49 protein-coding genes and 2 pseudogenes (1 of these 51 running past the window's edge) are annotated in these 57,671 nt (G+C 39.9%); 29 read left to right on the plus strand and 22 right to left on the minus strand.

Features of this window, described 5'->3' with window-relative positions:
• Nucleotides 1-391 precede the first annotated feature (391 nt).
• The 4 genes from V7K48_RS33935 (at nucleotide 392) to V7K48_RS33950 (ending at nucleotide 2,844) form a co-directional block, all read left to right on the plus strand.
• Complete coding sequence (locus V7K48_RS33935; protein WP_335079607.1) at nucleotides 392-1,462, plus strand: HoxN/HupN/NixA family nickel/cobalt transporter; 1,071 nt, start codon at nucleotides 392-394, stop codon at nucleotides 1,460-1,462.
• 195 nt (nucleotides 1,463-1,657) lie between these two features.
• Complete coding sequence (locus tag V7K48_RS33940) at nucleotides 1,658-1,915, plus strand: 2TM domain-containing protein (protein ID WP_335079609.1); 258 nt, start codon at nucleotides 1,658-1,660, stop codon at nucleotides 1,913-1,915.
• A 119-nt stretch (nucleotides 1,916-2,034) separates the two neighbouring features.
• Nucleotides 2,035-2,343 (plus strand): DUF3181 family protein, encoded by a 309-nt coding sequence (locus V7K48_RS33945; RefSeq protein WP_334724906.1) that lies wholly within the window; start codon nucleotides 2,035-2,037, stop codon nucleotides 2,341-2,343.
• 285 nt (nucleotides 2,344-2,628) lie between these two features.
• Nucleotides 2,629-2,844, plus strand: a complete 216-nt coding sequence (locus tag V7K48_RS33950) for an acetyltransferase (protein WP_335079611.1) — start codon at nucleotides 2,629-2,631, stop codon at nucleotides 2,842-2,844.
• Nucleotides 2,845-2,980: 136 nt separating this feature from the next.
• Here the strand turns inward: V7K48_RS33950 and V7K48_RS33955 are convergent, their stop codons facing one another.
• Nucleotides 2,981-3,451: an ABA4-like family protein gene (locus tag V7K48_RS33955; protein ID WP_335079613.1), complete on the minus strand. Its 471-nt coding sequence runs from the start codon at nucleotides 3,449-3,451 to the stop codon at nucleotides 2,981-2,983.
• A 128-nt stretch (nucleotides 3,452-3,579) separates the two neighbouring features.
• On the minus strand, nucleotides 3,580-4,641 hold the full coding sequence (gene cobW, locus V7K48_RS33960) for a cobalamin biosynthesis protein CobW (RefSeq protein ID WP_335079615.1): 1,062 nt from the start codon (nucleotides 4,639-4,641) through the stop codon (nucleotides 3,580-3,582).
• 107 nt (nucleotides 4,642-4,748) lie between these two features.
• Here cobW and V7K48_RS33965 point away from each other — a divergent pair, with 107 nt between their 5' ends.
• Nucleotides 4,749-4,877, plus strand: coding sequence for a hypothetical protein (locus tag V7K48_RS33965; protein ID WP_335079617.1), 129 nt, complete (start codon nucleotides 4,749-4,751; stop codon nucleotides 4,875-4,877).
• A 314-nt stretch (nucleotides 4,878-5,191) separates the two neighbouring features.
• Here the strand turns inward: V7K48_RS33965 and V7K48_RS33970 are convergent, their stop codons facing one another.
• Complete coding sequence (locus V7K48_RS33970; RefSeq protein ID WP_335079619.1) at nucleotides 5,192-6,376, minus strand: acyl-CoA dehydrogenase family protein; 1,185 nt, start codon at nucleotides 6,374-6,376, stop codon at nucleotides 5,192-5,194.
• Between the two features lie 669 nt (nucleotides 6,377-7,045).
• Between V7K48_RS33970 and V7K48_RS33975 the strand changes: the two genes are divergently transcribed.
• Nucleotides 7,046-8,734: an iron uptake porin gene (locus V7K48_RS33975; RefSeq protein ID WP_335079621.1), complete on the plus strand. Its 1,689-nt coding sequence runs from the start codon at nucleotides 7,046-7,048 to the stop codon at nucleotides 8,732-8,734.
• Between the two features lie 219 nt (nucleotides 8,735-8,953).
• On the opposite strand, the gene V7K48_RS33980 is transcribed toward V7K48_RS33975, so the two are convergent.
• From V7K48_RS33980 to sfnG, 3 genes are all read right to left on the minus strand, one after another.
• The gene (locus V7K48_RS33980) at nucleotides 8,954-10,006 is read right to left on the minus strand and encodes a hypothetical protein (RefSeq protein ID WP_335079623.1); all 1,053 of its coding nucleotides are present in this window, start codon (nucleotides 10,004-10,006) and stop codon (nucleotides 8,954-8,956) included.
• Between the two features lie 189 nt (nucleotides 10,007-10,195).
• Nucleotides 10,196-11,404 carry an SfnB family sulfur acquisition oxidoreductase gene (locus tag V7K48_RS33985; RefSeq protein ID WP_335079625.1) on the minus strand — a complete coding sequence of 403 codons (1,209 nt, stop codon included), beginning with the start codon at nucleotides 11,402-11,404 and terminating at the stop codon, nucleotides 10,196-10,198.
• 260 nt (nucleotides 11,405-11,664) lie between these two features.
• Nucleotides 11,665-12,762: a dimethylsulfone monooxygenase SfnG gene (gene sfnG / locus V7K48_RS33990; RefSeq protein WP_335079627.1), complete on the minus strand. Its 1,098-nt coding sequence runs from the start codon at nucleotides 12,760-12,762 to the stop codon at nucleotides 11,665-11,667.
• Between the two features lie 575 nt (nucleotides 12,763-13,337).
• Here sfnG and V7K48_RS33995 point away from each other — a divergent pair.
• Both V7K48_RS33995 and V7K48_RS34000 read left to right on the plus strand, forming a co-directional pair.
• The gene (locus V7K48_RS33995) at nucleotides 13,338-14,387 is read left to right on the plus strand and encodes an LLM class flavin-dependent oxidoreductase (protein WP_335079629.1); all 1,050 of its coding nucleotides are present in this window, start codon (nucleotides 13,338-13,340) and stop codon (nucleotides 14,385-14,387) included.
• 23 nt (nucleotides 14,388-14,410) lie between these two features.
• Entirely contained in the window at nucleotides 14,411-16,498 is a 2,088-nt protein-coding gene (locus tag V7K48_RS34000; RefSeq protein WP_335079631.1) for a LysR family transcriptional regulator, read from the plus strand.
• 303 nt (nucleotides 16,499-16,801) lie between these two features.
• On the opposite strand, the gene V7K48_RS34005 is transcribed toward V7K48_RS34000, so the two are convergent.
• The gene (locus V7K48_RS34005) at nucleotides 16,802-17,518 is read right to left on the minus strand and encodes a biliverdin-producing heme oxygenase (protein ID WP_335079633.1); all 717 of its coding nucleotides are present in this window, start codon (nucleotides 17,516-17,518) and stop codon (nucleotides 16,802-16,804) included.
• 570 nt (nucleotides 17,519-18,088) lie between these two features.
• On the opposite strand from V7K48_RS34005, the gene glmM reads away from it, so the two are divergent.
• The 7 genes from glmM to hpsP all read left to right on the plus strand — a co-directional run bounded on the left by glmM (nucleotide 18,089) and on the right by hpsP (nucleotide 27,933).
• Entirely contained in the window at nucleotides 18,089-19,561 is a 1,473-nt protein-coding gene (glmM, locus tag V7K48_RS34010; protein ID WP_335079635.1) for a phosphoglucosamine mutase, read from the plus strand.
• Nucleotides 19,562-20,114: 553 nt separating this feature from the next.
• Nucleotides 20,115-21,767, plus strand: coding sequence for a hormogonium polysaccharide biosynthesis protein HpsL (gene hpsL / locus V7K48_RS34015; protein ID WP_335079637.1), 1,653 nt, complete (start codon nucleotides 20,115-20,117; stop codon nucleotides 21,765-21,767).
• Nucleotides 21,768-21,985: 218 nt separating this feature from the next.
• Nucleotides 21,986-23,095, plus strand: a complete 1,110-nt coding sequence (locus tag V7K48_RS34020) for an acyltransferase family protein (RefSeq protein ID WP_335079639.1) — start codon at nucleotides 21,986-21,988, stop codon at nucleotides 23,093-23,095.
• A 56-nt stretch (nucleotides 23,096-23,151) separates the two neighbouring features.
• The gene (locus tag V7K48_RS34025; RefSeq protein ID WP_335079641.1) at nucleotides 23,152-24,303 is read left to right on the plus strand and encodes a glycosyltransferase family 4 protein; all 1,152 of its coding nucleotides are present in this window, start codon (nucleotides 23,152-23,154) and stop codon (nucleotides 24,301-24,303) included.
• A gap of 114 nt (nucleotides 24,304-24,417) precedes the next feature.
• Nucleotides 24,418-25,401, plus strand: a complete 984-nt coding sequence (gene hpsN / locus V7K48_RS34030) for a hormogonium polysaccharide biosynthesis glycosyltransferase HpsN (RefSeq protein ID WP_335079643.1) — start codon at nucleotides 24,418-24,420, stop codon at nucleotides 25,399-25,401.
• A gap of 83 nt (nucleotides 25,402-25,484) precedes the next feature.
• Nucleotides 25,485-26,660 carry a hormogonium polysaccharide biosynthesis glycosyltransferase HpsO gene (gene hpsO, locus V7K48_RS34035; protein WP_335079647.1) on the plus strand — a complete coding sequence of 392 codons (1,176 nt, stop codon included), beginning with the start codon at nucleotides 25,485-25,487 and terminating at the stop codon, nucleotides 26,658-26,660.
• Between the two features lie 91 nt (nucleotides 26,661-26,751).
• Nucleotides 26,752-27,933 carry a hormogonium polysaccharide biosynthesis glycosyltransferase HpsP gene (gene hpsP, locus V7K48_RS34040; protein ID WP_335079649.1) on the plus strand — a complete coding sequence of 394 codons (1,182 nt, stop codon included), beginning with the start codon at nucleotides 26,752-26,754 and terminating at the stop codon, nucleotides 27,931-27,933.
• A 61-nt stretch (nucleotides 27,934-27,994) separates the two neighbouring features.
• On the opposite strand, the gene V7K48_RS34045 is transcribed toward hpsP, so the two are convergent.
• A complete protein-coding gene (locus V7K48_RS34045) occupies nucleotides 27,995-28,459 on the minus strand; it encodes a hypothetical protein (RefSeq protein ID WP_335079651.1) in 465 nt (154 codons plus the stop codon).
• Between the two features lie 512 nt (nucleotides 28,460-28,971).
• Here V7K48_RS34045 and V7K48_RS34050 point away from each other — a divergent pair.
• Entirely contained in the window at nucleotides 28,972-30,123 is a 1,152-nt protein-coding gene (locus V7K48_RS34050) for a patatin-like phospholipase family protein (RefSeq protein ID WP_335079653.1), read from the plus strand.
• A gap of 157 nt (nucleotides 30,124-30,280) precedes the next feature.
• Nucleotides 30,281-31,405, plus strand: a complete 1,125-nt coding sequence (locus tag V7K48_RS34055; protein WP_335079655.1) for a serine/threonine protein kinase — start codon at nucleotides 30,281-30,283, stop codon at nucleotides 31,403-31,405.
• Nucleotides 31,406-31,432: 27 nt separating this feature from the next.
• Here V7K48_RS34055 and V7K48_RS34060 read toward each other — a convergent pair whose 3' ends face one another.
• The 5 genes from V7K48_RS34060 to V7K48_RS34080 form a co-directional block, all read right to left on the minus strand.
• Nucleotides 31,433-31,939, minus strand: a complete 507-nt coding sequence (locus tag V7K48_RS34060; RefSeq protein WP_335079656.1) for a hypothetical protein — start codon at nucleotides 31,937-31,939, stop codon at nucleotides 31,433-31,435.
• Between the two features lie 69 nt (nucleotides 31,940-32,008).
• A complete protein-coding gene (locus tag V7K48_RS34065) occupies nucleotides 32,009-32,257 on the minus strand; it encodes a hypothetical protein (protein ID WP_335079657.1) in 249 nt (82 codons plus the stop codon).
• 3 nt (nucleotides 32,258-32,260) lie between these two features.
• Nucleotides 32,261-34,720: a DUF4350 domain-containing protein gene (locus V7K48_RS34070; RefSeq protein WP_335079660.1), complete on the minus strand. Its 2,460-nt coding sequence runs from the start codon at nucleotides 34,718-34,720 to the stop codon at nucleotides 32,261-32,263.
• 40 nt (nucleotides 34,721-34,760) lie between these two features.
• Entirely contained in the window at nucleotides 34,761-35,051 is a 291-nt protein-coding gene (locus V7K48_RS34075; protein WP_335079663.1) for a hypothetical protein, read from the minus strand.
• Complete coding sequence (locus V7K48_RS34080; RefSeq protein ID WP_335079665.1) at nucleotides 34,997-35,731, minus strand: hypothetical protein; 735 nt, start codon at nucleotides 35,729-35,731, stop codon at nucleotides 34,997-34,999. The genes V7K48_RS34075 and V7K48_RS34080 overlap by 55 nt, the downstream gene beginning before the upstream one ends.
• Nucleotides 35,732-36,014: 283 nt before the next feature.
• Between V7K48_RS34080 and V7K48_RS34085 the strand changes: the two genes are divergently transcribed.
• Nucleotides 36,015-36,653 (plus strand): peroxiredoxin, encoded by a 639-nt coding sequence (locus V7K48_RS34085; protein ID WP_335079667.1) that lies wholly within the window; start codon nucleotides 36,015-36,017, stop codon nucleotides 36,651-36,653.
• Nucleotides 36,654-36,986: 333 nt separating this feature from the next.
• Nucleotides 36,987-37,571 (plus strand): Uma2 family endonuclease, encoded by a 585-nt coding sequence (locus V7K48_RS34090; RefSeq protein ID WP_335079669.1) that lies wholly within the window; start codon nucleotides 36,987-36,989, stop codon nucleotides 37,569-37,571.
• Between the two features lie 728 nt (nucleotides 37,572-38,299).
• Here the strand turns inward: V7K48_RS34090 and V7K48_RS34095 are convergent.
• From V7K48_RS34095 to V7K48_RS34110, 4 genes are all read right to left on the minus strand, one after another.
• A complete protein-coding gene (locus V7K48_RS34095) occupies nucleotides 38,300-38,974 on the minus strand; it encodes a DUF305 domain-containing protein (protein ID WP_335079672.1) in 675 nt (224 codons plus the stop codon).
• A 91-nt stretch (nucleotides 38,975-39,065) separates the two neighbouring features.
• Nucleotides 39,066-41,273 (minus strand): dynamin family protein, encoded by a 2,208-nt coding sequence (locus V7K48_RS34100; RefSeq protein ID WP_335079674.1) that lies wholly within the window; start codon nucleotides 41,271-41,273, stop codon nucleotides 39,066-39,068.
• 260 nt (nucleotides 41,274-41,533) lie between these two features.
• Nucleotides 41,534-43,615: a dynamin family protein gene (locus V7K48_RS34105; protein WP_335079676.1), complete on the minus strand. Its 2,082-nt coding sequence runs from the start codon at nucleotides 43,613-43,615 to the stop codon at nucleotides 41,534-41,536.
• Between the two features lie 36 nt (nucleotides 43,616-43,651).
• On the minus strand, nucleotides 43,652-43,870 hold the full coding sequence (locus V7K48_RS34110; protein WP_335079678.1) for a hypothetical protein: 219 nt from the start codon (nucleotides 43,868-43,870) through the stop codon (nucleotides 43,652-43,654).
• A 535-nt stretch (nucleotides 43,871-44,405) separates the two neighbouring features.
• Here V7K48_RS34110 and V7K48_RS34115 point away from each other — a divergent pair.
• The 5 genes and pseudogenes from V7K48_RS34115 to V7K48_RS34135 form a co-directional block, all read left to right on the plus strand.
• Nucleotides 44,406-44,498: pseudogene (locus tag V7K48_RS34115) on the plus strand (Uma2 family endonuclease); the annotation flags it as partial.
• Nucleotides 44,499-44,575: 77 nt separating this feature from the next.
• Nucleotides 44,576-44,674 (plus strand): annotated as a pseudogene (locus V7K48_RS35365) (IS982 family transposase); the annotation flags it as partial.
• 43 nt (nucleotides 44,675-44,717) lie between these two features.
• Nucleotides 44,718-45,692: a cysteine synthase A gene (locus V7K48_RS34125; protein ID WP_335079682.1), complete on the plus strand. Its 975-nt coding sequence runs from the start codon at nucleotides 44,718-44,720 to the stop codon at nucleotides 45,690-45,692.
• Nucleotides 45,693-45,812: 120 nt separating this feature from the next.
• Entirely contained in the window at nucleotides 45,813-46,145 is a 333-nt protein-coding gene (locus tag V7K48_RS34130; protein ID WP_335079684.1) for a (2Fe-2S) ferredoxin domain-containing protein, read from the plus strand.
• Between the two features lie 54 nt (nucleotides 46,146-46,199).
• Nucleotides 46,200-47,237 (plus strand): DUF5331 domain-containing protein, encoded by a 1,038-nt coding sequence (locus tag V7K48_RS34135; protein ID WP_335079687.1) that lies wholly within the window; start codon nucleotides 46,200-46,202, stop codon nucleotides 47,235-47,237.
• A gap of 89 nt (nucleotides 47,238-47,326) precedes the next feature.
• Here the strand turns inward: V7K48_RS34135 and ygfZ are convergent, their stop codons facing one another.
• Complete coding sequence (gene ygfZ / locus V7K48_RS34140) at nucleotides 47,327-48,322, minus strand: CAF17-like 4Fe-4S cluster assembly/insertion protein YgfZ (protein WP_335079689.1); 996 nt, start codon at nucleotides 48,320-48,322, stop codon at nucleotides 47,327-47,329.
• Between the two features lie 136 nt (nucleotides 48,323-48,458).
• Between ygfZ and V7K48_RS34145 the strand changes: the two genes are divergently transcribed.
• The 3 genes from V7K48_RS34145 (at nucleotide 48,459) to V7K48_RS34155 (ending at nucleotide 49,188) form a co-directional block, all read left to right on the plus strand.
• Nucleotides 48,459-48,665 (plus strand): type II toxin-antitoxin system HicB family antitoxin, encoded by a 207-nt coding sequence (locus V7K48_RS34145; protein ID WP_334691741.1) that lies wholly within the window; start codon nucleotides 48,459-48,461, stop codon nucleotides 48,663-48,665.
• Nucleotides 48,655-48,876: a type II toxin-antitoxin system HicA family toxin gene (locus tag V7K48_RS34150; protein ID WP_335079691.1), complete on the plus strand. Its 222-nt coding sequence runs from the start codon at nucleotides 48,655-48,657 to the stop codon at nucleotides 48,874-48,876. The genes V7K48_RS34145 and V7K48_RS34150 overlap by 11 nt, the downstream gene beginning before the upstream one ends.
• A gap of 87 nt (nucleotides 48,877-48,963) precedes the next feature.
• A complete protein-coding gene (locus V7K48_RS34155) occupies nucleotides 48,964-49,188 on the plus strand; it encodes a hypothetical protein (RefSeq protein WP_335079694.1) in 225 nt (74 codons plus the stop codon).
• A 114-nt stretch (nucleotides 49,189-49,302) separates the two neighbouring features.
• On the opposite strand, the gene V7K48_RS34160 is transcribed toward V7K48_RS34155, so the two are convergent.
• The 3 genes from V7K48_RS34160 to V7K48_RS34170 all read right to left on the minus strand — a co-directional run bounded on the left by V7K48_RS34160 (nucleotide 49,303) and on the right by V7K48_RS34170 (nucleotide 54,344).
• Nucleotides 49,303-52,824, minus strand: coding sequence for a GAF domain-containing protein (locus tag V7K48_RS34160; protein WP_442949518.1), 3,522 nt, complete (start codon nucleotides 52,822-52,824; stop codon nucleotides 49,303-49,305).
• A gap of 517 nt (nucleotides 52,825-53,341) precedes the next feature.
• Nucleotides 53,342-54,112, minus strand: coding sequence for an HNH endonuclease (locus V7K48_RS34165; RefSeq protein WP_335079696.1), 771 nt, complete (start codon nucleotides 54,110-54,112; stop codon nucleotides 53,342-53,344).
• Complete coding sequence (locus V7K48_RS34170; RefSeq protein ID WP_335079698.1) at nucleotides 54,105-54,344, minus strand: helix-turn-helix domain-containing protein; 240 nt, start codon at nucleotides 54,342-54,344, stop codon at nucleotides 54,105-54,107. Before V7K48_RS34170 ends, V7K48_RS34165 begins: the two co-directional genes overlap by 8 nt.
• Before the next feature lie 132 nt (nucleotides 54,345-54,476).
• Between V7K48_RS34170 and V7K48_RS34175 the strand changes: the two genes are divergently transcribed.
• Nucleotides 54,477-55,379 carry a DNA cytosine methyltransferase gene (locus V7K48_RS34175; RefSeq protein WP_335079701.1) on the plus strand — a complete coding sequence of 301 codons (903 nt, stop codon included), beginning with the start codon at nucleotides 54,477-54,479 and terminating at the stop codon, nucleotides 55,377-55,379.
• A gap of 267 nt (nucleotides 55,380-55,646) precedes the next feature.
• Here V7K48_RS34175 and V7K48_RS34180 read toward each other — a convergent pair whose 3' ends face one another.
• A complete protein-coding gene (locus V7K48_RS34180) occupies nucleotides 55,647-56,135 on the minus strand; it encodes a hypothetical protein (RefSeq protein WP_335079703.1) in 489 nt (162 codons plus the stop codon).
• A gap of 163 nt (nucleotides 56,136-56,298) precedes the next feature.
• Between V7K48_RS34180 and V7K48_RS34185 the strand changes: the two genes are divergently transcribed.
• Nucleotides 56,299-57,671 carry the 5' portion of a protein kinase domain-containing protein gene (locus V7K48_RS34185; RefSeq protein WP_335079705.1) on the plus strand. The gene runs 550 nt beyond the window's last position, so only the first 1,373 of its 1,923 coding nucleotides appear in the window; its start codon is at nucleotides 56,299-56,301; its stop codon lies beyond the right edge, outside the window.

Raw genomic sequence — 57,671 nt, forward strand, 5'->3', positions numbered from 1 at the left:
TTGCTGCCATGAATCAATTTAAACCCTGTTATGCTTCTGGATGATTTAGCTTATTTACTACTTGCTTATTCCGGAAAGTGACAGAAGAGGGATAAGTCCTAAAGAAGTAAGAATGGGATTTTCTTACTGGGCTGACAAGTTCTATTTATAAAGATTTCAGCCTGCCAATGCTGCTCACCGTTATAAAGTATCACCAACTAGCCACACTTTTGACATAGCCTTGCAATATCTTTGTCATTTAGATAGGTTTTACTAAACCTTACGTCAATGTCAATATAAGTAATTTTCATGAATGAAAACGAAATAGCTGGCTGAGGATGCTGGTACGGCTCATACTGAGTCTGATTCGTTTTTCACTTTGTACAAAATATCCCTAGATTAGGAGTGATAAATGCTATCCAGATTTTCACGTGTTTTCAACGATAGTTCCAGAAACGTTAGACGTAAAGTTATCAGCATTTATGCGTTCCTGATTAGCGTGAATATTTTGGTCTGGGTAGTTGCCCTGATTGCATTCCATCGCTACCCCCTTCTACTTGGCACTGCCGTATTAGCTTATAGCTTTGGTCTACGTCATGCTGTAGATGCCGATCACATCGCCGCGATTGACAATGTTACCCGTAAATTGATGCAGGAGAACAAACGACCTGTTGCTGTTGGGTTTTTCTTCTCCCTAGGTCATTCCACCGTTGTAATTGCCGCTTCTGTTGCGATCGCCTTAACCACTACAACCATCCATAACGACTTTCCCAGTTTGGAAAAGCTTGGAGGGCTAATTAGCAGTACCGTTTCTGCACTTTTTCTACTAGCAATTGCAGCGATCAATATGGTGGTGCTATGGGATGTTTATAAGACCTTCCAAAGCGTCAAGCGAGGAGGAATCTACGACGAGCAATCTTTAGATGAATTTTTGAACCAACGTGGGCTACTTGGTCGCATCTTCCGGCCTTTGTTTCGGTTAATAGATAGTAGCTGGAAAATGTTTCCTTTAGGTTTCCTTTTTGGTTTAGGCTTCGACACGGCGACAGAGGTAGCACTGCTGGGGATTTCTGCCAATCAAGCAGCTAAAGGTCTGCCTATCTGGTCGATCCTATTGTTTCCAGCTTTGTTCACGGCAGGTATGTCCTTGATTGACACCACTGACGGCATTTTAATGCTTGGTGCTTATGGCTGGGCTTACGTCAAACCAATCCGCAAGCTCTACTACAACATGACCATCACCCTTGTTTCTGTACTAGTTGCTGTGGTCATTGGTGGAATTGAGGCTCTGAACATTATTGGTGATCAGTTACAACTAAAAAGTCCGTTTTGGGATTTCATTAGTCAACTAGGTGATAACTTTGGCACAATTGGTTACTTAATCATTGCCATCTTTGTATTCAGTTGGCTACTTTCGACGATCATCTACAAAGTCAATAAGTATGATGAGTTGGAAGTCACTAGTGCGTCACGGCGTAAATAGAGTAACCATTTAAAAACTCTAAAAATCGCATTCCATAATACTTTTGACTTTTGACTTTTGGCTTTTGACTTCCGCCTTGCGGAGTGCTACACCCACTAAACACAAGAGGAATAGGCATTAAGCTTATATGCGCGACATGAATGCCCCAAAAACCTTAGAATGAGTAGGGTGTATCTAAATCTGTAACAAATATTTATGCCTCCTCGTTGGCCTCGCGAACCCGATCGCAAAGACCCTGATTACCGCAAGATCGATGACCGGATGAATTTTGCCATCCATGTGGCGATCGCTGCTAGTATTAATTCCGGGTTGTGGTTTTTCCACATCTTGAAAAGCACTACCTGGGAGTGGTTGCCGTGGGTGACTTTAAGTTGGACAGGAATATTGTTGGTGCATCTAATTTATATTAGTGCGATCGCCAACTACACCGAAACTCCATCCAAATCCATCTGAAGACGGACTGCTGATGCTGGGGCGATTGTAACCTGTGGTAGTAGGATTAGCCTGTTAATTGAGCAATAATGTAAAAAAGCCTGATATTTTGCACTCTTTCTTAATGTAAGGTTATTTTTATGGCTAAGACTAACACCACAGAACTACTGGAAGCCCTAGCAGCTGAAATTGGTGAAAATGTCTACATAGACATTGCCAAATGGCATCTTTATTTATCTAATGCCAAATTGCATACCCTTGTTGCTGAACAGTTGTATCCCTTAATTACTTCCAACAGTGTAAATGAAGATCAAGTTATAAAAGTCTTGAAATCAATTCCAGTAAAAATTGGTGGAGGTAAAAGCGAACTTCCTTTAATCGATTTACTACCACTGCAATCCCAGGTCACCTTAGTAGATATTTTAGAAAAATATCAACGCGAAATCTAATCACTAAAACTAAGATTATTTGAATTAGACAATTTTATTGGTCAGCATTCCCTTATTCAATTTTAGATTTGATATGCTGAATTAGGGATTTATTTGCTATTTTAGTTTTATAAAAATAAAAACCACAGATACATATAAATAAATCTCGTGGAATTTGTGTCTGCATATCTGGTAAAATTTCCTTTGACAATTAAGGAATCTCGGCGTTCTAAATCGGTTGAGATGTGAACGAGTTTATGTTAAGACTCGCGCTACACCTTATGCAAACTTCTGGAGGCAATTTCTATGCTTTTACAACTCAAAGATACTGGTGAATTAGTAAAAATTCTTGAGATTCAGGAATTGCTAGACCCGAATAATGATGTCGTTCACGGACGACAACAAGAAGGTGAAGAAGAACAGCCACCTAATCCCTTTAAAAAAGAAAATCTCGTTTTTCCTTCTGGTGAAGTTCTACCACGCTGTTGGTTAGATGCCGACTATAGACATGACAACGCTTAATGATTTTAAAATCAGGTAATTGGTAATGGGAGTAAACTGATTCCCTAACCTCATAGATCCCCGACTTCGTAAAAGTTGTCGGGGATTTGGTTTTTCAGAAACAATTTATGATTGCTATATATAACTATATGCCAAATTATGACATAGCTTTTTCCTCTACTGTCACCGCTTCATTCTGCTGAAACTTCGGGAAAAATGTCTTAGCAATCCAGTAAGTCAAAATGTGAGACAGTAATCCTAAAGGGCCAGCAAACAAACACAAAGCTAGGGAGTGAATTGTCCAAATACCTGTTTTTTGCCCTTCCCAATAAATCCAGCGGCCGACGAATAAATCCATCACTAAAAAATGAATCCAACCCGTTGCAGCAGCTGTTTCCTCGGCAAATAATCGTGCAATATCAGCCAATTGGGGATTTGATAAAGCTTGGGCATTTTCTGGCGTAATACTGTTGATAAACAAATACAAATACGCCCCAGCTAACAGCACAAAGGGTAGATATGATTCCATTATCTGCCGTGTGACTTTCCAATTTGGCAATAAAATCATCAACGTCCAAAAAGGTAACACGAAAAGATTGGCGACGTTAAAAAGTTGAGAGATCGTCATATTGTTGTAAGGTGAAGGATTTTTAGTTATTATTGTTTTTTGTTTTGAATTAACTAGTTATTCATAACTCGTACCTCTCAGGATATAGATTTCCGACTTCGTAAAAGTTATCGGGGATCTGGGTATACTTATAAAGCTATAAGTTGTGATTCAATTTCTGAGGATTTCAAATCACGACCGATGAAAACTAAACGCGTTTGCCTAGCCTCTTCTGGTTTCCAAGGGCGATCGTAAAATTTATCAAATCGAGTTCCCACACCCTGCATCACTAAGCGCATGGATTTGTTTGGCACTGCCACAAAGCCTTTAATTCGGTAAATTTCTTGTTGTTGTGCCAATGTTTGCAACTGCTGTTGCAGCTTTTCTGGTTCAAAGGCACGATCCAAAATTAAATTAGCTGAGGTAATCTCTTCCTCGTGCTTGTGGTCTTCTTCGGTATCATGATGACTGGGACGAGAATCTAAGTTGTCTTCGACTGCGGCTTGGAATCCTAATAATATAGATGCATCTAATTGAGAAAGTAGGCGTAGCCCGCCGTAGGCATCGCTCTCGATAATCTTTACCACTCTGGGCAATTCTTGCTTAATCAATTCCTCAACTCTGGCTTTTGTCTCGGCATCTACCAAGTCAATTTTATTTAACACCACCAAGTCTGCACAAGCAAGTTGGTCTTCAAACAGTTCTTGCAAAGGTGTTTCATGTTCTAGATTATCATCTGCTTGCCGCTGGGCTGCGATCGCCTCCGGATCACTAGTAAATGTCCCCGTTGCTACCGCTGCACAATCTACCACAGTAATCACTGCATCCACAGTGGCGGCGTTGCGAATTTCTTGCCAGCGAAAAGCCTTCAGCAGCAGTTTTGGTAAAGCTAAACCAGAGGTTTCAATCAAAATGCAGTCGATGCTATCTCGCCGCTTGATTAACTCTTGCATCGTTGGGTAAAACTCTTCCTGCACAGTGCAACATAAGCAGCCGTTAGTTAATTCAAAAATATTAGTGTCGCTCTCACCATCTTCCGGGCAAACTTGACAGGATTTTAACAATTCGCCATCAATACCGAGTTCGCCAAATTCATTGACTAAAACGGCAATGCGGCGTCCTTGGTTGTTTTGTAGCAGGTGGCGAATTAGGCTGGTTTTTCCACTACCTAAGAAGCCTGTGATCACTGTGACAAGAATTTTTGCAGCCATATTTTTGCCTGATTTACCCAGTATGTTAAGTTTTACAGGTTACAAACTTAAATACTGAGATTAAGCTTGGTTTGAAGATTGACTTAGTTATTTTAAGCTGAAAGTCTATGGTTAGCCTGAAAATATTACCGTTACTATTGAGTTTAGGTTTGGCTTTGATTCCTCAAATCAGTGTGGCACAAACGGTAAAGGAGTTGGAAGAAAAAGCGACATCTGCCGGGGAAGTGAAAAATTGAGACTTCAAGGTATGTAGGACTGGGCGATGTGCTGAGGGCAACATGAGCGCCTTTGGCTTAATGAAAAATTGATAAGTAGGTGGACAAAAATATTTACAGTTATTGCAAGCGAATGAAATGAAGCGTTCACAATGATGTTGTGTAATTAATTCTGTCCGACTACTTATAACTTAATACAGTTCAGTTAAGGATAATTGTAGGTTGGGTTGAATATTCGTGTTACCCAACAAATCCCCGAAAATGTTGGGTTTCGTTCCTCAACCCAACCTACGCAATATATTTTTTGGGCTTAACCCAAGCGTATTGACTTATAACTATGAATAAAAGTTAGGTTTTGGCAGTTGATCATTTAACGCCCAGTTTCCGATCTCTTGGATTTTGTAATCTACTGGATCGTGGAGAGTGAAAGTGCGGAGATTACGCCAATAGCGGTCAAAGCCATATTTTGCCGTGGTAGCGCGTGCGCCCATAACTTCAAAAATGCGGTTGGTAATGTCTAAACCGACTCTAGTGGCGACGACTTTGGCAGTAGCGACCAAGAGCGCACATTCTCCCCGTTGTTCTGCGGTAAGTAACCATTCACGCTCCCAAGCTGCTTGTAGTAATTCTCCCGCCTGCTCAGTTAGATACACGGCTGCTTGAAGATCAACCCATATTTTGCCATAGTGCTGGAGGATGTAAGGATCTTTAGTTGCACTCTCTACACCTGATGTCAGCCAAGGTTTTGTATTAGTGCAAGTATATGTTTTAGCAGCTTCAAATGCTCCCTGTGCAATTCCCAGGTAGATATTAGCAAGATTCAATTGAGTTAAGCAGGCACGAATAGTGCTGAAAGGTTGATTTGGTTTGTCTCTACTACTAAGAATTTCGTCAGAGTATACCAACACATTCTCAAAAGTAACACTACCACTGTCTGTTTGACGCTGCCCTATATTATCCCAATCATCATGAACAGTAATACCTTGCCGTTGGGTGGGAATTACCAAAATACTCAATTCACCAGTTTTTTGATTAGTGGCAGTGATTGGCAATATATCCGAGTCTTGGGAACCAGAGCAAAAGCTTTTGATGCCGTTGAGACGGAAATAATCATTTTCTGGTGTCAGAGTCGTTCTTTTATCTAAAGGGTTGAGGGCATTGCACCAAAACCAATTGTTGTGAATAGTTTCTGAGTAATATCGCTGTTTTTGCTCTGCCGAACCAAAGATATGAGGAATTACTACACCTAGATGATGGTAAGAAAAGACATGAGCAATGGAGCTATCAACCTTGGCAAACTCGCGGGTAATTTGCAGAACGGTAATCCAGCTTTGTCCTAAACCACCGGATTCTGTGGGTACGATCAGTTTCAGCAAGTTGCTTTGGCGCAAGCGATCGCGTTCATGCTTTGGTGTTCCCCCTTTCGCATCCCGCGCCACAGCAGTCTGGGCAAATTCCTTTGCTAAAGACTTAGCTAGATCAAGATAATTTTGAGACTCTTTAGTTTCGATTAATTGCATCCTTTGCAACTTCTCCTATTAACCCTATTGTGAGGAGCAACTATAAATTTGGCTAGAAAAATTTTAAAACTACAGTATTTTGATAAAACTACCGTACTATGAATATAGTATTGCATAGTCTAACTGATAAAGCAAGTTCAAATGAAATAACTTTAGCAAAATTTATGGGTTGCTAGTACAATCTCAAAAAATAGTTGATTAAGAGTTAAGCAAAAAAAAACTTCTGAGAATAATTTTTTTTATCTACTTGTTTTTCAGGACTATATATGCAATATTATTAACTTAAATACAATAAGCTACTTTAACTTGATAGGTATATAGTAGTTTATAAAAACTTAGTGATAAATTCAGATAATTCTGTAAAACTGCAATGTTTTTTTACAGATAGATAGACATTTTCTTAGCAAATAGACCAGCTTGTGCAAGGATTCTATTTGTGTGAAAACAAGTCTTTTATCCACTGAAATATATATGCAGATGCAAACGCCAGAGATTCACTGATACATCTGGTTATATCTGGAAGTGTAGCGATATTAGTGAAAACTTTTGAGTGTTAAAGTAATTCAACATTTATCAGAGCTAGTCATAAATTTTTAGCTTGACAAGTCACTGAAATATCTGATGGCTTTCACTAAATTTTCCCAACCAAAAATGTGAGGAGTGATAGAAATGTTCAATCGTTCATTTCATAATTTATTCATGGAATCGATGATTTTGGGGGCTACTTTGCTAGCCAGCACATCAGCTCATGCTGAAGATAGGAATTTAGTGGCTGTGACTAAGACTCAAACAAATATACCATCTGCGACGTGCGTTTCGCCCCGCTGCGCTAACGCCAATTTCTGGGACAATTCCTCGGAAACAACCATCGCACAAACACTTAAAATTCCTGCAATCAATAGTGATGCAAGCGTCCAACAGACAAACAGTATGTCTCAGGTAACATCTGTATCTCAGTTTTCAGATGTGCAGCCAACTGATTGGGCATTTGGCGCACTCCAGTCTTTAGTTGAGCGTTATGGATGTATTGCGGGGTATCCAAATAGCACTTATCGGGGGAACCGCGCCATCACTCGCTATGAATTTGCAGCAGGTTTAAATGCTTGTTTATCTCGGATTAACGAGCTAATTGCAACAGCTACATCTGACTTAGTTACCAAAGAAGACTTAACTACCTTACAAAGGCTGCAAGCAGAATTTTCCCCTGAACTTGCGACTCTACGGGGTCGCGTTGATAGTTTAGAAGCTCGGACTGCGGAACTAGAAGCCAATCAGTTTTCTACAACAACAAAGCTTTCTGCAGAAGCCATCTTTGTGATTACGAATGCTTTTCAAGGCTCAGTCAATGGTGATAACACAGTTTTTCAAGATAGAGTTCGCCTCGTTTTACAAACTAGCTTTACAGGTAAAGACACTCTATATACTCGTCTAACTACTGGAAACACTACTATTTTGCAGCTTCCTGGTGGTTCAGCCGAAGGTTTGCAAACCTTCAATCTTGCTCCTAGTAACAACAACCTGTTCCTAGATTGGCTCTCTTACTATTTCCCAGTTGGCAACAAAATTGATGCTTATATAGGAGCCGTGAACGGAGTACTTTATGATTTTGTTCCTACTCTGAGTCCTTATCTCGAGAGTGCCTCAGGAGGAGGTCGTGCTTTGACAGAATTTGCTTCCTCTAGTCCTATCTACCGTATTGGTGGTGGTGCAGGTGGGGGATTCAATTATCGATTCAGTGACCAATTGGTATTGAGCTTGGGTTACTTAGCAGGAGATCATGCCAGTCCTCAGCCAGACAGAGGTTTTTTTAATGGTCAATATAGCGCATTTGGACAAATAGCATGGAACCCCAACAAGAACTCTGGCATTGGTTTGACCTATGTAAATGCCTACCAAAATCGGGGAGCAATATTTGACCTGGGTAGTGGTTTTACACTTGTCGGGACAAATCAAGCCAATACTCCATTTGAGCGGAGGATTACCAACTCCTACGGAGTAGAAGCTTTCTATAAATTTACTCCTCAATTTGCAGTCAATGGGTTCTTTGGCTACACTAACGCCAAGAATTTGGCAGGTACTGGTAGTGCAGATATTTGGTACTATGCTCTGGGATTGGCATTCCCAGATTTAGGTAAACAAGGCAACCTTGGTGGTGTTCTTGTGGGTGCAGAACCTTATCGGGGTGGCAATCCTGCACCTGCAAACGATTTATCCTTACATATTGAAGGCTTTTACAAGTATCGGCTTACAGATAACATTGCCATCACCCCTGGCGTAATTTGGATCACGGCTCCTGCTCAAAACGATGACAATCAGGATGCAGTAATTGGCACTGTGAGAACAACCTTCACCTTTTAGATAATCAGCAAAGGTGCAAAGAATAATTCATCGAAAGTCGGCGAGTTTTTTATCCTCCTAATCAGCAATGCAGATATGAAAGCTAAAAAACTCTCCCCCTGTAAGAGGACAGAGAGAGCCGAGACAACAACATCACAAGTGATTACTAATTCGTAGTTAAAAATTCAATTACGATTACGTTAGCGAGTCTGCGAGCGTCATTATCAATTACGAATTATTCTAACGCCCTTCACTATTTAAGCTCAGGGGTTGCTGTTCTTCAACTAGTGGCGGCACATCCTGCCAAAGGCTAATTCCGTCGTATAATCCTGGAGCCATTAAGAATACTTGAACCCAAAGGATATTGAACCACCAGTAAAGCCCTTGAATAATATTTTCTTGACCTACTAAAGATACTGTCACCAGGTACAACAAGACCGAAATTATTAAACTAACAACAGATGCAACTATGCCTTTTGCGGGCTGTGATAGCTCCGTGAAAGGCCACATATTGAATTGCCAAACAAATCCTAAACCAACAGTTGTCCAAATAGCTGCAAACGTTGGCCCTGCCGTTGTTGTAAACAAATCCATTCTTAGCTGTTTGAGAAACAATTCTGTAATCAGAGTTAGTAACAAAATAATACCTGTATGCAGTAACCCCAAACGTGGCATTCCTAGTTCCAATTTGTTCAAAGGCCAACGTTCAAAGAAACTACCGAAGACTGTCGAACAAGGATACCAATACCAAGGAATATAAAACGGTTGAAGTCCCCACATTTGTGGCAAAAAAGTAAGTGCAGGGGCAATAAAGAAGACGGCAAAAAAGATATTAAGAAAGCCGCTTACTGGATGCCAGTTGCGTACTTCCTCAGTGGTGACAATCGTGTTGTCAAAGAAGAATAAACTGGCGGCGGCTGCAATGATTGCTGTTTGTCCCCACAAGCCAACAGATGTATCAGTGAGAATTGCTTTTGCAGAAATGAACTTCCAAGCTTCTCCAGTAATGTAAACTAGTGCCAACAGCACTATTAAATTCACTGTTCCTCGTCCAAATCGGGTAGAAAAAAAGCGAAAACCTGGATAGCCGTTGAGGGAAAAACCTAGATGCCACCACCAGACGAAGCATATAGTGATATAAGTCAACTTTGTTCCCACGTTCAGCTGAATAATTTGACCAAAGATGAGTTCAAAAATATAGCTAATGACAGCAATTACAGCAATAAAAAGCAGTCCCTTAAATGGCTGGCTTTTCCAAATGCTCCGCCTCTGGGTTGGGTTTGCAACGCTCATAGTATCAACTTCAATAATGTTGAATAATGTTGGATTTATCAGGGGTAAAGCATTCTGCTAAATATTTCCTCCTAATACCTAACCGAATTTTAGATTTTAGATTTGCAATTTTAGATTGAAAAAATTTCCTAATCCAAAATCTAAAATCCAAAATCCAAAATTGAGTCACCTCAATAGAGAATGCAGCAGTTACAACCAAGGATGGCGTGGGGGGTAAACACCATTTAGGAAGTAGTTGCCAACAGCGTAGTATTTCCAACGGACGGGATCGTGGAGTGTGTGAGCGCGGGCATTTCGCCAGTGGCGATTGTAGTTGAATTGCTCCAATGTGGACTTAGTACCTGCTAGTTCAAACAACTTGTTGGTAGCTAGTAGTGATGCTTCGGTGGCTAAGGCTTTGGCTTCAGCAACTGCAATCGATGCTTCAACTACCTTGGGTTCTTCTAAACCTGACTCGTTGGCGATGTCGATAAACTCACCCGCACGTTGCAGCAATGCTTCAGCAGCGTGAACCTGAATTTGTACATTGCCTAAGTTATAGAGCGTTAGCGGGTCTTCGTATCCTTTTTCTAAATTGCTGTCAACCCAAGGGCGGGTATGGTTGCGGACAAAGTAAATAGTGTCACGGACTGCGGCTTTGGCAATCCCTACGTCTACGGCAGCTTGGATGATTTGGGCGATCGCACCCATTGGTGTTGCCCGCTCAAAGGCTAAGTAGTGCGGAATCACGTGTTCTGCCTTAACTTTCACATTTTCAATAATGCTAGTGCCGCTGGCAGTGGTACGCTGTCCAAAGCTCGTCCAGTCATCAAGTAGGGTCAATCCTGGGGCATCCCGTTCGACAAATGCCACCACTGTTTTACCATCTGGATTACTGGCAATGACGGGAACCCAATGTGCCAGTAGTGCCCCAGCAGAGTAGTATTTACGTCCATTGAGTACGAAGTCAGAACCATCTGGTTCTAATTTTGTCTGCACATCAGTAACAGACTTAGTACCAATTTCCGAGAAGGCGTTACCGAACCGCTTGCCTTGTAGAGCCAAATCAAAGAAGAACTTCTTCTGCTCATCTGTGCCATCTAAGCGAACTGCTTCCACCATATAGAGGTGGTTTTGAGGAATTTGACCGAGGCTAGAATCGGCTTCGGAGATGATTTTAATTACTTCTGCCAGAGTGGCACTCGATACAAAAGCACCGCCATACTCTTTAGGGACTGTAATCCCCCACAATCCACTCTGGGAGAACTTTTGCACTTCCTCAGCAGGGAGACGCCGATTTTGGTCGCGCTCTGAGTCTCCCTTGGCAAACTCAGCTGCTAGTTCGTGAGCGATCGCGATCGCTTCTTGGTCATCCTGAATGATATGCGCCTTCTGTTCAGTATTAATTACTGATGTCATAACATAACTCCTTGTTGATTGTGATTAAATAACTGACAACGGAAAAACGAACCATTCCCAGCACAGAGCAGGACACTTGCAGCTTGAGCAAAGTCTCCGTGACACGTAGGAATTAGAGTTTGAAAGTTATTTTGCGTAACTTCTAACAGATTGAATCTGAATTTTTGTCAGGAGGGGCTTAACCATTGAACGATTTACCAGTTAAAGCCCGGATAAATTACACAACTACTTGCACCAAGTCGTTAACTCTCAAGAATCAGCTAGACCACAACTAACTCATCAGCTGTCCGACGATTAGCTTTCAGTTCGCGCACAATTGGTATTACTGTCTTACCGAATGCTGGAAGATCATCTGTGTAGTGTAAGAAGCCGCCAAGAATTAAATCGACTCCCGCTTCATAAAACTGGCGAATCTTGTCAGCTACTTGATCAGCCGTGCCAATCAAGCCTGAACGGAAACCATCGTTATACTGCACTAAGTCTTCAAAATTGGAATTTGCCCACATTCCCTGACGTTCACGAGTAGAAGATCCCGCCTGTTTCACGGCTTCGCCAAACCCTTTCACCGCTTCGACATCGGCCTGAGCAATAATATCGCGCAATACTTCATGGGCTTCTGCTTCCGTATCTCGCACGATGATAAAGGAATTCAGGCCAAACTTAATTTTGCGTCCTTCTTGACGAGCTAATGCAGACACTTCTTCAATCTGCTCTCGCACCCCTTCTATGGTATTACCATTCATAAAATACCAATCAGACACCCGGCCAGCCATGCGCCGCGCTGCCTTGGAGTTACCACCTTGGAATATCTCCGGGTGTGGATTCTGATTAATTGGTCTAGGCTTCACCCAACCGCCGTTGATGCGGTAAAAGTCGCCCTTAAAGTGAAACTCCTCCTCAGTCCACAAGCCTTTGAGAACGCGGATAAATTCCTCTGAACGACGATAGCGTTCGTCATGGTCTAACCAATGTTCACCATATATAGTGAATTCATCTTTGAACCAACCGCTAACTACATTCAGAGCAAACCGTCCGTTAGAGAGAAAATCAATGCTGGAACCCATTTTGGCAACTACTCCCGGATGCCATAGTCCTGGGTGAACTGCTGCAATTAACTTCAATTTCTTGGTGACTGGAGCTAGAGCTGAGACGATTGTTAATGCCTCTAGCTGGTACTCAGCGCCATAGCTGGCGATAAATCTAGCTTGTGCTAGTGCATATTCAAATCCAACTTCTTCAGCCGTCTGAGCTAGTTGAGCATTATATTCATAAGTCCAATCTGTCCTTTGAGGAATTTTACTAACAACTAACCCACCGCTGACGTTGGGAATCCAGTATGCGAACTTAATATCTACCATAATTGTGCGTTTGTAATTGAAACTGCTTGGTTATTTGTCTAAGTTTGCTTATGATGCAACAAAGCCTAATTTGTCATCACTAACAAATCAGCTAAAATTTTAGCTGACAAAATTTTAGTCAAAGTTTAAAGCTTGAGAGCGGCTGGAAATTACTCTGAGTTTACAAGTAGACAATTTCAGGTTCTAATGGTTGTAATATACCATAACCCGACTGTGCTACCGTAGTTTTTTAATGAATCAGACTTTATCACGAAAATTTTTCCGATGTCGTGACTCGATATACCTAAATTCCATTTCCCTATTCCAAAATGGAATACTGCCCAATTTTGCTGAGTATTTAATTATTATTTAATATTTGCTGGTTATCACCCTGATTCAGTCAGAGCAACCAGAAATCAGGACTCAACAAAGTATCGATCCTATTCCATATCGTGATAGACAACTGATTTTCATGTGTCATCTGCAACTATACACAGCAGAAATAAATGTGGTAGTGTGAACTACTAAACCACGGTAAAGAGATGTAAAAACCGTAGTTTAGTTAATACCTCGTAAAAAAAGGCACATAAAAAATTATGCCACTTCAGTTTGGAATTTGGTCACCGGTCTGTGGTGGATGGTTGCGGGTTGTCAACCATGAGGCTAATTTATCCACGCAAGATTTGGTAAGGCTGGCAGTTCAGGCAGACGAGTTAGGTTATCACTTCTATTACATTCCTGAACATTACTTGAATGCAGTTCATGGGCCTAACTATAATGTGACTGACGCTTGGGTTACAGCAGCTTTAACAAGTTTGAACACCAAGAATATCAAGATTGTTGCGGCTGTACAACCCGGTTTTAAATTACCTGCGGTCGTTGCCAAGCTGAGTGCAGACATTCAAAATCAACTTAGTAATGGTAGATTTGCTCTGAGTGGTATTGCAGGTTGGTGGAAATTAGAAGTAGAAAGCTATGGAGATATCTGGTTACCCCACAGCGATCGCTACGCGCGATTAGAAGAGTATATTGATGTAATCAAGGGGCTATGGACAGTCGAAGCTTTTAATTACGTCGGCAAATACTACACGATCACAGGAGGTATTCTCCCAGATAAGCCTACACCAACACCACCCATTTTCATTGCTGGTGAATCAGACCGAGCGATTGACCTAGCGGCTCGTCAGGGAGATTATTTATTTATCAATGCTGATCATCCTGAAAAAACGGCAGCCTTGGTGCAGAAAGTGAAAAGATTGGCTAGCGATCGCTACCAGCGTCAGATTAAAGTGGCAATGAGTGCGTTTGCGATCGTTCGTGAAAATACCGCCCAAGCCGAAGCCAGATTATCAGCGATTTATCGTTCTGCGGAGCAACAGCAGATCAAATACTTTCAAGAGCAAATCGATCCTAACGTAGTTGCCCACAACAAACTAGATATTAGTCAAACCATTGAAGCCAATCTCGGTTTATCTGCTCAACTCGTTGGCGATCGTTATACTATCATTCAACGCCTGAAAGAATATGAAGCTGTTGGCGTTGACTTAATTGTACTCAAATTTGAATCTATGTTGGAAGACACTATTCGCTTCCATAAACTAGTGATTTCCGAATATACACAGCAGAACAGCTTAATTGCTTTGTAATTAAAAATCTTACTTTACCTAGTATGAATAAGATTAAACTTGAAGACATTACCCTAAATCACATCAAAATTTTAAAAGCAGTAGATGACTGCGGTAGCTTCTCTAAAGCAGGACAAAAACTAGGGTATAGTCAAGCACTAATTAGTAAAGAAGTCAAGCAAATAGAGGATTATTTCGGAGTAATTCTCCTAAATCGCTCTCCTGGCTCTATCAGCTTGACTAATAAAGGTAAGAAATTGATTTCTCAGACATTTAATGTAGTAGAAACTGTAGAAAATCTGCAAGAAGAATTTCAGGTAACATTTAGTGCTGAAGGTGAAGATTTGATATTGGGGGCTACTAATTTAATTTTAGAAGTCTGGCTCAAACAATATTTGCAGCGATTTCAGCTTTGTTTTCCAGGTAGAAATATCAAAGAGATTGCAGTTCAAAATAGCAGATTTTTTTCAAGTTCTCAACTCATAGAAATGGATCTCTTGCTCAACAGTTGCTCTGGATATAAGGAAGAACACCACTGCACTAGATTAACAACTCATAAAATGCTGTTGGTTTCTTTTAGGGCAAGTAAATATCTCAATGAGCATAGCTTAGTTAAAATAAATGATATTGATCTGGCTGATATTGTACTTTTAGACGAGGTTCATCATCAACTATCTAAAAATGGAGTTTTAATGAATAGATTAAGTGGTATACAGATGCTATACAGTTATCAAGATGTACTAAACTATGCTTCAAAAAACCAAAAGCTAACGATTTTACCTGACTTTTGTCAAACTGATATAATATCTCAATACCAAGCCCTAACTTTTCCAATTCAAGATATTAATGAATATGGTATTTATCTTCATGTTCCTCACTTTAGTGAATTGTTAATATCCGCAGAGGGTTTGGTTAGAAGTTTTAGACTCGATCAAGATAACTTAGAAAGTTTGCCCAACGTAAATTTAATTTTAGGTAGCTGTTCTCCCAAAGAGGAAAATGTTCTGAGGATAGGTATTCAAAGAGATTCCATCGGACAGTTTATTGCTGGGTATGGAACTAAGTATATTTCTGATTTACAGAGAGCATCCTCATCACTTGAACAGGCTATTTTCAAAAATATTGAAATGAATCGAGATTTCGAGTTACAAATTATGCCGTTTGCTTCTGGGGAACAAATGAACCGACAGATGAAACGGGGAGAATTAGATATTTGTATTTTAGATGATATTTCTCTCTTGAATAATGGTAGCCAATTTTTTGATGATTTAAGTTTTGGTTCTAAATTAATTGGGATTGCTTCGTATAATCTTTTGGGTCAAGATATAAATATTCTTCTCCATAAAGATTCGTCTATAAACACTATCCAGGATCTAAAAGGCAAACGAATTTCCACCTTATTTGGTTCAAATGCTCATAGGTTCATCATTACTCTTTTTGACCTCTATGATCTGGATGTCAGTAAAGATTGCAGATTAGTGAATGAAGATCCTCGTAAAGCGAGTAAGAGTTTGGCAAATAAAACTATAGATGCTTATGTCTGTTGTCACACTTTTGCCTCAATTTTAGAAGGATATGCTTTTGTCAAAAAGCTACCTCTATCTCAAACAATTAGTTTAAGAATTCCCTCAATTAGAGGAATTGTTTGTCGTTCGCAGTTCATTAAAGAAAATCCTAAAATCGTAGTCGCTTATTTACATGATTTAGTAGTTGCTAACTATTGGTTTAACTCATCTCCAATTAATGCAGCAGATTTATTAACTAAAGTTATTGATCTGAGAAAAACTCAAGTAAATCAGTTTTTTAATCCTGTATTTGGTAACCGCATCGATCCTACCCTCAAGCCTCAATGGTCTTGGTTACTGAAAACTTTAAATCGCAGGTTGGAAGGAAAATATGGCATTTCACTATTTGATGTAGATTTTTGGATAGATGATTATTTTTTAAGACTTGTCTACAATTTGCTGAATTTAGATTATCACTTTCATCAGGTTTCTTTTGCAAGTGAATTTTCTAGCAGCTATTTTGTCGAGGAACAGTTTAGCAGACACATGAAAGTTCTCTATGATAAAGATAATCTACCGCTACAAGATGAAGATAGCAGTCACACAGCAATATCCAGTGTAGGATAAAAATCGCGCAGAAACTACCTAATTTTGAATTTCAGTTTGTTGCCATTATTTAATCAATTGTGCCTGTTTATATTTTCCCTGATCGCTGACCAGGTTAGGAATCAACAGCGATAGAAACGATGAAGCGATCGCTGCTTTTGAAGAAGCACTTAGACTGAATCCTGATCATCAATACGCAGCACAAGCTCTAGCCATGATCGCTAACAAACAGCAGTAGGGGCAACATCCCCGCGATCGCCTGATTTGATTCAGGTGAACCCAGAGAAGTTGCCCCTAGACTTACAAAATTTTACTTAATAAAGTTTACTCAGCAGTGACGAGTTCAGTACTACCGCGTGTCCGTCGCCGTGTGAGGGTGTTGTACAACATTACACCGATCGCCTTAATCAAATTGCCTTCCAATTCCTGGAACATCTTCATGTTCGTGCCAAAGGCGGCGTTAGCTTCATCAACGATGCGATCGGTTGTAGCATCGTCAAGGGGTAATTCATCCAAAGTTTGACGATATTTCGCTTTGAATGCCTTCTCATCAGGAATCTCTGGAAACTCATAAAAGGCTGTTCCTTGCCCATCAGACAAATTCATCGCTGTTACAGCAATATTTTTGAGAATTTGTCCCCCGGATAAGTCACCCAGGTAACGAGTATATGAATGGGCGATTAACAGTTCCGGTTCTGTGGCAGATATTTCTCGGATGCGCTGTACATAAGCTTCACCTGCGGGAGATAGTTTGATTTCCTCTCTCCAGTTAGCACCAAAGTAATAACCCAGGTCTTGCTCTAAGGTATACTTGCGGTTTAGTTGGGGAAAGTTAATTTTAGAAAGAATTGGATGCTGGCTATGCTTTTCCATTTCCTCTTCCATCGCTGAGTAGACGAAGTAGAAATTAGCAACTAGTTTCCGGTAAGAGTTTTTCTCGACTACTCCTTTTAAAAAGCACTTGACAAAACCTACATTTTCTGCCATTGTGTGGGCTTTTTTAGTGCCTACACGTAATTTGGTTGCTAAATTGCTGCTCATGCTAAATTTCTCTACTTTAAAAAGTTAACTGCCGGAGTTTTAATTTCCGAACGGCTAAAAAAGCCATTAAAACGTTACCTTAAGACTATTTGATGAGAATTTATATTAAAATTTTTTAAGCTGCGATGATTGTGTAGTTTTTTACACAGCAATCAGGCTAAGGCAATAAAACTTTACATTTCGGTGTTTTGATTTTTTGTTGTTATTAGCTAAATTTTGCTTTCATTCTCAGCTTTACTGAAAAATTTTTGTGATAAAACAAGGTAATATTTATTACATCTTAATTGTTATTAGTAGCATTGCAAAGTGTGAACTAATACATATCAAAATTAAGACTAAAGTTCATGGCATAAAAAGAATAATTAGTTAAAATGTGGAGACTTTACTGATAATGTAAAAACTAAGACTGACTTCATGAAAGATTTACAATTGTAGAAGCCAAATTTCAGTATTATTACGTAATGTTAGCTTGCTCTAAAATGAATTTCTAAAGAGAAAAAGCATGTCGAAATTGCTGAATAAAGTCTTAAGTGCTATTTTTCAGTGTGATTGTGTGGAGTGTTTAAACATATGGTTTCATCTATAACTCGGACACCTGGCATTCCTGGGGGTTCTGCTTCCGAAGTTGAGGGATTGGGCAAAGGGATTGAGAGCAGTTTTGCACTGAATTTAATCCCACTACCAGCAAATCCCTTATTTGGCACAGATGGGATTCGCGGACGAGTCGGAGAATTACTGAGTGCGCCCCTAGCATTACAAGTTGGTTTTTGGACAGGGATTGTTTTACGTAACCATGCTACTCAAGTAGGGCCAGTCATTCTCGGACAGGACTCTAGAAACTCCAGCGATATGTTGGCAATGGCTTTGAGTGCAGGCTTAACAGCAGCGGGATTAGAGGTCTGGTATTTGGGATTATGTCCCACTCCTTGCGTTGCCTATCTCACCAGCATCAGTGATGCCATCGGCGGAGTGATGATTTCTGCCAGCCACAATCCCCCAGAAGACAATGGTATTAAGGTTTTTGATGCCGATGGTGGGAAGTTACCGCAAATATTGCAGGCAGAAATTGAAGCTGGACTGCGTGGCAAAATATCACCTATTGCTAGAGTTAGTAATTGTGGACGGCATTACTCACGTTTTGAGTTAGTGGGGCATTATGGCGAGGCGTTGAAAAAACCCTTGAACAGTGCCCTAAATCTTCAAGGAATGAAGATTGTTTTAGACTTGGCGTGGGGAGCAGCAGTCGGGTTAGCACCATCAGTATTTACACAAATGGGGGCAGAGGTAATCTGCTTGCATAACGAAGCAGATGGCGATCGCATTAATGTTAACTGTGGTTCCACTCACCTAGATATTCTTGCTGCAACAGTACAAGAACACAACGCCGACATCGGCTTTGCCTTCGATGGCGATGCCGATCGCGTTTTAGCAGTAGACAATACAGGAAGGCAAGTTAACGGCGATTACATTCTCTACTTGTGGGGACGCTACTTACAACAAAACCAGCAACTGCCAGACAACCTGATTGTATCTACTGTCATGGCTAACTTAGGGTTTGAGAAAGCTTGGCAGCAAATTGGTGGTAACTTGATTCGCACCGCAGTTGGCGACCAATATGTGCAAGCTGAAATGTTGCGGACTGGGGGAATGCTAGGCGGCGAACAATCAGGTCATATTCTTTGCCGTCATTATGCTGTTACTGGAGATGGCTTATTAACAGCATTACATATAGCATCTTTGGTGAAAGAGGCAGGTGTTCCCTTTAGCGAATTAGTAGATCAAAGCTTCCAGACCTATCCGCAATTGTTGCGAAACGTGCGAGTTACAGATCGCGATCGCCGTTTGGGATGGCAAGATTGCCAACCTGTACAACGAGCGATCGCTCTTGCTGAATCTGCAATGGGTGATTCCGGCAGAATTTTGGTTCGCGCTTCTGGTACAGAACCAGTGATTAGGGTTATGGTGGAAGCTGCCAATGCTGACCTTGCCAACCACTGGACAAATGAATTAGTTTCAAAAGTCCAGCAACATCTGATGGACTAAATTAGCTAATATCTCAGCTTTTAACAAGCGTCAATTTTCCGTCACAGGTTCTGCAAATTAACCAGCCTTGGTTCTTTGTAGAAGCTGTGACATTTGTATTTGTATTGGCCAGAGACCGCCGAATACAATCGTGGCTACGGATACTATAGATATTATATAGATCATGCCAAAGTCAGAGATATTTTAAAGAACAAAGCAAAAGCCATTAAATCATTACCATTTCCAGGTGCAGTTTATATTTTGGAAACAGGAGAAAATCTTTTTGATAATTCAAAAAGATTAAAATTTAGCATTTTTAATCGCAAATTATTAAGTTTATCAGTTATATCATGTCCGCCAAATTACCCATAAGAAAAGAACCCCACCCCCAACCCCTCCCCGCTGGCGGGGAGGGGAGCTAAAGCGCAGCTTTAGTGGGGTGGGGTTCCGGGTATTATGCTTAATTGCCCGGACATCATATTAGAGATGAATTCAGATTGTACGACTTACAGTAATCCAAAGAAATTTGTCAACTATAATAGATTCTCTGAGGCTGATAGGCTACAGCACCACTATGCCAAAATTAAAGTCAAAATCTCAGCAATCTAAAAAGTCAAAAAAGCAGGCTAAAAAGGAAACTTCTACCCTTAGTCTCAAAGAACAATTAGCCCAAAAGCGCAAAGCAGCTAAAGCACGTAAAGAACTCACTAGCTTACTCACCACCGCCACCTTTGGTGGTATCTTCGTTGGCATTGTGCTTTTTTTCGTAGCTGGAATTAAAGTGGCAGTCCCTGGTGTATTGGGAATAATCATCATCTCCCTTTCCTACAAATACCCGCGCCAAGCGCTATATGCCTTCATCATTTATATACCTCTTGGGGGTACTATCACCTACTACTTGGGTAATAGTCCTATACTGCAATTAGCTAAAGATGCTTTTTACGTTCCAGCGCTAATTGGACTTTGGCAGACTTGCCGTAAACAGGGGCTACCCCTAATTATTCCCCAAGGCATTAAAATCCCACTTTATATTGTCTTGGGTTGCAGTGTACTAACACTATTATTTGTCAATGGTGGACAGCAGTTTAACCCGCCGAGTGTGGGACTATTGGAAAAAGCAGAGAAAGAAATACCTTTAGGTGTGGGAATTCTAGGACTGAAAGTATTTTTAGGCTATGTCCCCCTGATTGGTTGTGCCTACTATCTAATTCGTGATAAGCGGGATTTTCTATTTTTATCACGCCTCCAGATTGTCCTCACACTGATTTGCTGTCTGCTGGGATTTATTCAATACCTGTTACTACTAACTGGTGTATGTCAAGGCACTAGAGGTCTTGAAGGAAATGCCCTATTTGTCACATCACTAGAAGCCCGGTGTTATTTTGGTGGAGCGCTCTTATATAGTCCCGAAGAAGGGGTTATTCGCCTACCAGGGACATTTGTAGCTCCTTGGCAGTGGGCATGGTTCTTAATTTCCAGCACCTTTTTTACCTTTGCCACCGGCTTCACCGACCCTTCCCCAATATGGCGGCTGATCGGTTTAGGTTCTTTAGTGACAGTCTTTATCAATGCTGTAATCTCTGGACAGAGAATTGCCTTAGCTTTAGTACCAACCTGCTTCGGGATTTTACTATTGCTCACCGGACAAATTGGCAACCTGAAACGATTTATCCCCATAGGCGTAGGACTTGCCTTGATTTTGGGAATTGCGATGGTGACTAACCCTGCTGTCGTGCAAGAGAGAACCGAGAGTTTTACCGGTCGCTGGGAGGCTTCACCACCTCAAGATTTTATCGTCCAGCAATTTGAAGAGAATTGGAAAAACGTAGACGGGCCATTGGGAAGTGGCTTAGGTAGAGCAACTAACTCTGCCCGTGTAATGGGTAGAACTAAGCTAGTGGAAACTTACTACCCGAAAGTACTTTATGAAGTTGGAATTATTGGAGTACTAGCGTTTCTGGGTTTGGTAACAAGTTTAACAATTATTGGCTTTACAACCTATCGTTCCATAAAAAACCGTAATTTCCGCAGTTATGGAGCAGCTTTATGGGTGTTTATATTGTTTATTAGCTACAACACTTACTACTACCCTCTGGATGTCGATCCAGTTGCTGTCTATTATTGGTTTTTTGCTGGAATTCTATTCAAATTACCAGTACTGGATAAACAAGAAAGGAAGATGGAGGAGGTAAGCAGGAAGGAAACAAAAAATCGGCTTATACGCTAACAAAACTAATTTAAAGTAAGACATAAGTAAAATACTACCGTAGACTCCCGGAGGGCAAATACTTATTTGTATATTAATTTAAACTCAGAGTTGCTAAATTCTCTTAATTACTAAATTGAGTAGATTTTAACATGTCAATATATCTCAGCGAATAACCTGAGAGGATAAAGCAATGGCTTCAGACAAATATAAATACAAACCAATCAATAATAAAATATATGGAGAATTCTATTCAAATAAATAAAAATATATTTAATTGGGTTAATCAAACAAAAGGATTAGCAATTTTAGCAATTGTCATATTTCATTTTTTTCAAAATTATCCTGAACGAATTCAATTGATTTTGAGCTTAGATAGAAATATGGCAAGGCTAGGATATGCTGCTGTAGATATATTCTTTGTAATGGCTGGTTTCAATACAAGTTATTCTATAAGTTATAAATCAATAAAATTTCAGTGGAATTCATGGCTAATTAAAAGATTAATTAGATTATATCCTGGTTATTTATTAGCTGTTGTATGTACTTGTTTTTTATATTATTTTGGAGGATTATTTAAAATTAAATTAACTTTCAAGTTTTTTTTATCAATTTTAGGATTAGCAGGAATTAAATTACAAGTTATTAATCCTGGATTTTGGTTTTTTACAGTAATCTTAGAAATTTATATTTTTACAGGTTTTATATTTTGGTTGTGTCAAAATAAGCCTAGCAAAATATTATTGTTAGGAATTCTTGGTGGAGTTTTAACCAAAATATTGTCTTTATTTTTTTTAATTCAAAATAATACATCAAATTATTTATTTTTTCTGCAAAATAATTTTCTAGGTAGTTATTTATTTCAGTTCTGTCTTGGACTGTATTGGGGATTTATTTACGTCAAATATCAAAGTTTTAGAAAAATAGATTTTGTTTTAGCAATCAATATTTTTAGTCTAGGATTTATTGCCTATAGTGTTTTAACTATCAATCATGTAAATATTATATATATGCTAGGTTTTGATATGCTATTTACTCCTTTTTTCTTTTTGGGCATTCAAACATTATTATTTCGTCTGGATAACAATTTAAACATCAAACCTTTTCTTAATATTATTGGAACTTTAGGAATTTATTCTTATCAAATTTATCTAATTCATCAGCCTTTATATTTTGTGATTTTTCATAAAATAAATCAGTATATACAGTGCAATAGTTATTTAAAAATAATATTTTTTTTGCTGATATTAAGTATTAGTTTATCAATATATGTAATTTTATTTATCAAATTAGAACAGTTAATAATAAAAAAGCTGACATCTGTTTTGACCAGTCTAAATAAAGTTTAGCAGAATGCCAATTTTGGCATAATTATCAGTAATTATTATCACAAGTGAGAATCAAAATGGCAAAAGTTATCATAGGAGGTCAAAAACACCTCAGCATTCCAAACCTACCTCGAAATTCTCGGCATACACTCATCCGCCCTAAGCCTTTTCCCGCAGGCAGATATCCTATAGAAAAAATTTGGTATCCTTTAGGCAGCCTTATGGCTTGGCAACCTGTATGGGAAAGATACCAAGCAATTCATTCTTTCAACAGAATTTTATATACAAATAAACCTTGGTTTCTCACCTTTGAGGATCATCGTGTTTTATATAGAAATCCTCAAAATCAAGGTGAAGCTGCAATTTATGAATTATTAAATAATCGATTAGCACTAGAAAATTGCCAAAAACTTATCGCTATTTCTGATTATGCCAAGTTGAGATTAATTAAGCGGATAGAAGGTTGGAAGATAGAAGAAAAGGTAAGTAAGAAAGTTGATGTAATCCATCCCAATTTTTTAGTCAGAGTTAACCAATCGAAACTTTATCAGGAGCAGCAAAATCTCCAGCTTATATTTATCGGAAATCACATTGCCCGCAAAGGTGGAGTTGTTGCTTTAAGACTCGCCAAGAAAGCGGAAAAATTAGGTTTACCTATTACTGTACATATAATTTCGGAACTGGGACATGGTTCAGGAGTGCCGACTGATTTTCCCGATTGCACCAAATATGTAGATGATTTAAAGTTACTGGATTTAAATAACGTTGTCTTTCATAAAAACATTCCTAATGACAAAGTTATTGAGTTGTTATCGCAAAGTCATTTTCAATTAATGGCGACATTACATGATACTTATGGCTATAGTATCATTGAAGGATTTTCCGTTGCCACTCCTGCAATTACGACAAATGTATGCGCCTTACCAGAGTTTATTCGTCATGGAGAAAATGGCTATATTTTAGAATTACCAATTAATGAAATTAGGCACTGGAGTAATTGGCAGCAGGGAGAGAAAACCAAAACTAATGAATATTGGGAAATTGCCAATAGCACCTATGACTATTTGGCAGAGCAAGCATTGCAACAAATCATCCAATTTCTTGATAGAACTGATAAACGAGAACATTATGAATTTTTAAGTGCAGGAGCATTAGCTCAAGCCCAAATTGTGCATAACTCAGAAAAGCAAAATGAGTTATTTGATAATCTCTATGCAGCAGCAGTGTAAACAATTGCGTGAAAAGTCAGAATGTAAATTAAAGCAATGGCAACTTACTGAGCCTAATAAAATTTAATTGTTACAAAGTTACTAAAAAAATAGTAAAATTATTTAATAAAAATCATGCATAATTATCCATTAATTTCTGTAGTAATCCCGACCTATGGTCGAGAGGAAGCGCTACGCGATAGCATTGTGGATGTCCTAAAACAGGACTATCCAAATTTTGAAGTTTTAGTTGTAGACCAAACTCCAAAACACCAACCAGAAATTCAAGCCTATTTAGAAGAGATGGCGAGGGCGGGTAAAATTAAATGGTTGCGCTTAGATTGGGCGAGTTTGCCAGGGGCGCGGAATTATGCTGTACGGCGGTCTTCTGGTGAAATAATATTATTTATTGATGATGATGTTCAGTTAACCCCTGGATTGTTAGCAGCCCATGCGAAAAATTATTTGCAAAACCCAGAAGTGGGGGCTGTAGCTGGACGGGTATTTGACAGAATGAAATTGGGTGATTCTGGGGGAGATTTACAGATTGAATATCTGCCTCCCCAAGCTATGGACCCAGGAATTGCTTGGTATCATATTGATTTAGTACATACTATCAAACCCCAGCAAGTACTGACAGCAAGGGGTTGTAATATGTCTTTTCGCAGCGAAATTTTTACTAAGTACGGGCTGAGGTTTGATGAGAGGTTTGGCGGTAGTGCAGTGCGCGAAGAGTCAGATTTTTGTTTGCGGGTGCGACAGACAGGGTATAAGATTTGGTACGACCCAGAGGCCTATTTGGTGCATTTAGGCGAAGAAACAGGGGGTTGTCATGATATTAGTATGCGATCGCTCAAATATCAACTCACCTTTTATCACAACCATTTCCTACTAGGGCTGAAAAACCTCACTCCTACTCAAGCTTTACGCTTATACGCCCGTTTGTTTGACTGTCACGTCCTGGGACGCCCACCTTGCCATAAAAGCGGTTCCCCCATCAAAATTGCCACTCGCGCTATTTTCTACATTTTGGGTTTTTTCAAAGCCTTGGGTACTTTCATCCAATCAATATGGAACGATGGTCAAATTTACAGTCGATTGGATGAACAAGAGACGTGATTAATCGCGTCTGTAGAGGAGTTAGGAGTTAGTGAAAAACGAAGGATAACTGACAAAGAATAAATAACAATTAATAAATATCAATGAAAATCTTAGTTGCTAGTCACACTTATATCGTAGACCTCAACTGTGAAAAATTACGCGCTTTATCTCAACTAGAACCGGGAGTTGAAGTGACAGTTGTAGTCCCAAAGCGCTGGAAACCAGGTGGCGTGCAAAACAGAATTATTGAAACTGAATATCGTGATGAAGGCACATTTAGAATAGTTCCCGTTTCTAATTTTAGTCAAAATCATCAGGGACTTCTTACCTTTGGTGCTGATTTGATATCTTTGTTAAAACAATTTCGTCCCCAAGTCATCCAGGTAGAACAAGGGTCTAGAGCATTGGCTTATACTCAAATGATTGCTTTAAATAAGCTATTAAAACTCAAGGCAAAAAATGTGTTTTTTACTTGGTGGAATCTTCCCTACGAACTAAAACTACCAGTTTCTTTGTTAGAAAAATATAACCTCAACCACAGCCACGGCATTATTTCTGGCAATCAAGATGGAGCAGAAGTTTTACGACAACGGGGATATCAAGGAGCAATTAAAATCATGCCACAACTGGGCGTAGATGAAAGTCTATTTACTTCTAAAGCCCAACCAGAGTTAGCAGCAAATTTGGGCATTGAAAAAGGAGATTTTGTAGTAGGTTTCGTTGGGCGATTTGTACAAGAAAAGGGTTTATTAACACTTTTACAAGCCTTAATCACTTTGAAAAATAAACCTTGGAAATTACTACTACTGGGACGGGGAGAGTTACAAACTGAATTAATCAAAATAGCGGTAGAAAACAACATTAAAGAAAGGTTAATTTTAGTAGAAAGCGTCCCTCATGACAAGGTGACCAACTATATCAATTTAATGAGTACTTTGGTACTGCCCTCAGAAACAACTGACAAATTTAAAACCTTAACTTCTGTTGGTTGGAAAGAACAATTTGGTCATGTGCTAATTGAGGCTATGGCCTGCCAAGTACCTGTAATTGGTTCTGATTCTGGTGAAATTCCTTATGTAATTGGCGATACTGGTTTAGTATTTCCTGAAGGTGATACTCAAGCCCTTGCTAATTGCTTAGTTCAATTAATAGATAAACCCTATTTCGCTCACACTCTCGGTGAAATGGGTTATAAAAAAGCAATGACTAAATATACAAATAAAGCTTTGGCTAAACAGCAATTAGAGTTTTATCAAGAATTGGTTAATAGTCATTAGTCATTAGTCATTGGTCATTGGTTATTGGTCATTAGTGAATAACAAAAGACAACTGACAAGGGACAAGGGACAAATCACAAATGACAAAAAAATGAAAATATTACAAATTGTTCCCTCAATTTCTTTGATTTATGGCGGCCCCAGTCAAATGGTACTAGGACTAGCTCCAGCGTTGGTAAATGAAGGAGTAGAAGTTACAATTCTCACAACTGATAGTAATGGTGATAATGGTCAAACACCTCTGGATGTTCCTTTAAATCGCCCAATTAAACAAGATGGCTATGAAATAATTTACTTTCGTTGTGCCCCATTTCGTCGCTACAAATTTTCCCTCGATTTATTAAACTGGCTAAAACGTCATGCTCACGAGTTTGACATAGCACATATTCATGCTCTATTCTCTCCAATAATTAGTGCTGCTGCTATTGTGTGTCGTCAGCAAAAGCTACCTTATATTTTCCGTCCTTTAGGTACTCTCGATCCGGCTGATTTACGCAAAAAAAAGCAATTAAAACAGCTTTATGTTGCAATTATAGAACGTCAAAATTTAGCTGGTGCCGCAGCTATTCATTTTACTAGTGTTCAAGAAGCCAAAATATCAGAACGATTTGGAGTATCTACGCCAGATTTTGTGATTCCCTTGGGTGTGATCCCCCCTCAATCCCCCCTTTTTAAGGGGGGAAGTGTTGTATCTGATCAGTTGCAAATACCAAAGGATGTGCCATTAGTACTGTTCATGTCACGAATTGACCCGAAAAAGGGGTTGAATTTGTTGATTCCAGCGTTAGAGAAGCTGTTAGCGGTTGGTTATAAATTTCATTTTGTCTTAGCTGGGACAAATCCCCAAGATCCAGATTACGAACAAAAGATAATATCCCAAATTCAAAATTCACCACTGCGATCGCACACTACAATTACCGGCTTTGTCACTGGTGAATTAAAAGTTAGTTTACTACAAGCTGCTGATTTATTTGTCTTGCCTTCCTACTACGAAAATTTTGGGATTGCTGTAGCTGAAGCGATGGTAGCAGGAACACCTGTAATAATTTCTGACCAAGTGCATATTTGTCAACAGGTGCATGATAGCGAGTCGGGTTGGGTATGTGCAACAGATATCCAAGCACTGGTAAAGTTACTGCAAGAAGCTTTGCAAAACCCCGCAGAATGCCAACGACGGGGATTAAATGCCCAAAAATATGCATTGGAAAATTTTAGCTGGGATGCGATCGCAAAGCAAACAATCCAAGCCTACCAAGAAATTCTGGCAACTTAATCAAATGAGTTAAATTGGGTGACACCTGTATTTTTTGCTTAACATGACAGTTTGAACATTGTTATTTTGTTCTAGTCCACCAGCGTAATATCTTTAAATTAGATTCTATTTCCGTCCAACAATTGGCTGTAGAATCTTTTTTTCTGAGTACTTGAAGTGTTTTGTCTACATAGTCTAAATTTGTTAGCCCTAACTGTTTTTTTAGTTCATTATCAACTTGAAAATCTTGCTTAAAATATTCCAAATGATTGGGTAACTCTCCTTTCTCCCTGGTTGGCATATTAGGGATTTTATTAAGTTGTTCTTTAATTTTATCTACTGCCTCAATCGCTTCTTTTGGGCTTGGCTTTTTAGCTTGTAATTTTAAATCTTCTTGATAAAAATCTTTTTCTTGTCCAGAGGTGTCCAACTTGACTCTAATTTTTGGATCTGAGAAGGCTGAAAAGATTCCCTTATAAACTTTATCGTCAATTACTTCGCCTTGTCCATTCGGACTTATAACCCTATCACCCTTTTCAACGCTCATAATTGGTATTGCCCCTAAATTGAGTTATTAAGTAACTAGCTATTAATGTGGGTTCTTATTCATTTTAACTGCGATTAAGGGTTGAATGTATAACGAAAAACAAAAACAGTTAAGACAATAGCATTTCACGCACTATATACTGTTGCATCCTTGCAAACCCTTACCTTGCTTGAGTTTCATCCATCTGGAAAATAAATAACAACCCAACAAGTAAGTCCACATTGGTCTGATGCAACTATTTTTGAGATAAATGGGGTCAAATAAGCAGTGATTCCGAAAGTTACGCGCTTGGACTTGATAAGCCGCTTTCAATATTGCGTAGCCGCCGCAGGCATCCCAGAGTCAAAACTGTATCAATTGAAGTCTGGTCTTTGAATTTTAAGAGCTTTAAACTCTTGCTGTACCGTATTAAATTGCTGTAACAAATAATCTATGCCTTATTTGTTACTGTTACTATATTTATGGTATGATTTATTGAAATTTTATATACATAATTTTTAAAGGTAATATCTATGACTTTCAAAGCCGCAGTGTTATCAATTGACGGTGGCGGTATTAAAGGTATTGTTCCGGCAATTATTTTAGCGGAAATAGAATACAGAACAGGCAAATGTATACATGAGCTTTTTGACCTAATAGCAGGAACCTCAACTGGAGGTATATTAGCATTGGGTTTGACAGTCGCAATTTCAGATGAAGATAAAAGACCTAAATTTACATCTGCCCAACTAGTAAATTTATATAAAGAAGAAGGAAAAATAATTTTTCAAAGAAGACAAGAAGAAAAGCAAGATTTATTTAAAGAAATGAAAAAGGCAGGTTTCAATGTTGCATTATCTAAGATTGCTCCAAATATAACAAACCCAGAAGATTTATTTAATCCCAAATATACTCGAAAAGGAAAACAAGATGTAATAAAAAAGTTTTTCGGAGACACATTTATGGAGAAAGCACTTACAGAAGTTGTGATTACTAGTTATTCTACAAGCCTAAGATTGCCATTTTTATTTACAAGTTACCTGAGAAAAGAACAAGAATCTAAACAAGGAAACTTTCGGATAGTTTGTGAAGGCTATAGGATGGAACAGGCTGCAATGGCGACTTCAGCAGCACCGACATATTTTAGACCTTATGTTATTCCAGCCCTTAATCGTTCAGATTCCGACTATACGTTAGTTGATGGAGGAGTCATCGCTAATAATCCAACTTCTATAGCCATTATAGAGGTAATGAATTCTTATAGGATGAGGACAGGAGAGAATTTAAATTTAAATGACATATTAGTAGTATCACTAGGAACAGGAGTAAGGTCTCGTAAATTGGAACTTAAAGAGATAGAAAACTGGGGACAACTTAAATGGGTGGAACCGTTAATTAATATAACTCTTAGTGGTCAAAGTGAAATTGTAGATTATCAAATGGAACAACTACTCTCAGTGAAGAATGCTCAAAATAGGCAGTATTATCGATTTCAGCCAAATTTTCCAGATATTCAAACTACTGGTACGCAGGATAAATATATAGTGAATGACGCTATGGACGATACAACCGAATCTAATATTTCATCTTTAGAAAAGGTAACAGATGACTTTATTTCCAGGAAGAATAGTAGTCTCAATCAGCTATGCGATAGTTTAATAAAATTATTACCCGCCAGAAAATAAATGTAGCTTAACGCTTCCTTGACTATGTTGATATTAAACATTAAAGCATAACTTTTTTGAGGATTAGTGCGATAATAATTTATAATTTTTTATGTAAACAATATAGAAGTAGAAGCTTTTAAATAAAGGTAACGATTAAAATAAAAATTTCAGAGCAATGGATAAAGTAGAAAAAACTACAAATTGGCATAATCCTGATATTTCTTTGAAACAAGGTCGCTACACTATCAAAAAAAAATTAAGTGATGAAGGAAAATACTGTATCATTTATCTTGCAGAAGATATAGAACAAAAAAAACTGGTTACTATTAAAACTTTAAAAGATACAGTGCTGTTATTTGATAATAATCAGCAAATTAGAAATGAATTTAAAAATGAGATTGACAGATTATGTTATATAAACTCAAAATTAACTGATAAAAATGACATATTTAATAATATTGTTCACCATAAAGATATATTTACAATTAAAGTTAGAGCTTTTGAAATCATCTGTTTAGTAATGGAATATATTGATGGTAACAGTCTAGAAAAACTGGTTGAAGAACAGGTTTCTATAACGGGTCATAAAGTATTAGATGAAACTAAAGCTTTAGACTATATAAGTCAAGTTGGAAAGGCACTAACTTTTGTTCACGAAAATAATCTGCTGCATCTGGATGTTAATCCAAAAAACATTATGATACGTAGCGATATTGATAAACCAGTACTAATTGATTTTGGAACAGCAAGATTTATTTCAAACTATAGTCAAGTTGTAGGATTTACACGCGGTTACGCTCCGCCAGAGCAGTGTAAAGAAAGCAATGATGACTTGAGGGCTTTCATGGATGTTTACGCTCTAGCTGCAACACTGTACTACTTATTAACTGGGAAAGACCCTGTTGATGCTCCTAAGAGAGAAAAAAATTGTCCTTTGAAAGAACCCCAAGAAATTAATAATAATGTTAGCGATAATGTCAATCAGGCAATTATTAAAGGGATGGCATTACAAGCAAGTGAATGCCCTCAAACAGTGAAAGAATGGCTTGAATTATTAAATAAATATGATGCTAATGATTTAATAAATTCGCCAGACAAACTAAAAGAAGTTATTACTCTTTTTAATGAAGATGATTTAAATTATCTTTTAAATATTTATCATAAAAAAGTTTATGAAGAACTTAAGGAAAAAACCAAACAGGAACAGATAAAGACATTAATTTATAAGTTGCAAGGAGAGAAGGATACTAAATATTTAATTGATAAGATGAAGTATTTGAAGCCTGAATATTTTACTTGAAGACAAATAATAAAATGATAAACTTTGCTATAAATTATTAGATTTCTTAAAAATATAATAAACTTCTTTTAATTGCTTGATTTTATTTCGCTCTCGAAAATAATGAATTAAACTTATCATTTTATTGGATAAATTTTTTCCTCTTAATTCTTCATATCTTATTGGTAAAATATCACTATTTATTAGATTGTTATTATTATTATTGATTTCTTCTACAAAATATTGAGAATTTTCTGGTGTTCGTAAGTTTCTATGAAATTCAAAGCATAATTCTGCTTCTATTGTATTAGATTCCTCTTGTGATTCTACTACTGATTCCCAATTAGTAGACTGATTCAAGTTTTCTGAACTCGGGATATTTGGTAAATTACTTTCTATTTCTTCTTGTTCTGTTTCCGGTGAAACAGGTGTTGAATTGTTCTGCTCAATAAGCTTGAACGACACTACATAACCGTCAGAATCGTCTAAACTCGATAACCAAGCTTTGCCAATAATATCGTTAATTTTCTTAAAAAACTCTTGGTTACTACTCAAAATTGCAGCACCTCTTTATGAAAAATATAGTATGTCAATTTCAACGTTGGGATATGTAAAATCTTATTTTTAAGAATTATTAATTAGTAATGCGATAAAGTTATCTATTCTATTTATTAATTCTTGTTTTGTACCTTTTTTACAGGCTTTGCATCGATCATTTTCCATAGCATTACTAAATGCTTCATCAGGATTATGTCGAGACCTATAATTACGATATTGGATCTCTTCTATATATTGTATAAAACTACTTTGTTTCGGGCCTGGCCCTAGTTTTTTGCATATTTCTTGCATTTCCTGCTGTAGCAAATAATCCATAATTTACCACTCCAAGTATTTGTTAATCACAAAGTTTACTGGACATTCAGGGTGTAAACAATGACGATGGCATTGTAACCTCTGTTGTTCGGCACGAATTTCATTAACGTGTTTCCTCAGTAAGTTCCAAATGGTTTTTAGGCGTTCGGTTGGTGAGGTAACGTTATTATCGTCATCTTCGTTCAGTAAGTCTTCCTTAATCTTACCAGAAGGTAGGAGAAATTCTACCCTGCCACTGTGTTCAATAATGCCAAAATCTACGTCTGCTGCTTTAATTACAGCCTGAACTACGCACTTAGAGCCGCATTCTGCACCAAAGCTGGTTTGAATCTCCTCTAAATATTCATATCCTTCCTGATATCTTGAAGGGTAGAAAGGTTCAAAACGTTGAAAGTAGGCGCTGTCTTTTTGAAGAAATGTTAAATACTCGTCGTAGTTAAACAAGAAGTCTTTACGCCGATAAACTGTTTGACTGACACTCCCCTTGAGACGACGTAGTATAGTTAACTCCATCCATGTAGCAAAACCTTCATTTAGAATAATACTACTATGGTGCAGAGCTTCAATGTCTGACTTGTATTCCTGATGCAGAAGTCTAGGATAGGGAGATTTCAACCCTTCGCCATCCACTTTACGAAGCAATCCATGACGGTATAAGATTGCTAGTTGCTGTCCTACTTTTGTATGCTTGTAGAAAAATCCGTGACCGTATTTTTCATGTAAAAGTAAGGCTGCAATATTACCTTCTAGCCATGTTTGACCGTAATGCTCATCTCCCTCTATACCCTGGAAATTATACGCTAACTGTTGCTCAAAAAATTGATGTTCTTTGACAAGATGTGCTGCTAATTTTGGATCGTAGGGAATACAACAACCATGTAAGGGTGAATAAGTAGGCGCAATCCACTGTAGTAGTTTTTCAACTAGGGGTGAAAAACGCTTATTTTCAGTTCTGGCTGCTTGTAGAGATTCTAGGAGTTTCTCTTTAGTACTGTAGTTATAAAGGCGATTGACTTGTTCTTCAAGAGTCAACAATTCAAAGGGAATTTCTCGTATCTCTTCACTATCAAACTCTTGGCGTATTTGAGATACTTGATAATGAATTTCTGCTGCTAAGGGTGTCACTACCTCGCGTTGTATTTTTTCAATTTGGGTCTTTGCAGATGGATATGCATGAACCAGGCGAGTAATTTTTTGGTTGATATCGCTGATATGAAGAGTAATTAACCAATCACCTGGATCTAAGACTGTCAAATACCATCTTTCTTTTGATATTTGTTCTACTTTAATATGAGTTAGGGGACACTCTAACTGCATTCTTAAGGTAACGGCATTTGCATGATTTTTCCAACGAGCGATCGCCTTGACTTCAAAAGTAACTCCAGTTTCGACAATTTCTTGAGCTTTTCCTTGGGGATTGAGGAATACAAAGTCAAACTCTGCATCTGGTACACACTGGAATTGAGCAACGGGAGCGAAAAATAAAGATGATATTTTACTAGTTTCTGGATTACTTGGTTCGGGAATATCTATAGTTAATCTGAGAATTTGCTGTCCTATTTGTTGAGGGATAACAGTCCATTGCAATTGAGTTTGGCCGTTCCCTGGAAGAAAACGAATTTTTTTGCTTGGTTCTTGAATTAGAACATCTGTATCTGACTCCAACACACAAGTTATATTCTCTAAACGTTGCGATTTTGGGTTAGCGATCGCAATTGAAAATTTTGCACTTTGTCTGTAAGTCACCTCTGTAGCAATACGAGCATCACGACAGTCTAATGAATTTTGATGAGCTAGCCAACAAAGGATATTTGATGCTAGTTTTCTGTTATTGTCGATATCAATATATTTATCGCTAAAGATTAAATAATTTCCTAAAACCACTACTCGTCCTGATTGATTACTTCCATGCACTTCCACCGCAGCGAGTAAAGTTTTGCCAGTATCAGGCAAAGTAGCAATTATATCAACTGGATAAGGAGAATTTGATAGTGTTTTGATATAAACAGGCTCTCTAATCTTTAATTGAGATACTTCAGAACTAATATAGTGCGGCAATAAGTTGAATACTTGCTCTGGAGGATGATTTAATAACTCCTCAAAGCGCAATCCCAAAGATTCTAACACCAAATTTATGCTGTCATCTTTTATGACAAGCGATTCTTGGTCACTAGCAATTAAAAGTGAGTTTCCTTGTTTTACAAAACTAACTATTGCTTTCACTTCCTCTGGACTGAAAGGAGATTTAGGAAAAGGAGATTTAGGAGAAGCCAAAATTAGCAATTGAAAATCTTGAAGTACCTGACGAGTCAGTAGTTCCTTTTTAAAGGAGATTGCATCATCACCAAATAACTGTTTTACCTGACCGCACAGGATTGTCCATGCTTCTTTTGGAGTATTGTCTCCCTGCGACTGCAAACAGGACAACTGCCCATGAAATTCATCAAATAGAACTTTTATCACTGGAGTTTTAAGTGCATCAACGAGCTTTTATTGTATTGTCTTAAGTGCCATCTGAAACACTTAGTATAGTAGATTTTATGAGCTTGGCAAGTAGTTTATAAAAAAGTCCATCTTGAGTTAAATCAATGACTTTACAGCCATCATCAACAACTTCACCCTTGCGGCTGCTATTAAAGGATAGTTCGCCTTGAACTCTACCCATGAACTCACTAGGTCTTTCCACCTCTACAGGTCTGATGGGTTCGAGGATGTGGGGTTTAGCTTTGGCGATCCCTCTTACAGGAAAATTAATGAACTTACACCCAACGCAGACAACAGCAGTTTTTGCCAAATAGGCGCTAGAACTGCTTTGACAACGATATCCGCAATCACAAAACCAATCCCAATTAACATATAAGTTTTAGGAAAGGGAGACTTAGGAACTTCGCCTCTAATCCGAGTTACTAGATTTAATCCTAATGCAGCTAAAGCCACCCCAGTTGCGATAAACCCGATTATCCGCAAAATTGACCAAGGATACCACCCTAAAATAGCTGCTAACCAAGGTTTAGCGCTAACTCTGACCAATTCTGTAACATAAAAATTCATATAGTTCAGCATCCAAGTGCCGAATATCAATGCCACACTACTTAAGGTGACAACGCAGAGAATACAAAAAATCCCGTAGTGCAATAAATGCTCTGGTAAAAATAAACTGAGTGAACCTTCTGAACCTTCTCCGGTGCGAATCCAGTGCAACATTTCCGTAGTGTATGACTGTCCCCGAAGAATATTTTTTGCTGCTGTTTGTGGTGCGATTGTCGTTGCTGCAATTATGGCAATACTCTGCAACACTCCCCAGAATAACATCCACCAAAAAGCACTTTTATATTGTTGACGACGCACATGTAAAAAGAAAATGGGATAGGGGACAGCAGCACCGAAAATCGGCATCAACCAGGGAATTCCAAAAACAAAACTCGCGGTTGTGCTGAGGATAACACCAATAACCAAAAATATTACTATCATCATCAGTGATTCAAAAATAAAAGAGACTGGGTACTGAGCACTGAGAGAGTATTCAAAAATATGTTCTTTGAAAAGCCCTGGTGATAATTTTAGAGCTTGTCAGCTAATCCCTAGTTCCTAATCCCCAGTCCTTTTGACTAATCTTTACCTTCCCAATCTATTATCCGAGAGTGGTGACAACCTAAAATTTTGTTTCAAACCGCTAAAGCCCGATTGGGGAATAGGGGTTTTATGTCATGATGGCAAAGTAGAACACATATGCTTTTTTAACTACAGGGAATCTCACATGGCTCTCCGTCTAGGTGACACAGTACCCAACTTTACGCAAGCCTCAACACACGGCGATATCGATTTTTACGAATGGGCAGGTGACAGCTGGGTAGTGCTGTTCTCTCACCCTGCTGATTTTACACCTGTTTGCACAACAGAACTCGGCACAGTTGCCAAGCTAAAACCAGAATTTGACAAGCGCAATGTCAAAGCGATCGCACTTAGTGTTGATAATGTTGAATCCCACAAAGGCTGGGTGGGAGACATTGAAGAAACTCAAAGCACCACCCTCAACTACCCAATTTTGGCGGATGCGGATCGCAAGGTTTCTGATCTTTACGACATGATCCACCCCAATGCTAATGCGGCTGTAACAGTGCGATCGGTTTTCGTGATTGACCCCAATAAGAAACTCCGTCTCACTTTCACCTACCCTCCCAGTACGGGACGCAATTTTGATGAACTTTTGCGGGTGATTGATTCTCTGCAATTGACTGATAATTACAGTGTGGCAACACCAGCTGACTGGAAAGATGGAGAGGATGTCGTAATTGTCCCCTCACTCAAAGATCCAGAAGTACTCAAACAGAAATTTCCCAAAGGTTATGAGGAAGTTAAACCCTATCTGCGGCTAACTCCTCAGCCTAACAAGTAAATCTGAAAATGATTTCGGATTAGGACTTACGCAAAAAACCTCTCAAACTCTTATTTCTCCGTGTCGCGCCAGTTGCTTCTCCCTTGGCGCTAGCCTCTCCCTTTGGGAGAAGGGGAGACGCTGCGCGTAGCTAGCTTCCCCGCAGGGGTACAAGTCTCTTAACCCGCCCAACGCACTGGCTTCTCAGCATCCTCTGTGGTTCGATTTTCCGTTGCTTGTGCGTAAGTCCTACGGATAAAAAAGCAAAGACGCAAAGTTCTATCTTGGCGTCTTTGTTTCTTTGCGTGAGAATATATTTACTCGGCTAGGCATCCGAACCTGGAGGAAATCCCTATGTTCTCATCCCCTTTGGTTTTGCAAATTCCGTCATCAATGCAAATGACAGACGAACAATTTTTTGAATTCTGTCAGGTAAATCGTGATTTACGCATTGAGCGAAATAAATTTGGAGAATTGGTAATTATGCCTCCTACTGGTTCAGAGACAGGAAACCGAGAAGGTAATATATTTGGGCCATTGTGGGTTTGGTCGGAACAAGATGGTACAGGTATAACTTTTAGCTTTAGTACCGGATTTAAGTTATCAACAGGTGCAGAACGCTCTCCAGACGCCTCCTGGATTAAACTAGAACGGTGGAATTCTCTGTCTCCAGAACAACAGCGAAAGTTTGCTCCCATTTGTCCAGATTTTATAGTCGAACTCAAATCTCCCAGCGACAACCTCCAGACTTTGAAGGAAAAAATGGAGGAATATATGAATGAGCCAGGAATACAGTTAGGCTGGTTGATTGATCGTAAGCAGCGTCAAGTCTATATTTATCGTCCTGGATTATCAGAGGAATGTTTAGATAATCCTGCGACTGTTAGCGGTGAGTCGGTATTACCTGGGTTTATTCTAAATATGAGTAAAATTTGGTAGAGAGAATTTTACTGAAATTAGTGATTGTGACTTTTATCAAGTCAAATGAGATTGGCCTAGCCTCTCAAGGAATTAACGAAGCGCAGGCTGAGATTTTGCGATCGCTGTATTAGTGAATGTGAAAAATATGATAATGAGCGCTGCAAATGCAGTGCCGCATCTTGTCGTTGCTGTGCAGATTCTTGTCGCCAAATGGCGTAAGCTATGGGGTGAGTATCTGTAGTCGTGTGAAGAAAATCTGGCTCAACGTGAAGTCAGGAGGCACGAACTGGTCGATGGGGTCTACTTTAGACTCAAACCACGGCTGACCAGGCCCTTAACAATTTACGCCTAGTCATTCAACCCTTCATATTCTTTAATTTACTTAAACCCTGGCTGAAGGTTTTCCCAATTTCGCATTTATCGATTGGCTTTTAACACTAATAGGACTTACGCACAAGCAACGGAAAATCGAACCACAGAGGACGCAGAGGACACAGAGGAATAAGAGTTTGAGAGGTTTTTTGCGTAAGTCCTAACTAATTGCATTGATGAATCGAATGCGGGGCGCTGTTCCAGACTCCTCATATTCCGAGGATTTCCTATTTCCTCTGCTTAGAGTAATGGAAGAGCGCTATAGCAATCCGCTTTGATTTCTGAAATTATTTACGCAGGCGAGGAACAGGGAATAGAGGAGAAGTAATAAAGGTGTACTGAGTTTTTTTCAAAAATCAAATAGGAGTTTTATATCACTTGTTATACCAAGTTTTTCGCCACTGCTGCATTTGCTTAATCTCTGTATTTTGTGCCTTGATAATTTCTTGTCCTAATTGCTTGATTTCAGGGCGCTTAGACTTACCCGATACATCTTTTGCCATTGTTACAGCCCCTTCATGGTGAGGAATCATCGCATTGATAAAGTGCAGATCAAATTCAGCATCAGCTGCACCTAAGTCCTGACTCATCATCATGGCTTTCGTTTGGTCAGACGACATCTCCATCATGTGACCCATTTGACTGTCATAAGCCATTGGTTTATCTCCCGCCTTGGGATACCAAGCTTGTCGCCACTGCTTCATCTGAGTGATTTCTTGGTTTTGCGATTTGATGATATTGTCTGCTAGTTTTTTGATTTCAGGGCGTTTTGATTTCTGCTGCGCTTCTTTAGCCATTTCCACAGCCCCTTGATGGTGTGGTATCATAGCGTCGATAAATCGTAAATCAAAGTTAGCGTCGGCTGGGCCTAAATCCATAGCCATGCTGTGATTCATCTGCTTGTCGCTAACATTGGTAACGGTTGCGTTTGGGGCTTGGCTTTGGTTCTGGGAAGCCGTATTGCTACAGGCTGTGATTAACCCACCAGATGAGGCGATCGCAGTCAAGGTTAACGCCAAAAAGCCATTCCTCAAAGATAACAGTTGCATAAGCCTTACCTAAACAATTTCCTAATTGTAATCAAATTAGGATGAAATCTAAAGCTCCCCGACTTTTCCGATAAGTTGGGGATCTGATTGTTCATTTCTCACTCAAAATTGTGTAAGCTTCATTAACTAAATGCATTTTCTCTTGTGCTTGTTTTAGTAGTTGCGGCTGATTCACAAACAAATCAGGATGCCATTTTTTTACCAAAGTTCGATAAGCCTGCTTTACCTCAACCTGAGAAGCATTTGCTTGCAATCCTAAAATATCGTAGGCGTGAGTAATCTTATCTATTTGGGCTTGGTTGGGTGTTTTGTTGCTTTGAGTTGTATTTTGCTGTTTGCCAGTTTCAGAACCAGATGATTGCATCTCTGCTTTCATTCGCGCTATTTCCTCATTGAGTTCCCAATCACGAAATTTCGCTTCCACCTCTTCTGGACGTGCAGAGGGAGAAGCTTTTGGCAGTGGTGGAGAAACAGATTCTACCCTTGTCCTAGTATTCTTAGCAGTATTTTCCTGTTGTTGCTTGACACCAGTGTCTTTTTCAGGGGAAGTTTGAACTCTCTCTGGCTGTGGCGAATATTTTCTCTTAATGTTGCTATATTTTGGTATTTGTTTATAAAGTTGAGAATTTGAGAGGATTTTGACTTTTTCTAACTCTTGTAACAGCTGATTAAAACCGTTTTTTAATTCCTGCAAACTTTCACGTTTATTAGTAATTTCTGGTGGTTCTTGACTGAGTTCAAAACAAATTACTTTTTCAGCTTTATGCTCATATTCAGTCAAAATTGATAACCCTTGACTGCTGAAGCGAGAGAAATAATCTTCAATTGCAGTTATACAAAGTTTAGCAACTTCCTGATGATAAGATTCCTTTGCTGATTGTTCGTCTTGTTTTTGGACATTCTTGTTTAACAAATAAGAAATACTGCCAACTACAGCAGCACCCACGGGGCCGCCTAACAACCAACCAATACCACTACCAACAGCGATAGAACCAGGTTCAATCAAATCATCAGTATTGCTTGGCTTCGAGGGTAGTATTACTTGTGGTTCGCTAAGAAAGGGAATTAATAAATCTTGCAATCGTCCTTCTTGGAAAAATTCGTAAGCTTGATCAAGCCATTTAACCACAGCCAATTGCAAGTGAGTCAGGTCTTTTTTAAGAGTATTTGTTTCCCAAGCTTTAAAGTTATTTTCTGCCAATGCAACTGCTGCATCAGCTTGATATTTGGTGAGTAGTTTGGGTAATGCTAACCAATCCCGTAACTCTCCCATGCTAGTAGCAAAACCTTTATAAATTAAGTTGGCTGCTTTTTGTTTAATTTCAATTTTAGTATTTTGTTTATCATCAAAGGATTTTATTTCAATAGCAATATGGTCAATTTTAGCTATTAATGAGAGTTGGATTTGAGAAGCGATCGCATGCACTCTTGGCAAACGCACACTACCACGATTTGGTTGCAAAATCCCTACAATATTTTGCAAAGCTGTTTCAAAAGCTGCTAAACCGCTACTATTAGCAGCAGCAACATCACCTTTTAATCTAGCTCTTAAGGCAGGTAAAGCATCAACGCGATATAAATTACTAAAACCTGGAGGTAATTCGGCTCGAAAGCTTTCCGCAACAAACACCAGACGATTTTGGACTTGTTTTTGCTCGTCGGGTTCAAGTAAGTTAATAAAATTGGCAACAAATATAACTGTTTTAATACCGCGATCTAATAGCCAATCTCGTAAGTTTTCCCGCTCACCCAAAGTCATTAATTTCCGTGCATCTAATAATTGGATAACCAAATCTGCACTTAATAGTTGTTCTCGAATTAAATTATCTTGTTCATCTCTATCATTTGTTCCCGGTAAATCGAGTAATTCTACACCTGTTTCCAAAAAGGGATGCGGACAGAAAACTTCCACAGATGCTACATCTTTTCGCATTTGTCTATTGCCATCAAGAATTGTAAATTGCTGTAAAACTTCTGTGCCACTGCGATAAATTTCTGTACCATCTACCAATATGATGCGAGTTTGCACATCAGAACCATACTTGATAGTAATCGCTGCACCTGTGGTAGGAATTAAATCAATTGGTAAGGTGCGATTTCCCAGTATGGCATTTAACAGGGTAGACTTGCCATGATTAAAAGGCCCAAATACCGCAATCCGAAAACTAGGATTAACCAGATGATTGCAAATGGTAATTATATCTTGATGCAGTTGCGATTTGCGTTCTAAATTCAGTAATGCAGATGCAGATTTGAGAGAATCTGCTAAATCCTTATAACCTTCATACTGTTGTTGCATAGTTTCTCGTTCCCAGTTTATAGCTGGTAATGCAGATCATTGAGGCTCTGCACATTCTTAAGTAGGTAGGCATAATTAAACATACAATAAAATCCTAGCTCGTAGTAAGCGATTCATCGCTCATAGCAAATTTTATCAGGACTGAAGTCCTTACTACAAACTTTAATTTATTTTGCGTTTAGCTACTTATGGTTATAGGAGGCAGAGCCTCCCAGTAGGCATTCCCAGCTGGAAGCTGGGAACGAGAGTAATAAGATATATCAGCTATAGTAAGCTAATAAATTGCTATATGCTGCCTCGATTTTTTGCAACTGAGCTATAACATCTTCTTGTAAATTTTTTAAACGTTTGAATTCACTCTCACGATTTATTTCGCGGGTTTCTTTTTGTTTGACCAGATTATCTAATTCAGATTTGCGGGATAAAATATCGTCATTAATCCGTTTACTCACTTCTCTTTCGTAAGAATCAAAACACTCTTTTACTGCATTGTATACAACCTGAGATTGCTCATGTGCAACTTGGGGTAGATGTTTAACTAACTCTTTCTTCGCCGTTTTAACTAATTCTTTACGGGCTTGATCTGCTTGCAAAAATCCTACTCCCAAACCTAGCAGTGCAAACCCGATTGGCCCAAGAAAAATACCTGTCACTGCCGTAATTATTCCACCAACGCCAATTACAGTGAAGTAGTTTAGTAAAATATTTTTCCAATCAAATCCGGCCCCAGCTAGTGCGAAACCAGCAAGATTTCCGTTAGATAGGGATAACAATCCCATGGCCCATTTTGCCCATCCGGGAGAGTTATCTTCTTCAGCAGTGGTAGTGGTATTTACTTTGACGTTTTGTCCGGTGAGCTTTTCTGTGATTTGATCTGTGACTTGACTATAAGACGTTCCATATTGTGCAGCACTGCGAGAAAGTTCTCTAAAAGCTGTATTGATATCTTTTTCAGCAGTTAATGTCCAAGCAGCAGATTTGTCAGTGATATATTGCTCAAAAGCTTTTTGCAGTGCAGTGTTAAATGCTTCTTGTTTACCACTACTGAGAAAATCAAACAGATTTAATTCAGGTTGATAGCGTAAGAAATCGGTTTCAAAGGTATTACCTAAGTTTAAAACGTAGTTACGAAAAGACTCAGAAATCGTTCTTGCTTGAGTGTCTCTTGTATTGATAATTTCTTTTTGGAATTCATCCCGAATATCTGTGAGTTTGTTAAACTCAGGTTCTACTGAATCAATCCGTTTTTTTAATTCATTTACATCTTGATCAAGTAATGGTATACGTCTTGCAACTGCTTCGCGTGTATGATTGCAGGCAAGTCTTGCTAAGGTTCTGACTTGACGGAGTTCTGCGATCGCCCGTTCTCTGGTAAGAAAAGTATTAAGCGAATCCATAAACTTCGGAAAGCCAGTCCCCTCTAAATCAGCTTGGGGATTTTTCAGGCGTCGTCTGAGTGCTTGAATTGACGAAAGCTCAAACACACGTTTGTCATAAATATTCTGACCTTCTACAGAACAATATTCTGCTAAATTCGCGTTAAATACTTGCCGTAATCTATCCTCAGATGCTTTTAATTCTTCAACATCATCAGGATCAATCAATGATTCTCGCACCTGATCCCAAGCATTAACTAAAAAGAAAACCGTCAATCCTCGACCTTTGATATAATTTTCTAGGTAGCGACGCTCACCCAAAGTACAAGGTTGAGAAGCTCTCATCACAAATAGAATTGCGTGGCAGTTATTTACATAACCCAAAGATAATTCATTTCGCGCTTCTGTATCATTCAACCCTGGACTATCGACAATTTCAATTCTCTTTTCTAATAGCGTTAAAGGATACTCAACTACCGCATAATCAACATCTGGAAATGCTTGTTTTTTCTCCTGCTCTAGTTTTTTAGCTTCACTTGGGTCAATAGTATATTTATGTTTAAAGTTCTGAAAATCTAGCTGTTGCGGACTTTTACCATCATTAAAATAAATAGTAACTTTCTTTTCCGGCCCATACTGTAAAACTGTTAACACTGCGGTACAAGGGTTAACGTCACTTGGTAATAAATTTTCACCAATTAAGGCGTTGAGAAACGTACTTTTTCCCCGTTTCATATCACCCAATATCAAAAGGCGAAATACACCCTGCTGGAGGTTTTTACTAGCTACTATGATATCTTCAATATTCCGCTCTAAACTGAGTTTTCCTGACGAATAATCTCCAGCAAACTCAGCTTGATTAATTGTTTGGGCCAGTTTGCTCAAACATCCAGAAATTTCGGAGCGCACTTGAGCAACACGCTCTAAATCTTGGATAAATCTGTCAGTTACTACCTGATCACTCATAATAGTTACACCTTTATTAAAGATTATTTTTTTGGATTAAAAAAATAATTTGTCAGACATCCATCCTAGCGCAGCAATAATAATAAACCCAGCCAGTACTGAGGCTATTTTCACTGCAACCAGCGCTACCACACCAAGAGCAAATAGCTTCCTACAGAGGATAACTTTTTTCATCCAAGGTTTCTGAAAATTTTCTGGTTGATGCTTTACAGTTTGATGAAAAGCCGCATTGGTAGCATGGATGTTAGTTTCCATTTCCCGGAGTCACAATTCAACTTCTTGTTTTCGTAATATACGTTCCTAGTGTTCAAGTTCTTTTTGGCGATGCCTACGGTGGTCACTGACTTGTACTGAGCGCAGGCGAAGTAGTCGAAGTAGCTTTTGTCATACCACTTCTCCTTCTCCTGACGGAGAGGCTGCACCAACGGAGATGCTAGCGCGAACGTGGAAGCAAGCTACACGCAGCGTCTCGTAGAGAAGTGCGGGCTACGCTTACGCTTTTAGATGTCATCGGTATCCATCCCCTCTAAGACAATGAAAAGATGTCAGCATTCATTCGTCAATTCTAATGTATACTAACTTACTTAAATATTTAATCAACCCCGTAAATTTACTATTTTACTTTTCATTGCCTGCTAAACTTAAGCTGGAGTTAGATACCACAAACTGCACTTACTTTCCGGAAATTTGTGGCGAAAACGAATATTAGCGTCTCACTAAAAGAATGACTTGCGTGAAAATAAGAAATACAAGCCAGTCGGGTAGACAGCAAAACCTAGAGGAAATCATCATGCTTTCATCCCCTTTAGTTGTGCAAATTCCTCCCTCAATGCAAATGACAGACGAACAGTTTTTTGACTTTTGTCAGGTTAATCGTGAATTAACGTGAGTTCGACGGGTTGAAAAAGGTACAAAAAAAAGCTGAGACTGTAATTACATGAAAAAAAGGGTGTCTCAGCGATGGAATCTATTGTATCTCGACTGGATGTGACGCAGATTTTTTGCGATGTCGATGACTTCTGCTCCTCATGGGAACGTTTGTGGCAGGAAGTACCACAGCGTAGCCAAAATTTTTATAAATACTCACACAGGTACAGTCAAAATGGATATTAAAAATGGCTTCGTCGGCGCTGTTGGCAACACACCCCTAATTCGGTTAAACAGCTTTAGTGAAGAAACTGGGTGTGAAATCCTTGGTAAAGCAGAATTCCTCAATCCTGGTGGTTCCGTCAAAGACCGCGCCGCACTTTACATCATTGAAGATGCCGAAGAGAAAGGTCTGCTCAAACCTGGTGGCACCGTTGTAGAAGGAACCGCTGGTAATACTGGCATTGGACTGGCACATATTTGCAACGCCAAAGGCTACAAATGCCTAATTATTATTCCCGATACTCAGTCACAAGAAAAGATAGACGCACTGACAGCACTCGGAGCAGAAGTTCGTCCCGTCCCTGCTGTACCCTACAAAGACCCGAACAACTATGTCAAGCTATCTGGCAGAGTTGCTGCTGAGTTAGAAAATGCCATTTGGGCGAATCAGTTTGACAACTTAGCCAATCGCCGCGCCCACTACGAAACCACAGGACCAGAAATTTGGACGCAGACAGATGGTAAAATAGATGCATGGACAGCTTCAACTGGTACTGGTGGTACTTTTGCTGGTGTGGCATTGTACTTGAAAGAACAAAATCCGGTGATTAAATGCGTTGTTGCCGATCCGCTGGGTAGTGGACTTTATAGTTATATCAAAACCGGCGAAATCAAAATAGAAGGCAATTCCATCACTGAAGGCATTGGTAATGGTCGTGTCACAGCGAATATGGAAAATGCACCTGCTGATGATGCTATCCAAATTGATGACAAAGAAGCTTTACAGGTAGTTTACCAACTGCTGAGGAAAGATGGGCTGTTAATGGGCGGTTCAACGGGTATTAATGTTGGGGCAGCTGTTACCCTAGCGAAGCAGTTGGGCCCAGGACATACCATTGTCACTATTTTGTGTGATAGTGGTTCCCGGTATCAGTCGCGGATATTCAACCCTGAATGGCTAGCTTCAAAAGGACTTTCAATAGATTAGTTATAGGGCATTGGGCAGGGAGCAGAGGGGAGGATCTTCTCCCCTCTACTCCCTGTTCCCCTGCTTCTTTCCTACTCCCCTCTCCTATTATCCTCTGTGTCCTCTGTAGTTCGTTAAAAAATGACCAACATCACTCAACCATCAAACTTGCCGATAATAGACCAATCCTCTTCTCCTAGATGTGTGCAGGTTTGTCAAAATCGCACCTGCAAAAAGCAAGGTGCCCTCAAGGTATTAGCAGCTTTTGCAGCTTTGCCAATCCCTGGTGTAACGGTAACAGCTAGCAGCTGTTTGGGACAATGTGGCAATGGGCCGATGGTACTGGTATTACCCGATATGGTCTGGTATAGTGGCGTTCAATCCGATGAAGTACCTCTACTGGTAGAAGATCATTTGCTAGGTGGTCAAAGAGTCGAACAGATGCTCTATTATCGGTTTCATCCCCAGAAATAAAGCTAATTAACAATATCAAGGTGTGCAATCTTGTTGACTGAAATGAGGCATCCAATGAATATCCAGCAGCTGCGTCAATCCTTAAAACAAAAGTGGCTGAGTTACTACGAGCAAAATATTACCTGGCTGGTCAAAATCCGAATTTGGGGCACTTACGATGGTCTGCGGCGTCCTTTGTCCGGTTTTATTTTGGCAACACTATCTGTTTTGGAACCCCAGTTTGATGAAATACTTTCTTTTATGCTGGATCTGAATAACGATCCAGATAAAATAGTCGCCGCTTTAGGTCTTAACTTCAATCCTGATCAAGAGTTACGTTTAATAAAATCAGAACATTCTATGGCTACAAGCCAAGTTGAAAGCGAGTCACCACATGAGAAGCATTCTGAGGATCAACATGTGTCATCGGTTGTAACTGCGAGTCAGATTGCGCCTGATTCTCTTGTCGAGACTCTAGACTCCAATTTACCATGCGCTGAAGAACTTGTGCCATCATTTACAGCTACCACTGAGGTAGTTCGTACACAGAAACCGGAGTTGGTAGTTGCATTTGCTACTAAAATTGTTCCAGATACTCCAGTAAAAACGCCATCCTCCCGTTTCCTAAGCGAATATCAACCAGTACAATCGCCCCTTGAACGTCTTCCTTCACAAGCATCGCTGACAATGACCACTGAGGTTAACAACAAAGCTAAAACTATGTCATCTGTGGCATTAGCTACTGAGGTTAAGAGCAAAGACAAAACAGCTTGTCGTCAGACATCGCCATTTGGCCGAATCCCTGTAGGCGGATTACTGGCAACTACCATTGAGATTTGTAGTAACCGCAAACCAGTGCGTAGCTGCATTCGCAAAGCGTCTCGTAGAGAAGCAGCTTCTCGTCAGACATCGCCCCTTGGGCGGCTCCCTTCAGCAGCATCGCTAGCAATTACTACTGAGCTTAAGAGCAACGGCAAACAAACGAATATTCAACCACAACACGTTAAAAGCAAAGTGAATTTACCAACCACTAATGCCCGTACTCTAGCTTCTTGGTTAGATGAATTTTGTCACGGCACTGCATGGGATCGACAGAAAGATATTTTTATTTGAATCTCCGATGCAAAATAAATACAGGAGGCGCTAGAGCGTCGCCAACGCCAAGGGTGAACCGAACTGAACTTCGGTGAATTTTGAATTGCTTATGGGTACTCTTGAGACACAAATGGAATTTCTACTACTTCACCCTCAGTTTCTCCCACTTTAACTTTCAAGCCGACACCACCAGCTTTGGTACGAATGTAACCTAGTCCAAAGTAACCATCAGCAGTTTCTGTGTAACTGGTAAGTTTGCCGACCTTTTCATCTCCAACTGCGATCGCACTTCCAACTGACGCCGGGGCACTGAGTCGTATCCCAAATAGGTGTTGCTTTACACCTTTATATGTATTTAATCGGGCGATGGTTTCTTGCCCAATATAGCAACCTTTATTAAAAGAAATTGTTTGCCACAAACCAACTTCCAGAGGATTATAATCATCTGTTAGTTCAGCATCTGGGGTGGGGCGACCTTGTAAGATTCGCAACACATCCCAAGCGCGATCGCTCATCTCTATCGCCCCAGCTTCTAACAATTTGTTCCACACAATTACTTTGTCAGTATAGGGGAAAGTTAAGGTGTATCCGGGATCTGCTAACCCACTACCCACAGCAATCCGCACTCCCTCAGCAGGAGCAATTGTGTATACTTTGTGACTACCGTAAGCTTGTCCGATGAGTTCGCCAATACCCAACTTTTCTAAAACAGCGTCGCTTCCTGGGCCAATCAGGCTGAAGGTGTTGGTGTATTGTGTAATATCAGATAATTCCACCTTGTCGGCAAAGAAAATATATTTATCCAGCCATTCCAGCAGAAACTGGCGACGGTTGGGTGAAACCAGCAGAATTACCGCATCTTCTCTAACGTAGGCGGTTGCTAAATCAATTGTCCTGGCTGTAGAGGTGACAAAAACCGTATCGCAACCTTGTCCTGGCTTGAGTATTTGGAAATTGTTAGTACTTTGGTTGTGCAAGAAATTGAGGCGATCGTCGCCAGAAACTTTGATGCGTCCCCAGCCAGAGCGATCGCATATAGCAACTCCAACTCTTGCGGCTTGGATAGCTGCTGCGTCTTTACTGTCGATTGTAGATGTTGGCATGGTGATCAGAAGTTACCCTGTTTCAATGTTGTTGCACTGGAAATCTTAGCAAATATAGGTTTGCAGCTTCAATCCACCTCCAGTTTTCTTCTGGAGTATAATCAAATCAAAAGAAAGTGCCGAACAATAAAAACTTATGAAACAAACTTTTACTGCAAGTGTATGGCAGGAAGGTAACTGGTTTGTGGCACAGTGCTTGGAGATTGATATTGCTAGTCAGGGCCAGACTGAAACTGAGACATTGGCTAATCTTGAGGAAGCTTTGTCACTGCATTTTGAACCACCAGTAGCTACTATTATTCCTCAGATTAAGACACTTCAAGTAGAAATAGGTGCCGCTTAAACCATTACCTTATCGTGAAGTGAAGCGTAGATTAGAGGCAGCAGGTTTTGGGGAAGTTAGCCAAAAGGGTAGTCACGTAAAGTTTGCCAAATTTACTAATCAAGGAATCCGTACTGTGATTGTGCCTCATTATCGAGAAATTACTATCGGTACGCTGGGCAGTATTTTACGACAAGCTGGGATAAGTGTAGAAGAGTTTGAGGTTTTGTAAGGGGGGTATATAAGTGAAAGCAATACGGTTCGGTTAAACCAAAAAGCAGACAGACTAAATGTTATCACCCAAGTGTACTGGGATTGAATGCAACTTAAACAATTCTCACTGATATCGCCTGTAGTTGAATCAGATATAGCAGAGCCTTATAAACAGCTATCCCAACAGAGGCAATTGAACAAGCGATGCCTTCTATACCAGACGCAAGGCGATCGCGTCTACACACAGACAAATAGTAATGAAGAACGAAAGCAAGCTTGTGCGATGGCGCAAGCGCCCACCTTAGGTGATCGCATCTGCTGGTCTGTTTAATCACAGGACTTACGCACAAGTAACGGAAAATCGAACCACAGAGTCCGCAGAGGACACGAAGGAATAAGAGTTTGAGAGGTTTTTTGCGTAAGTCCTAAATCAGTTCCGATATATTTAATGAGAATGGGCGTACAAATCAGCTTTGTAGATTCCTTCTGTATCGCCTTGTAGGTTTGCTACTTTCACCTCAGATTGTTTAACTGGAATTTCAATTACAAACTCAGCCCCCTCACCAGGTAGGCACAGACACTGTAATTTGCCTCCGTGCTTTTCTACAATTTGGTAACTAATTGAGAGTCCCAAACCTGTACCTTGACCGACAGGCTTTGTTGTAAAAAAGGGATTGAATAGCCTAGTCTGTACCTCTTTTGTCATACCGACTCCATTATCCTTAATGGAGATTTGCACCCAATCATCTGCTATCAACTGTGTTTTGATAGTGATCAGAGGATGGTGTTTATTTGCACCTGATTTTGCAGACTGACGGCATAAATCCTCCAGGGCATCGATCGCATTTGCTAACAGGTTCATAAACACTTGGTTAAGTTGTCCAGCAAAACATTCTACAGGTGGTAACTCACCATACTGTTTGACAATCTCAACGCCTGAATGCAATGAATTAGCCTTAAGACGATGCTGCAATATTAATAGAGTGCTATCAAGTCCCTCAGGAATATCAACAGGTTTTACCTCGGCTTGGTCGAGACGAGAGAAATTTCGCAAGGAAAGAATAATTTCACGAATTCGTTCAGCACCTAGTTTCAGCGAAGAAAACAGTTTAGGCAAATCTTCAGTGATGAATTCTAAATCTACTAATTTTGCTTGCTGTTGAATTTCCAGATTAGCTTCAGGATATACCTGTTGATAGACATTAAGCATCTCAATCAAATTTTGCGTATATTCATGAAGATGAATGAGATTGCCGTAAATAAAGTTAACAGGATTATTAATTTCATGGGCAACTCCTGCTACTAATAATCCCAGACTTGACATCTTTTCAGTGTGAATCAGATGAGCTTGAGTTTGCTGCAAATGTTCAAGCGCTTGGGAAAGTTGGCTGGCTTGCTGCTGTGTGTGGTTAAGCAGTACCACGTGTTGTAAAGCAACTCCTAACTGAGAAGCAATTTGGCTGACAAATTCAATTTCAGACTCTTGCCACTCACGGGATTTTTGGCATTGATGAATACACAGTAAACCCCATAGCTGCCCTTGCTTGAGCATGGGAATTACTAAGTTCGCCTTCACTTGGAAGCGAGACAGCATTGAAACATAACAATCGTCTAACTCGCTGTTATAAATATCAGTGACTGCATGAATGTAGCCTTGGGAGAATTTCTTAGTATACTGCTCACCCAAGCAGTGATCGTACACCTTTGCTGTTAAGGTCGATGGGAAAGGTGACGCAACATCTTCTGCAATCACTTCGCCACCGTCATAGTTAGATTCAGAATAGAAGCGAAAGACCACAACACGATCGGCATTGAGTACTCGGCGGAGTTCTTGGGTTGTGGTTTCAAAAATCGCGTTCAAGTCCAGTGATTCCCGAACTTTGGTGATCACACTTGCTAAAGTTTGCTGTTGCTCTGCCACAAGCGCCAATTGTCTGGTTTGCGATCGCACTTGTTCTAGATACTCGGCTTGTTGCAACGCCACTCCCAGCTGAGTTGCTATTTGTGTGAAAAACTCGACTTCTAAAGCTTCCCAATGCCGAGTGCTTGAATGTTGATACGCTCCTAATAAGCCCCATAGTTCTTGTCCGACAAAAATCGGCGCAATCATGAAGGCTTTGATCTGAAATTGTTCAAGTATATTAAGGTGGCACTGGGTAAATCTGCCGCTATAGATATCATCAACTACAAAACTTTCATTATTGCGGTAGCGTCCACCTCGCGTTTCTTGTAAGTAGGTGTCGTCCCACACTATACCTACTCCCAGCTTAACATCGCTCTGCCATTGGGGATTTGCAGATTCATAATCACTGACAAATTCACCTCCCCAGTCGGCATTAAAACGATAGACTGTTAAGTGATCGCTCTTAAGTAATTGGCAAACTTCCTCTGTCGTGGTTTGGAAAATAGTGGTAACGTCCAGCGACTGCCGCATCTTAGCAATGATCCTCGCCAGGGCTTGCTGCCGTTCTACTGAGCGCTGTAGCTCAATAGTCGAGCGTTGCAAATCAGTATTAGTCTGTTGCAGTTCAGCGGTGCGATCGCGCACTTGTTGCTCTAGGTTAGTATTCAGTGCCTGCACTTGTTGGTAAAGTCGATACTGCTTTACTGCTGTTGCAAAGCGTTCGCCTAATGCTTGCGCCAGCTTCACTTCCGATTCTGCCCATTGCTGTGCTTGCCCGGTTTTCAGTTCGCGCCATGCTGCAAAGGACTGACGCGGCATCAGTTGGCGAGAATCGGTATCAACACAGCCTGCCCAAATAGTTTCAATATCCACTTCATCTCGGAAGATGGTTAAACAGCCAACGACGGTGGTACCATGCTGTAGCGGTATAATCAACAAGGCCCGGATTTGCGTTGTTTGAAAGCTGGCGGCGAGCGATCGCAATAAGGGTTCTTTATAAAGATCGCCGATCACCCACAAATTTGAGTCACAACTGAGTTCGTTAGGTGGAGGAGTCAAAGCGTAAAGTGCTCTCATCCAATTCACTGACCATGTTTTGTTCTTTTGGTTTTCTGGATAATTGGGGGATGAGACAGCAGCGGAATAGAGATATTTCTGCCACAATCGATGCTCCTCAATCGGTCTATCTTGTCCAATATCAAGTTGAGTCGGCTGCATTCCACAGGTGTAGATTTCTGCTGTTTGTTCGCCGTCTGGCAGCAAGTAGACTCGTCCTCCAGAGCCTTGAAAGGCAGCTACTGTTTCTTCAAGGGCAGCTTGCAGTTGGACAGTAGGCGTAGTATGCAGTTGCTCCGTAACTTGATTAATAATCGCTTCTTGACGGGCTTGCTCTCGTACTTGACTGAGCAAAATCGATTGCGATATGGCGATTGTCAGCTGATCGACCACCGACTGAATTAATAGTAATTCCTGTTCTGTCACCACTCGCGCTTCTGAATGGTGAGATACCAATAGTCCCCACAATTGAGATGATTGCCCCAGAGAAGGTAATGAATCTTTCCCTGTTTCCTTACTTTTTAAAACAATCGGCACCACAACTGAAGACATTACGCCCATTGCCATCAAATATTCTATATGACAAGGATCGACGGGACGATAACGAATATCTTGCTCGTCTAATAGTTTGCCTGTTTCTAAGCAATCGAGAGGACTGATACCAATTTCGTGTGTTGTCAAATCAACGATAGTTCGCTGGCGGACTTGGACAAACAGTTCACGGGCATAGGGTGGAATGTCATCTGCGGGGAAATTTAATCCCACAAGAGGCGGCAACCGACCTGACTGAATCGATTCAGCAATGACTAATCCATGACCATCGGGTTGAAACTGATAAATTTTGACGCGATCAGTGTCTAGAAACGAGCCTACCTCTGCAACCGTCGCCGACAAAATTTCTTGCAGTTCTAAAGATTGCCGAATACGACTCGCAATCCGATGTAATAAAATTTCTTGAGTTTGACTTACTTGCTTTGTTAGCGATCCCATATATGTGAGTGTTATCAAAAGTTTGAGTATTTTTATGATTTGTATACTTTCTATTCTGGTAATTAATTACTATGGAGAGTAGTAGTAAAAATACGGATATCTACCGCAGCCAAAAGCAAAGCTCTTCTGAGGAGATTCTTACAGGGGATATCAATTATAGTTAGTAATCCTATTTGTGACGCACAAAAAGGCTGTGTCACCATTGAGTCTCATTTGCTGATCAGTAATTAAGGGCGATCGCGGTTAATGATACAGAAATTGGCATCACTCCTAGTCTTCAGGAGCACATTTTTTACCTACATCTTGATGTCTCAATCTTTCAGGATTACCTGTCCCTTCAAAGGAATTGCACCTAATCTCTTCAACTAAAGATAAGACGCGTGGTATTTTTATTGATACTGTTTCTGTATTACGGGGCTTTAAGTGTAGTTCAAGTTCTTGATCATGCTTGTTCATATAACTTTCTTTCTGTGCTAGTAGCTGGACGGGCAGAAATAATACGCGATCTCCTACTGCGTTCTACTGTCTAGACAATCTAATTATCAAAGTATTTTTGAATAATTTCATTGAGTATAAATTCTGGCATAACTTTTTTTTCAAGGGCAAGACTCCTTATCCTTAAAATATTAATTGATGACATCTTAACAGGTGCATATTCTTCAGGAAATGCCCAAGCACACTGGTTACAATCAAGCTGGCAACCACGACACGAAGTACTTTTAAAGTTATTACATTCTCCACATAGTGGTTGCCAGTTTTCTAATTCATCTCCTCCTCCTCTGGTACGTGGAACTTTGTGATCTTGCTCAAGTCTTACATCAGGCTCTTGTCTTCCACAAACTACACATCTGTGTTTGTACGTTTCCAAAACAACATCCCAAACCTCATTGATGAGTTTGACTCTTGGTTTTCGTTTTTCAGCAAGGGTTAAATTTACTAATTGATAAGTATTTCCCTCTCGCGCAATACCTACAACTCCTTCTTCACCTTGGAGTTCACGCACTCGACGGAATACATCGATATAAGGCTTGTATGGAGCATCTCCAACATGCTTGCTTAATCTGTACCTGTTAACAGCCTCACGTAGTTTATCTGTTGTAATATAGGGTCCTGGAATACCGTGACCACTAGGCCAAAGCTCCTCTAGTAAAACTCTATAATATTCTCTGTTGGCACGACTTGGAGACACAAAACCAGCACATACTTCTTCTATCCACTGCTCTCTAGAAAAATTTCCCAAAAGAGAATCCTGATTTACAGGCTCTAAGGAAAGGAATCTTTGTCTACCACGATTTTTTTTAGGCATTAAAGTCGCCCCCACGTAGTAGCCAAACAGGATCGACATCCAATGCCAGTGCGATCGCATTTAATTCATAATCTTTTACACCTCGAACTTGTCTTTCTATTTCTGAGATATCCGACTGTTCAAGCTTGATCTTGAAGTCTACAAAAAGGGTAGCTGCCAGTTCAACCTGATCCCAGCCACGTTTTTCTCGTGCTTCTCTTACCCTAAAACCAATTATATTTGCAACACTCATAAGCAAGAGCTTTTATCCAAATATCAGGGATGTTAGCTCCAAGTCGTGTATTTTTGTAGACGATTATCGTCTACAATTAAAAACTGTCAGAGAATTTCATAGTTTAATTTTCTCTTTGCTATATTGAACGTTATGATACGTGTTGCCTCATTTTTTGCAGGAATTGGTGGTTTCGACCTCGGTTTTGAACAAGCAGGAATGCATGTTGTTTTTCAATGTGAAATAGATGAATTTTGTCAGAAAATTTTGAAACGTCATTGGCCTCTTGTACCCATCCATGCAGACATCAGAACCCTCTCATCTTCAACTATCCCTGCCACTGACTTATGGTGTGCAGGATGGCCATGCCAAGACCTCAGTCACGCAAACACAAATCGTCAAGGACTTGCAGGAGAGCGAAGCAACTTGTTCTACAGGTTTATGGAACTTGTTGCCGAAGTTCAGCCAACGTGGTTGGTCTTGGAAAATGTGCCTGGTTTACTCTCAGCAGAGCAAGGAGCCGCCCTTGAGGCAGTTACCGACACGCTGGAAGAGAATGGGTATTTGGGGGGATGGCTATCGTGTAACGCTCTCCATACGGGTATACCTCACAACCGAGACAGAATATTCTTTATCGCCAGTTTTAGATCCGAATGTGCCTATAGAATCTTTACTGACAGCAGCGAATTGTCTGGGGATTCTGCGGCGCGAAAATCGAGCTGCACGCAAACTGGACCGAGCATTTGTCAAAGCGCTCTCAGAGACACTCCGCTTGTGGTACAACGTCGCGGTGGCTTCGGGTACACTCTGGCAAAAAGCATCTGCCCCACGTTACGTGCCCAAACTGGAGGACATCAAGGAGGTCATTCAGACCGACCAATACTCTGTGGCGAGAAACTTGACGTGGACAGAGTGGGAAAGGCTAATGGGATTTCCCCCAGGATGGACGGTCGCCGAGGGCGACTCCTTGGTAACGCCGTTGTCCCAGCAATCGCCAAATGGATTGGAACAAAGATCATAGAAGTCGAGAGTAATTTAAATAATGCACCAACTTAACACTAAACCCAAATACTGAAGTACTCTTGCGAAAACTACTTCTCCACAATCCGTATGACGTGACCATCAGGATCTCTCATCAAAAAACCTTTTTAAACCCTAATCTCTGCCCAGGAATCGCCACAACACTAGGACAAACGCACTTTAAATAATTTGATGTAAATATTACTTCAATTCTTACAGATAGGGTTTTGAAAAACTAAGCGATCACCCTGTTGATTACAAGGTTCTGTTGGGATAATAAAAGAGCGATCGCACCTAATTTTGTCAACTCTCTGGCAATTTAGCAAACGCCTGCTCAACTAACTCCTTTGTCTTAGCATCCAAACGCAGCCAATCTACTTCACTGAATTCATCAATTAAACTAGTATCAACATCAGCAGCTTCCTTCTGTGGGCTGTATTCCAGAAAACACACTTGGTAACATAGTTCCCACAAATCGATACTCGCTTCTTGCTGTTGACGCTGCAAACGTAGATGATATCCTGGATGGGGCATCGGCAGACGAGCCAGAGTCTGTTTGATTTCATCTGCTTCTTGGGGCGTTGCAGTTTCCATTGCTTGCAACAACTCAGTCACCAATGCTTTGATTTCATCAGTGGTGTTAGGCGGCCAAATCAGGACATCGTGGTAAGTTCCCGTCCAGGAAGATTCATCAAGCAACTTGCGGATATTGTCGATAACTCGAATGAAAGCAGGTTGCATGAGGATTTCAGCCTGCTGCCATGCAACTGGATTTGTTATTTTAGGTGGCATTGGTAGTAAACAGGGGCACTAAAAGAAAAATAAACAGTCTGCGTTTATTAAAAAGCTGTGTTTTTAATCTAAATCTTTTCTCAAGATAGCGGATTTCATTGAAGAAAATTTGGAGATATTTATTACCAGCTGGAAAATTAGGTAATAACTCTGGGGAGGGAATATGATAGGCAAGCTACTAGACCATCGTTACCAAGTAATTCGAGTCCTTGCGATGGGAGGATTTGGTCAAACCTACATTGCCCAAGATACTAGGCGGCCAGGTAATCCCCTCTGCGTTGTCAAGCATCTCAAACCCGGAACTGACCCCAGAGTTTTTGATACTGCTAAACGCCTGTTCAACAGCGAAGCCGAAACCTTAGAAAAACTAGGCAACCATGATCAAATACCCAGGCTACTAGCATACTTTGACGAAAATCAAGAATTTTATTTAGTACAAGAATATATTGAAGGACATACCCTAGCTGAAGAACTTATACCTGGTAAGCGCTGGAGTGAAAGCCAAGTAGTTCAACTGTTGCAGGAAGTTCTGCAAATTCTCGAATTTGTCCACCGCCAAGGCGTGATTCACCGGGACATCAAACCGGATAATATCATTCGTCGTGCCTCAGATAATAAGTTAGTTTTAGTGGACTTTGGGGCAGTGAAGCAACTGCGTACACAACTGGTTACAGTGGGCGGACAACCCTCTGCTACAGTAGTTATTGGCACTCCTGGCTATATGCCTACAGAACAAGGGCAAGGTAAACCTCGCCCCAACAGTGATATCTATTCCCTTGGCATCATCGCTATTCAAGCACTAACAGGATTATCAGCAACAGAATTGCAAGAAGATCCGGAAACGGGCGAAATCATTTGGCAGCCTTCAGTAACCGTGAACTATCGACTGGCGGCAGTGTTGTCCAAGATGCTACATTATCACTTCAAAGACCGCTACCAAAGCGCTACGGAAGCACTGCAAGCATGTAAAGACGCCATTAATCCTGTACCTGCACTTTCCATACCTCAAGAAGCCGCCAAAAATTCCAGTTATCAAGCAGCCAAATCCCAGCCTCAAGTATCTCGGCTGCATACGGTTGCAGTTGCACCAGCAAATCCTGTCAAACCTGCCCGTCAAGACTCTAGCAAATCTGATCCATGGCCAATATTAATTGGCATATTATTGGCAGGTGGTGCGGCTGCCTTGGTAGCAAATGTATATCCAAATGTGAAAAATTTAGCTGCTAATATTACAGGTAACAATACCGCCTTAGCAAACAAATGCTCGGCTGTTGTCGTCGGAAATTCTAATATCCGTTCTGAACCTAGTTCGATAAATTCTGATAATGTTTTGCAAACAGTTGCCGATAACACCAATTTCGAGGTGACTGGCAAGCGCACAAAACGAGGTTGGATAGAAGTTAAACTTAAATCTGGTCGTTTAGCTTGGGCACACTCGGATGTGATAACTAATAATCAAGAATGGGGTTCTTGCCTGCGCGAAAAAGGCATTGCAACTAAGACAGTAGATGATAGTCCCCTGATTGCTACTCGACC

The organism is Nostoc sp., assembly GCF_036919615.1.
In the GTDB taxonomy this organism is placed as follows: domain Bacteria; phylum Cyanobacteriota; class Cyanobacteriia; order Cyanobacteriales; family Nostocaceae; genus Nostoc.

Excerpts from the sequence above, each read along its gene's own strand:
- V7K48_RS33935 (WP_335079607.1), top strand. The coding sequence starts at position 392 with ATGCTATCCAGATTTTCACGTGTTTTCAACGATAGTTCCAGAAACGTT.
- V7K48_RS33940 (WP_335079609.1), top strand. The coding sequence starts at position 1,658 with ATGCCTCCTCGTTGGCCTCGCGAACCCGATCGCAAAGACCCTGATTAC.
- V7K48_RS33945 (WP_334724906.1), top strand. The coding sequence starts at position 2,035 with ATGGCTAAGACTAACACCACAGAACTACTGGAAGCCCTAGCAGCTGAA.
- V7K48_RS33950 (WP_335079611.1), top strand. The coding sequence starts at position 2,629 with ATGCTTTTACAACTCAAAGATACTGGTGAATTAGTAAAAATTCTTGAG.
- V7K48_RS33955 (WP_335079613.1), bottom strand. The coding sequence starts at position 3,451 with ATGACGATCTCTCAACTTTTTAACGTCGCCAATCTTTTCGTGTTACCT.
- cobW (WP_335079615.1), bottom strand. The coding sequence starts at position 4,641 with ATGGCTGCAAAAATTCTTGTCACAGTGATCACAGGCTTCTTAGGTAGT.
- V7K48_RS33965 (WP_335079617.1), top strand. The coding sequence starts at position 4,749 with ATGGTTAGCCTGAAAATATTACCGTTACTATTGAGTTTAGGTTTGGCT.
- V7K48_RS33970 (WP_335079619.1), bottom strand. The coding sequence starts at position 6,376 with ATGCAATTAATCGAAACTAAAGAGTCTCAAAATTATCTTGATCTAGCT.
- V7K48_RS33975 (WP_335079621.1), top strand. The coding sequence starts at position 7,046 with ATGTTCAATCGTTCATTTCATAATTTATTCATGGAATCGATGATTTTG.
- V7K48_RS33980 (WP_335079623.1), bottom strand. The coding sequence starts at position 10,006 with ATGAGCGTTGCAAACCCAACCCAGAGGCGGAGCATTTGGAAAAGCCAG.
- V7K48_RS33985 (WP_335079625.1), bottom strand. The coding sequence starts at position 11,404 with ATGACATCAGTAATTAATACTGAACAGAAGGCGCATATCATTCAGGAT.
- sfnG (WP_335079627.1), bottom strand. The coding sequence starts at position 12,762 with ATGGTAGATATTAAGTTCGCATACTGGATTCCCAACGTCAGCGGTGGG.
- V7K48_RS33995 (WP_335079629.1), top strand. The coding sequence starts at position 13,338 with ATGCCACTTCAGTTTGGAATTTGGTCACCGGTCTGTGGTGGATGGTTG.
- V7K48_RS34000 (WP_335079631.1), top strand. The coding sequence starts at position 14,411 with ATGAATAAGATTAAACTTGAAGACATTACCCTAAATCACATCAAAATT.
- V7K48_RS34005 (WP_335079633.1), bottom strand. The coding sequence starts at position 17,518 with ATGAGCAGCAATTTAGCAACCAAATTACGTGTAGGCACTAAAAAAGCC.
- glmM (WP_335079635.1), top strand. The coding sequence starts at position 18,089 with ATGGTTTCATCTATAACTCGGACACCTGGCATTCCTGGGGGTTCTGCT.
- hpsL (WP_335079637.1), top strand. The coding sequence starts at position 20,115 with ATGCCAAAATTAAAGTCAAAATCTCAGCAATCTAAAAAGTCAAAAAAG.
- V7K48_RS34020 (WP_335079639.1), top strand. The coding sequence starts at position 21,986 with ATGGAGAATTCTATTCAAATAAATAAAAATATATTTAATTGGGTTAAT.
- V7K48_RS34025 (WP_335079641.1), top strand. The coding sequence starts at position 23,152 with ATGGCAAAAGTTATCATAGGAGGTCAAAAACACCTCAGCATTCCAAAC.
- hpsN (WP_335079643.1), top strand. The coding sequence starts at position 24,418 with ATGCATAATTATCCATTAATTTCTGTAGTAATCCCGACCTATGGTCGA.
- hpsO (WP_335079647.1), top strand. The coding sequence starts at position 25,485 with ATGAAAATCTTAGTTGCTAGTCACACTTATATCGTAGACCTCAACTGT.
- hpsP (WP_335079649.1), top strand. The coding sequence starts at position 26,752 with ATGAAAATATTACAAATTGTTCCCTCAATTTCTTTGATTTATGGCGGC.
- V7K48_RS34045 (WP_335079651.1), bottom strand. The coding sequence starts at position 28,459 with ATGAGCGTTGAAAAGGGTGATAGGGTTATAAGTCCGAATGGACAAGGC.
- V7K48_RS34050 (WP_335079653.1), top strand. The coding sequence starts at position 28,972 with ATGACTTTCAAAGCCGCAGTGTTATCAATTGACGGTGGCGGTATTAAA.
- V7K48_RS34055 (WP_335079655.1), top strand. The coding sequence starts at position 30,281 with ATGGATAAAGTAGAAAAAACTACAAATTGGCATAATCCTGATATTTCT.
- V7K48_RS34065 (WP_335079657.1), bottom strand. The coding sequence starts at position 32,257 with ATGGATTATTTGCTACAGCAGGAAATGCAAGAAATATGCAAAAAACTA.
- V7K48_RS34080 (WP_335079665.1), bottom strand. The coding sequence starts at position 35,731 with ATGATGATAGTAATATTTTTGGTTATTGGTGTTATCCTCAGCACAACC.
- V7K48_RS34085 (WP_335079667.1), top strand. The coding sequence starts at position 36,015 with ATGGCTCTCCGTCTAGGTGACACAGTACCCAACTTTACGCAAGCCTCA.
- V7K48_RS34090 (WP_335079669.1), top strand. The coding sequence starts at position 36,987 with ATGTTCTCATCCCCTTTGGTTTTGCAAATTCCGTCATCAATGCAAATG.
- V7K48_RS34095 (WP_335079672.1), bottom strand. The coding sequence starts at position 38,974 with ATGCAACTGTTATCTTTGAGGAATGGCTTTTTGGCGTTAACCTTGACT.
- V7K48_RS34100 (WP_335079674.1), bottom strand. The coding sequence starts at position 41,273 with ATGCAACAACAGTATGAAGGTTATAAGGATTTAGCAGATTCTCTCAAA.
- V7K48_RS34105 (WP_335079676.1), bottom strand. The coding sequence starts at position 43,615 with ATGAGTGATCAGGTAGTAACTGACAGATTTATCCAAGATTTAGAGCGT.
- V7K48_RS34110 (WP_335079678.1), bottom strand. The coding sequence starts at position 43,870 with ATGGAAACTAACATCCATGCTACCAATGCGGCTTTTCATCAAACTGTA.
- V7K48_RS34125 (WP_335079682.1), top strand. The coding sequence starts at position 44,718 with ATGGATATTAAAAATGGCTTCGTCGGCGCTGTTGGCAACACACCCCTA.
- V7K48_RS34130 (WP_335079684.1), top strand. The coding sequence starts at position 45,813 with ATGACCAACATCACTCAACCATCAAACTTGCCGATAATAGACCAATCC.
- V7K48_RS34135 (WP_335079687.1), top strand. The coding sequence starts at position 46,200 with ATGAATATCCAGCAGCTGCGTCAATCCTTAAAACAAAAGTGGCTGAGT.
- ygfZ (WP_335079689.1), bottom strand. The coding sequence starts at position 48,322 with ATGCCAACATCTACAATCGACAGTAAAGACGCAGCAGCTATCCAAGCC.
- V7K48_RS34145 (WP_334691741.1), top strand. The coding sequence starts at position 48,459 with ATGAAACAAACTTTTACTGCAAGTGTATGGCAGGAAGGTAACTGGTTT.
- V7K48_RS34155 (WP_335079694.1), top strand. The coding sequence starts at position 48,964 with ATGCAACTTAAACAATTCTCACTGATATCGCCTGTAGTTGAATCAGAT.
- V7K48_RS34165 (WP_335079696.1), bottom strand. The coding sequence starts at position 54,112 with ATGCCTAAAAAAAATCGTGGTAGACAAAGATTCCTTTCCTTAGAGCCT.
- V7K48_RS34170 (WP_335079698.1), bottom strand. The coding sequence starts at position 54,344 with ATGAGTGTTGCAAATATAATTGGTTTTAGGGTAAGAGAAGCACGAGAA.
- V7K48_RS34175 (WP_335079701.1), top strand. The coding sequence starts at position 54,477 with ATGATACGTGTTGCCTCATTTTTTGCAGGAATTGGTGGTTTCGACCTC.
- V7K48_RS34180 (WP_335079703.1), bottom strand. The coding sequence starts at position 56,135 with ATGCCACCTAAAATAACAAATCCAGTTGCATGGCAGCAGGCTGAAATC.